The following is a 54,390-nucleotide window of genomic DNA, read 5'->3' as shown; positions in this document are numbered from 1 at the left end:
GGTGTTGACGCTCCGAAAACTCACCTCTGTTAACAATAATTTTTAAACAACCTCTTATAATAAATTGGAATATAGAACTAAGGAATCACGCTATTCACATAAAAGAGAAGTCTAAAATATGAGGGTGAATATTGAGGGTGATTGTTTTGCTATAAATTTCTTTTTATTCTTTTGTTTCTTCGTGTGAAGATGATTCTTTGTGGTCTCTGCGGTCTCTGCGGTTTTATCTGTGGTTTCGCGCTTTGCGCTCACACTTGAAACAAAACGGCTACGCTTTGGCCGACTTTCCATTTAGAGATCGGGGGGGGATCGAGTCGGAAAGGCAGTCGGGATGGGGAGTTAGAGGGGTGTGATGAATTCGATGGGGACGGTGGCGGTGACGCGCGCGCCGCCGAGACTGCTGAAGGTGAGGCTCACTTTGTAGCGGTCGTGGGAAATTTTTTCTATTATGCCTACCTGTCCGACGGCGTTGCCGTGCGTGATGCGGGCGGTGCGCCCTTTCTCTATGGCGGGAAGGGCGGTCTGTCGTGTGGGGAAGTGGTAGGTGATGGTGTCGGTGCTCACTTCGCAGAGGAGCATGAAGGTGAGCATCTCGCGGTCGGAGATGGGTGCGGGGAGAGAGGTGGCGGGATGCGTGTAGATGTATGCGTCGGCTCCGAGGTAGCGTTTGAGTTGCTGCGCCACGTCTTGTGTGCAGTTGATGAAGAGTAGCGACCCCATGAATGTGGGACGCGTGGTCTTTCGCTTCTTGCCGGGGAGTTTCTTGTCGAGTGCCGCATCGGGGGGTGGTACGAATGACCGGAATGCCTCGCCGCGTAGGAAGGGTATCTGCGGACCGAAACTCTCTGCCATCGTCATGGAGTCTTCGGCATAGCAACGCATCACGTACCAGTGGAGGCGTTCGTCGGAGATACGGTTGGCTACGGTGAGCCTCGTCTCATCGATCCGCCATTGCTCGTATTGCTTTTTCCCGGTGAGTTTCTTTGCCATGTCGGTTTCCACCTGTATTGAGGCGGCTATCAGATCGGCTGGTATGTCGCATTTACGTGCGGCGGAGATCCAAGCGTCGGCAGCTGTTGCCGGGGAGAGTGTGGAGGATAGTCCGGCAAGCTGTCCGATGATGGATAGATTGTCGGAGAATCCCTTTACATCAAGCGATTCAATACATTTGGTGAATGACTTGCGGGTGCGCAGTTCAAATCTGCGGAGTATGCGACGCTGATGAGGGAGCACGGGGCGAAGCGTACCTTCCGCTGCCATGCTCTTCATGCTGTCGATGGGGAGGGCTGCGGAGAAGAGGGAGTAGAGGAATATGTCGAGTGAGTTCTGGAGGAGCGGCTGATCGGAGAGATCGAGCGAAGCAAGACGCACCACCTCATCGAATGGCATACTCCTTTCCATTGTTACGTTTTTTGAACCCAAACCGTTGAATGCTGCCTTAAACTTGGATGCGTTCTCCTTTCCGAATGAATCTTTCATGACGGCGCGGAAACTCATCTGGAAGAGTTTCACGGATGAGGGGGTCACACCTTCGCGCACGAGAAAATCGCCGAAGTCGGCTACAAAGCCGGGGTTGACGGCGTTGAGGTCGAAGTCGGGTGCGTCGACGAATTGCTCAAGACGGTTGAGCATCGCGAGGTAGTAGCGTGCCGTGCTTTTTGATTTTGAGTCGGCGACACGCTGACGCAGTGATTCTACTGAGATAAGCACTGTGGAATTAGCTTTATTTCGGTGTGGAATCGTGGAAGGGTTCGGGGTGAAATCCGGTATTGAATCGCACAAAAAATTAAAACAACCGTTTTTTTGAGCAATTCTTCGTCTCCCCCGGAAGTTGCTTTTTGATAGTGATTCCGGAGTGACGATTAGTGCGAATCAATTGGTTTTCATTCGCTTGGATATGTAAGTAGGATGAAGACATCTGTCTTTTCCTTTTTTGTTGCGATGGTCTGCCGAGATGAGGAGTGATGGTTGTGTCGGCAGTCGCTTTTATTTGGAACGCAAATTTAGGCATTTTATTTGGTTTACGCAAATTTTTATGACATCATGCACATCATGTTGTGACATCATGCACATGTCAGGCTCATATCAGGCACACGTCAGGCACAATATTATTTTCAGGTTGCGTGTTTGGTTCGGATTTTGTAATTTCGCGACAGATTAATTCTTATGATTAATTTTTTATTATGAGCAATTGCGGAATCAATTCTGTGCATGACGAGTTTGACCGTCTGCATCTTTGGCATCCATATACTTCCACTCATGACCCTCTGCCGACTTATCTTGTTGACCATGCGGAGGGTGCGGAGATCGTATTGGCTGACGGCACCCGTCTTATCGACGGTATGTCGTCGTGGTGGTGCGTGATCCACGGCTATAACCATCCGGTTCTCAACAAGGCGATCGCTGACCAGACTGCGAAGATGAGCCATGTGATGTTCGGAGGTCTGACCCACTCCCCTGCCATTGAGCTTGGGAAACTTCTACTATCGATTCTTCCACCGTCTATGAACCATATCTTCTATGCCGATTCGGGAAGCGTCGCCACGGAGGTGGCGATGAAGATGGCTGTGCAGGCGCAGAATAATCCGCGCAGAACGAATTTCGCCACTATCCGCTCCGGGTATCATGGTGACACGTGGAACGCCATGTCGGTGTGCGATCCGGTGACGGGCATGCACGGGGCTTTCGGACCGGCATTGCCGGTGAGATTTTTCGCTGATGCTCCGGCGTGTCGCTTCGGTGAGGACTGGGACCCGAAGGATTTCGACTCTATGGCTCGTCTGCTTGACGAGCATGGGGATGAGTTGGCGGCTGTCATCCTGGAGCCTGTGGTGCAGGGTGCGGGGGGAATGCGTTTCTATCATCCGCAGTATCTTCGCGAGCTGAGGCGTGCTTGCGATGAGAAGGGTATCCTGCTCATATTCGATGAGATTGCCACCGGATTCGGGCGGACGGGGAAACTCTTTGCGTGGGAACATGCGGGAGTGGAACCCGACATAATGCTCATCGGAAAAGCCTTGACCGGAGGTTACATGACGTTCTCTGCAGTGGCTGCCACGGCGAAGGTCGCCGACATGATATCGTCGGGCGAGGCGGGAGTGATGATGCACGGTCCCACATTCATGGGGAACCCGCTTGCTTGCGCGGTGGCACTCGCATCGGTAAGGCTGCTGCTCGCCTCCCCGTGGCAGGAGAGGATCAAGCGCATCGAGAGCATCATGAAGGAACGTCTTGAGGAGGCACGCAATTATCCCAACGTGCGCGACGTCAGGGTGCTCGGTGGTATCGGCGTGATTGAGACGGAGCAATACGTGGATTGCGGTGAGTATCAGAAGCGTTGTGTGAAGGAGGGGGTATGGATACGCCCATTCGGTCACAATTGCTACATAATGCCTCCATATATGGCAGTCAGCGACAGCCAGGTGGAGAAGCTCTGCGATGCGTTGCTTAAACTGACAAGAGAGATGCCATGCCGGAAATAAAGGATATTCTCGCGCAACTTGACGGTGAGAACCGTCTGCGCACCATACCGCATGAGGCAACAGGGATGATTGCCGACCTATCGTCAAACGATTACATGGGTCTCGGTGAACTCGGCGACGGATTCCGTGAGGAATTTCTCAACCGTTTCCCCGATGCTGCATTCACATCGTCGGCATCGCGTCTGCTGTCGCAACGTCAGAAGTATCATTTCTCCCTTGAGGAGATGCTTGAGGGTCTTTACGGTAAACCTGCACTCCTGTTCAATTCCGGCTACCATGCCAACGTGGGTTGCACCGGTGCACTCACGCTACCCGGTACGCTCTTCGTATGCGACAAGCTGATACATGCCTCTATGGTGGATGGACTCAGAATCGCAGGGAGCGTGTTCAAGCGATTCCCCCACAACGACCTCTCCAAACTGGAGATGATCCTGAGTAGGGAATGTCGGAACTATGAGCACGTTGTGGTGATGGCGGAGTCGATCTACAGTATGGATGGCGATGAAGCCAACCTAATGAAACTTGTGAAACTGAAACACCTCTACCCCAACCTACTCCTATATATAGATGAGGCGCACGCCTTCGGTGTGCGCGGAGAGAGAGGACTCGGAGTGGCGGAAGAGAAGGGGCTTATCGATGAGATCGACTTGCTTATCGGCACGTTCGGTAAGGCTGCCGCCTCTGCCGGAGCGTTTGCCGTATGTAGTGAGGAGATGAAGAGTCTGCTCGTCAACTGCGCCCGTCCATTCATATTCTCCACCGCCCTACCCCCAGTCAATGCCGCGTGGAGCATACTAATAACGGAGAAACTCGTCGGGATGAAGCGTGAACGGCTCCACCTTGCGGAGCTTTCCCGCCGGTTCTCATCGCGCATAGAGGAGATTTCCGGCGTGCCTACCGGATCCACCTCGCAGATAATACCCTATCTCACGGGGGATGCCGCACGCGCCATTGCGATAGCCCGCACTCTGAGAGATGCCGGATTCCTCGCGTTACCGATACGCCGCCCCACCGTGCCGCCGGGGGGTGAACGGATACGCTTCTCGCTCAACGCGAATCTTGACATGAAGAAACTATCCCCGCTTTTCGACGTATTGCGGGATGAAAGAATATTTATCAATGAGAATTGAATGGTTAGCTAAAGAGGGGAACAATCGGCTTATCCTCATATTCGCCGGATGGGGTACGGATGCCTCGTTCTACGTGGGATGCCTCCACGAAGGATGGGATCTCGCCGTGGCATCGGGGTATTCTGATCTAAGTTTTCCGGATGACATACTGCTCCCCTACCACTCGGTGGTGGTCTTCGCCTGGTCGATGGGGGTATATGCCGCCTCGCGGGTGATGACTTCCGACAGGGTGGCACTTGCCCTGGCGGTCAATGGTACGGAATCTCCTGCCGATGACCGGTCAGGGATACCGACAGCCATCTTCGACGGCACCGCCGACAGTCTGAACGAGAGGAATCTGATGAAATTCAGGCGACGCATGACCGGGAAGGATTACGATAACGTCCGCACGCGGCTGGAGGGTTGCGTATACGGCATAGAGCAACTGCGCGACGAATTGAGGTGGATACGTCAGGAATCGTCCGTATCATACGGTGGTAGGCTACGCTGGCAGAGGGCATACATAAGCACCGGTGACCTTATCTTCCCCCCTGAGTCGCAGCGGAGGGCATGGATGCAGAATCCATATAGTCCGGAGATTGTGACTCTCGACGCCCCTCATTACGTCGACATGAGCGAAATCATACATTCCATCCTTCCGGCAGGTAGGAAAGTGGGTGAACGTTTCATGAAAGCCTCCCCCACCTACGACTCGCAGGCGCATGCCCAACGCGAGATCACAAGGCATCTTGCAGAGTTGGGTCCGAAGGATGATGCCTACCGCCGAGTCGTGGAGATTGGTCCGGGCACCGGTATGCTCACGCGCATCATCGATGAGAAATGGCACCCCACGGTCATGGAACTTGTAGACCTCTACCCTACCGGACGCTTTGACATCACCGCCGAGCAACGTCTGCACATAGCCAATGCCGAGGAATGGATAGAGTATATGGCGGAGAGGGAACCGGGGAGTATCGATGCCATAGTGTCGGCATCCGCAATACAATGGTTTGCTGACCCACGCCGCTTCTTCCGCAATGCGGCACGTCTGCTCCGCCCCGGAGGACTGTTGCTCTGCTCCACTTTCCTCCCCGACAACATGAAGGAGTTGCAACGGATCTCACCCTACGGACTCGTCTACCGCAGCCGCGAGGAGCTGGAGGAGTATCTTGATGAATATTTCCATACCGCTAAGCTATCGGAGAAACGGATAGAGATGAGATTCGACAACGCACGCGACACTCTCCGACATCTCCGGCAGACAGGCGTCGGGGGCACGGCGCGTGCTCAGGTCAGCATATCCGCACTACTGGGCATGATGCCTACAGAACTGACATATCATGCCCTCTGCATAGCGGCTGAGAGACGAAATACAGACTGACAAATTACATTTTGACAGGTCAAGTATCATCCTTACCCTAAAATCATGTGTTTAGGATACTTATTTGTCTTAAATAAATACAAATATACAAATATTTTTATCTAACTTTGCAGCATACAATCAATACTATTTCTAAACTAAACCATGGTAACAACACTTTTAATCATCTTCATTGTCGGCTATATCCTTATAGCCTCTGAACACGTGCTCGGTGTGAACAAGGCAACCTTCGCGCTGATCATGTGTGGACTCCTTTGGGCAGTCTATTCGTTGTGTACCCACGATCCCAACATCTCGTCGGAAATGGTGGAGGCACTCGGCGACACCTGTGAGATTGTCGTCTTCCTTATCGGAGCGATGACAATAGTGGAGCTGATCGACCGCTACGGCGGCTTCAAGATCATGATTGACAAGATCCATGCGTCCAACAAACGGAAACTACTCTGGATCCTTGCTCTTGTGGCATTCTTCATGTCGGCGGTGCTCGACAACATGACCACCACCATCATCATGGTCATGATGCTCCGGCGTATGCTTCAGGACCAGAAGGAACGCTGGATGTTTGCCTGTACGATTGTATTGGCGGCAAACGCAGGCGGAGCCTGGTCTCCTATCGGCGACATCACTACCATCATGCTCTGGATGAAGAACTACGTGTCATCCGTCGATCTTATCGAGAATCTTCTCCTCCCGTCGCTTGTATCCGTAATCGTGCCGGTATTCATCGCCAGCCGCATGATACCCACCTCGCCCATGGAGGAGCGCAACAGTCAGGACAACCGTATAGGCTACGACATGTCGAAGGAGCATCCGAAAATCTCAAGAGTGATACTATGGTGTGGCATCGGCGGTCTGCTTTTCGTGCCGGTGTTCAAGGCTACGACTCATCTCGCCCCCTACATGGGTATCCTTCTCTCGCTTGGTGTGCTCTGGCTCATGACGGAGCTTCTCGTGCGCCACTATAAGCTTGACGGCAAGATCGAGGGGAGAATCTCGCAGGTTATGCGTAATATCGATATGTCTACTATCCTGTTCTTCCTCGGCATCCTTATGGCAGTGTCCGCACTGAGTCAGGCAGGCATACTTGGAGAACTTGCAGGATGGCTCAACAATACAATGCACAACGTCTATGCAATCAACGGTATCATCGGTGTGTTGTCATCCATCGTGGATAATGTTCCGTTGGTGGCAGCGTGCATGGAGATGTATCCTGTGGCTAATGATGCCATGATAGCTGCGGCAAGCGATCCCGCCTATACAGCTCTGTTTGTGGAAGACGGTCTGTTCTGGCATCTGCTCACATTCTGTGCCGGTGTCGGTGGGAGTATGCTCATCATCGGTTCGGCAGCAGGAGTCGTTGCGATGGGCATTGAGAAGATACCGTTCATGTGGTATCTCAAACGCATCACCTGGCTTGCATTCAGTGGCTACATCGCCGGTATCGCCATGATATGGCTGATGGATCTGATTCTGAACTAAACGCTGATATTTAAATAATATATAATCGCATATTGAAGTAGGGAAATTTGAAAAAATTTCCCTACTTTTGCATTGTAGTTGTCCAAGCCCCAACTCCGTTTCATCAAAATATCCATTGCGAATGAAAACACAAGATTACCCGATAGGCATACAGACTTTCCAGACAATCCGTGAGGAAGGTTAGTTACGAAAAAAGGACGTGTCTCGACGAGACACGTCCTTTCTGTTATAAGGATTATTCGAGGATTACTTGCGGAGATCTTCCTCTACCTTTGTCATTTCGGGATCCTGACCCCACTGCTGCTGAGAAAGACGCTTGTAGTTGTTGTAGCGCCAGCGAGCGTTGTCCTGTGCTGCCTGGAAGAGCTCATCGGCTGCGGCAGGCTGCATCTTGTAGAGCGATGCGAAACGAACCTCACCCTTGAGGAAGTCGTTGAACTTGCTCCAATCCGGCTCCTTGCTGTCAAGTGAGAACGGATTCTGACCGGCGTTCTCAAGCTCGGGATTGTAACGCCAGAGGTGCCAGTAGCCACATTCCACTGCCTTCTTCTCCTCTTCCTGTGCGCGACCCATACCGGCTTTCAGACCGTGGTTGATACAGGGAGCGTAAGCAATGATCAAAGAGGGACCATCGTATGCCTCTGCCTCACGGATAGCCTTAAGAGTCTGAGCATTGTCAGCACCCATAGCCACCTGTGCAACGTAAACGTAGCCGTAAGTGGTAGCAATCAGACCAAGGTCTTTCTTGCGGATTCTCTTACCTGCGGCAGCAAACTTAGCGATAGCTGCAATAGGTGTAGATTTGGATGACTGACCACCGGTGTTGGAGTAAACCTCTGTGTCGAGCACGAGGATGTTGACGTTCTTGCCGGAAGCGATCACGTGGTCAAGACCACCGAAACCTATATCGTAGCTTGCACCGTCACCACCGATGATCCACTGGCTGCGCTTGGGCAGATAGTGACCAAGTTCCAATACCTGCTTAGAAAGCTCGCAACCTGCGGCGGCACCCTTCTCTGCCTCTGCGATGAATGCTGCTGCTCTCGCGCGTGAGAGTGCGCTGTCGTCGCGGTCGGCACGCCATGCAGCTGCTGCATTCTTGAAGCTCTCGGGAGCCTCAGATGCCTCGATCTTTCCGCAGATCTCATCAAGACGGGCACGCATCTTCTCGTAAGCGAGGCTCATGCCGAGACCGAACTCACAGAAGTCCTCAAAGAGGGAGTTCGCCCAAGCCGGACCATGACCATTCTCATCCTTGCAATAAGGAGTAGAAGGAACTGAGCCGGAATAGATAGAGGAGCAACCTGTAGCGTTGGCTACAATCTCATGGTCGCCATAAAGCTGAGTGATAAGCTTCACGTAAGGAGTCTCACCACAGCCGGAACATGCACCGGAGAACTCGAAGAGAGGCGTTGCGAACTGGCTGTTCTTAACGTTTGCCTTGATGTCAACAAGGTTTTTCTTCGACTTAACGTTCTTTGTGAGGTAATCCCAGTTAGCCTGCTGAACGAGCTGACCCTCCTCATGCTTCATTGAGAGAGCCTTGTTGCCCTTCTTGCCCGGACATACGTCAACACAGTTGCCGCAACCGAGACAGTCAAGCACGTCGACCTGCTGAACGAACTTCATGCCCGGGAACATCTTACCGATAGCCGGGATAGCGTGCTCGTCGCCAAACGGAGCTGCCGCCATCTCTGCCTCATCAAGCACGAACGGACGGATTGCAGCGTGAGGACATACGAACGAACACTTGTTACACTGGATACAGTTCTCAGGATTCCATTCGGGAACGAATGCTGCCACACCACGTTTCTCATAGCGTGCTGTGCCCTGACGCCATGTGCCGTCGGGGTTCTCCTTGAATGTAGACACTGGAAGAAGGTCACCATCCTGTGCGTTGATCGGGAAGACAACGTTTGTGACAAACTCGGGAGCATCTACCTTGGCAGGTGCCTCCTCAGGGAGATTAGCCCATTCGGGATCCACGTCAAGTTTCTTGTATTCTCCGCCACGGTCAACAGCCGCATAGTTCATGTTGACGATATTCTCACCCTTCTTGCCGTAAGACTTAACAATGAATTTCTTCATCTGCTCAATAGCAAGATCTACGGGGATAACCTCTGTGATGCGGAAGAATGCGCTCTGGAGAATAGTGTTCGTGCGGTTGCCGAGACCGATCTCCTGTGCAATCTTGGATGCGTTGATATAATATACGGTGATATTGTTCTGTGCGAAGAGTTTCTTCACCTTGTTGGGAAGATTCTTAGCAAGCTCCTCACCCTCCCAGATAGTGTTGAGAAGGAATGTGCCGTTGGGCTGGAGACCACGAGTCACGTCATACATATTGAGGTAAGCCTGAACGTGGCATGCCACGAAGTTAGGAGTAGTCACCAGATATGTAGAACGGATAGGCTCGTCGCCGAAACGGAGGTGAGAGCAAGTGAAACCGCCCGATTTCTTGGAGTCGTAAGAGAAGTAAGCCTGGCAATATTTGTCGGTGTTGTCGCCGATGATCTTGACAGAGTTCTTGTTGGCACCTACAGTACCGTCAGCACCAAGACCGAAGAACTTAGCCTGGAACATACCCTTGCCGCCTACGCTGATCTCAGGGAGAAGCGGGAGTGAAAGGAATGTGACGTCATCAACGATACCGATGGTGAATCCATGCTTAGGCTCGGGAAGAGCGAGATTCTCATATACGGAAAGGATCTGAGACGGAGTAGTGTCCTTAGAGCTGAGGCCGTAGCGTCCGCCGACGATGAGAGGAGCGTTCTCCTTGCCTGCGTAGCATTCAACCACGTCAAGATAGAGAGGCTCGCCGTTAGCTCCCGGCTCCTTAGTGCGGTCGAGCACTGCGATACGTTTTGCAGTCTCAGGCACGGCAGCAAGGAAATGCTTTGCAGAGAACGGACGATATAGATGCACAGTCACGAGACCGACTTTCTCACCCTTTGCGCGGAGATAGTCGATAGTCTCACAGATGCACTCGGATACAGAGCCCATAGCGATTATCACGCGCTCAGCCTCCGGATCGCCATAATAGTCAAAGAGACCATAATTGCGACCTGTGATCTTCGACACCTCTTTCATATAGTTTTCAACCACCTCGGGCACTGCATCATAGTAAGAGTTGCAAGCCTCACGGTGCTGGAAGTAAACGTCGGGGTTCTCTGCCATACCGCGAGCTACAGGAGCATCAGGGTTGAGTGCGCTCTTGCGGAACTGAGCAAGCGCGTCGCGGGCGATAAGCGGAGCAAGATCATCCTGATCTATTGCCTCGATTTTCTGAATCTCATGAGATGTGCGGAATCCGTCGAAGAAGTTTACAAACGGAACACGGCTCTTGATCGTAGAGAGGTGGGCGACTGCGGCAAGATCCATAACCTCCTGCACTGAGCTCTCGCACAACATTGCGAAACCTGTCTGACGGCAAGCCATCACGTCTTGATGGTCGCCGAAGATGCTAAGCGCATGAGAAGCGAGCGCACGGGCTGAAACATGGAACACACATGGGAGAAGTTCACCTGCAATCTTATACATATTGGGGATCATCAGGAGCAGACCCTGTGATGCTGTGTAAGTTGTCGTGAGGGCACCTGCCTGGAGAGAACCGTGAACGGCACCTGCTGCGCCTGCCTCGCTCTGCATCTCCTGCACGAGCACTGTCTCACCAAAAATATTCTTCCTGCCGGCAGCTGACCAGTCATCGACATACTCAGCCATCGTTGACGACGGAGTGATAGGATAGATAGCTGCAACTTCAGTAAACATGTAACTGATATGCGCAGCTGCCTGGTTACCGTCGCAAGTCAGGAATTGCTTTGCTTTGCTCATAGTTATTAAAGTTATTAAATTTGAGATATTCTGATCTTTTCTTTTATTTTCTTTTATTTCATCCGGCTTGATAGCAGTAGTTTTTATCGCTATCCTCGCTTTATTACAGAATGCAAAGATAACAAAATCTCCGGATTTTACCAAAACAATCGTCTATTTAATTTTAAGTCAATCCATTATGACAACAAATTATCAGTTATTCCAAAGATTCGGGAGAACAATGCTGTCATTTTGTCAGCATTCTCCCCCTTTCTCGTTATAAAATTTTATGACATCGGGATTATTTCAACGGGCTGATACGCCGTTTCTCCCCTTTCAACTTCTTCCCTTCGATAGAGTTAAGCAATCCTGCCACCTCTCCCTCCTTAACTGCCACGAGGGAATAATGGTCGTAGACGTTGATCTTTCCTATCGAATCCGCAGACACGCCGCCCTCCTTTATAAGGAAGCCGAGAATATCTCCACGCGACACCTTTTCCCTCTTGCCTGCCGACACGTAGAGCGTCATGAACCGTGAACGCAACGCTCCGGATGCCGTCGAATCTAGTGAATATGTGTCGTCAAAATTCACAAAATCCTTGACCTCCTCATCTGGACCCACGAGAAGATAGACATCGCCCTCCTCCTCCACACGCGCTGTCCGTCCATTGCGGTGGGTGTAGGCTTCAGGCGTGAGCGGCTGATGATAATGTATCACTGATCCCACCCTCTCTATGTCAAGACCTCTTGCAGCAAGGTCAGTGGCTACAAGTATCGGGCAACTCCCGTTGTTGAAAAGGGCGAGTGCCGTCTCTCGGTCACGCTGGTCAAGCGCACCATGATACAGCACTGCTGATACCCCCTTGCGCTTCAGGAAATCTACCACACGTTCCGCGCTCTCCCGATGATTGACGAATATAATACTCTTTTCCGGTGCGTCCCCCGTATTTATATTATTAAGGAGCGACAACAACGTGTCGAGCTTATCCTTACCGTCGGAATCCACACGGTGCACACTCATCCTCTCGCGCAATCCGCTGTTCTTGTCGCGGAAATCAATGGTGTGTGGGTCGGTGAGATTAAGGAAATCCGGAAGCACGTCTGCCGACGTGGCTGACGTCAGTATGTAGCGGCTCACATTCTTCATCCTCTTGACGAGTTTTCCCATCTCCTCGTCAAAACCGAGTTCAAGAGATTTGTCAAACTCATCAAGCACGAGAATCCTGACCGGCAGAAGATCCACATTGCGCCTAACGGCATGGTCAAGCAGACGTCCCGGTGTCGACACAATTATATCGGGCACCACCTTCAGACTGTTGACCTCATCCTCCACATTATGTCCGCCATAAAGGGCTACCACCCTGAGTCCGACAGCCACCTCTCTCATTACGCCGGCTATCTGCACCACGAGTTCACGCGACGGGGCAATCACCACACACTGCACCCTCCCCGTAGAGGGCTTCATTATCTTCATCACCGGGAGCGTGAACGCCAACGTCTTGCCGCTTCCCGTAGGTGACAATAGGATTATATCGCGCGGTTCTGACGCACACGCCATCATCTTCTGCTGCATCTCATTGAGCTCGCTGATGCCAAGACGTTCTCTCACCGCCGGTAGAAATTCTTTCTCTCTCATTACGTTTGATATTTTTTCATCCGCTCATGCCATCAGCATAAAGGCACAAGCGGATAGCGATAGTTTATAGTTATAACGTTTCTCATGCCGGCATGGGTCACGCCTCACGATATTTGCGACCAGTCAACAGTACGGGCAAAACGCATGGAAAGTTCCGATGCCATAACCGACACCCAGAAATGATCCACCGGCAACGGCGTCATATCCCCCTGCATTGCCGGAGTAGCCACGCATCCAGGAGCCAGCAACGACGGATTGCCACGCAAAACGGCGAGAGCCGCCTCCCGCGCACGCGTAAGTATCTGCCCGTCGCGTGCCAGATCCGCCACTTTCAGGTTGAACGCCAGACCACTCTGCTGCGTGCCTTCCATGTCGCCCGGCCCGCGTATCTTCATATCCGCCTCAGATATGAGGAAACCGTCGGTCGTCTCTGTCATTATGGCAAGACGTTTCTTCGTGTCAGCCCCCGATTTTATCTTACCCATCAATATGCAGTAGCTTTGGTCGGCTCCACGCCCCACCCTACCGCGAAGCTGATGCAGCTGCGACAGTCCGAACCTCTCGGCATTCTCTATCACCATCACAGATGCGTTAGGCACATTCACGCCTACCTCTATGACCGTCGTTGCCACCATGATACGTGCCTCTCCTCTCACGAAGATATCCATCTGATGATCTTTCTCCGCAGGTTTCATCTTGCCATGCACAAAACATACGCGATAGCCGGGGAATGTGTCGCACGTGCGCTGATAGCCCTCCTCCAGACTTTTCAGATCCAGTTTCTCATTCTCCTCTATAAGGGGATATACGATATAGATCTGGCGTCCGGCACGTAGTTCACGGAATATCAGGCGGTCAACTTCCATCCGGTTTGAATCGTAGCGGAGCAATGTAGTGATCGGCTTCCTTCCCGGGGGCAACTCATCTATAACCGACACCTCAAGATCGCCATACACCGTCATCGCAAGCGTGCGCGGAATCGGTGTGGCGGTCATCACAAGGACGTGGGGCACCTTCTCCGACTTATGCCACAGTTTACCACGCTGCGCCACTCCGAAACGATGCTGCTCGTCGATCACGACAAGTCCAAGAAGATGAAACTGTACGCTATCCTCTATCAAGGCATGAGTGCCTACGATTATGTCAATCTCTCCCGACAAAAGACCCGCATGAATCTCCCTGCGGGCTGCCGCACGAGTGGATCCGGTCAGCAACGCCACCTTCACCCCAATCGGACGCGCCCACTCCGTAAGCGATGCGAAATGCTGCTGCGCAAGAATCTCGGTGGGAGCCATCAATGCTGCCTGACAACCGTTGTCTACAGCCATGAGCATCGACATGAACGCCACCATCGTCTTCCCCGAACCGACATCACCCTGCAAAAGACGGTTCATCTGTCTGCCTGTCTTCATATCGGCACGTATCTCTTTAAGCACCCTCTTCTGCGCTCCCGTCAGTTGGAACGGCAATACGTTGAAATAAAAACCATTGAATTTATCCCCTATTTTCGCAAACAGGAATCCCGGAAGTTTTGAGCCGCGCTCCATGGAATAACGCAATATGTGCGCCTCCACATAGAAAAGCTCCTCAAATTTCATGCGCTCCATAGCTTTCTGAAGCATCTGCGCATTCTCCGGAAAATGCATCTGGCGTATCGCCGACTTGAGGGGCATGAGATTATAGCGTGCCACCACTTCCGGAGGCAACGTGTCGGTGATACCCTCATAGCCAGGATGAGACAGGAGGTTGAAAACCAAATTCTGCAACAGACGGGTGGTATAGCCACGCTTGCGCATGGTCTCCGTGATGGAATACACGCCACGGAAACCCGTGGGAGGCTTCGAGGCATCATAGATCTCCACCTCCGGATGCGCTATCGAGTAAGCATTGCGGAAAAGGGTCGGCTTACCGAAAATCACGTAATCCACTCCCGGCTTATATGCAGTGGAGAAAGTGGTTATTTTTGAGAACCATACGGTCTCCATCATCTTCTTGCCGTCGGAGAAAACACCGATAAGGCGTTTGCGCGCACCCTCACCATCTGTATGGAAATTTATGAACTGTCCTTTTATCTGTATGGCAGGCATATCGGTGCCAGACAACTCTGAAATCGCATAAAAACGGCTCCGATCAATATGCCGGAAGGGGAAATAGTAAAGGAGGTCGCGAAATGTCGCAACCCCTAACTCGGAGGCAAGCACCTTTGCACGTGCATCGCCTACCCCTTTAAGAAATTTTATGTCGGTTTCAAAGAAATTTGACATACGTCACATCTGCCGCAACAATCATTCGTCACCGCTGCCGCAACAACAGTGAGGCTATCTCAATATCGCCCGGATTTGTAACCTTCATATTGGCATGGTCGCCGTCAAACAATGCTGTCACATTCCCTGCCGCTTCTGTAGCGGAGGCATCGTCTGAAAACACAGTGTCCGGGAAACGCTGATACGCCCCCTTCAACACTGCAGCGCGGAACACCTGCGGCGTCTGCACCGCTACGTATTCCGAACGGTCTACAGCCTCATTCCCGGCATCGGTCACGCGTCGCAACGAATCAGTGACTGCCACTGCCGGTACTGCCGCGCCGGATTCTGCTCCGGCAACCCATCCACGCGAGATGATTCCTGTGCTGACCAACGGACGGGCGGCATCATGCACCGCCACAAGCACATTGTCAGCCATCGGCACACCCTCAAGACCATTTATCACGGAGGCTGTCCTTGATGCGCCGCCACCCCTCACCACATGAGGCACATGGTCTTCCGGAGGAAGCTGCGACATCAGCTCATCCCACATACCTACGTAATCGGGATGCACCACAAGAATAATGCGGGTGGAGGAATCCGCCTCATGAAAGGCTTTCATCGACCACCACGCCATAGGACGCCCATTAAGCGGGCGGAACTGTTTGGGAAGACCCCCTCCAAGACGGGATCCGGTTCCGCCAGCTACTATGATAGCGTATTTTTCAAAATTCTCGTCCACGACAGATCACATGTTCATGCCGCCGTCTACCTGTATCACCTGACCTGACACGTAGCTTGACAAGTCAGATGCAAGGAAGGTGGCAACGTCTGCGATATCCTCCGGTTTTCCGCCGCGACGGAGAGGAATTTTCTTGCACCATTCCTCACGCACGCTGTCGGGAAGTGCAGCTGTCATGGCTGTCTCGATAAATCCGGGAGCAATTGCATTCGCACGTATGCCACGTGAGCCAACCTCCTGAGCGATGCTCTTCGCAAGCGCGATAAGTCCTGCCTTTGAAGCGGCATAGTTTGCCTGACCTGCATTGCCATGAACGCCTACCACCGACGCCATGTTGATGATAGAGCCTGAACGCTGGCGCATCATGATTGGAAGCACCGCATGGATGAAGTTGAATGCTGATTTCAGGTTGACTGCAATAACGGCATCCCACTGAGCCTCAGTCATACGCATCATCAGACCATCCTTTGTGATGCCGGCGTTGTTCACGAGAATGTCAATACGTCCGAAATCCTCTTTTATCTGATTGACAACCTGTTCTGTCTCTGCAAAATTGGCTGCATTTGACGCGTATGCCTTACATTCCACGCCAAGAGCCTTGATCTCCTCTTCGGTTTTCTTACCATTTTCATCGATCACAAGGTCGGTGAATGCTATATTAGCACCTTCAGAAGCGAATTTCAATGCAATCGCCTTACCGATTCCGCGTGCGGCACCGGTGACAATGGCGGTTTTACCTTCAAGTAGTTTCATTATTGTTATTTTTTTTGGGGTTGTTATTGTTGTTGAGTTTGGTTATATCATGACATCACATGAAAATTTGATATCTCATGATATAACATGTTGAATCATGATATATCATGACGATTTGTCGTATCATGTTATAACATGATTTATCATGATACATCAGCCCTTTCCAACGAGGCTGCATCATGCAGCATCATGCCTAAAAACCTGTCAGAATCTGACGATGAAGCAGCCGCAGGAATAGCCACCGCCAAACACCATCAAGGCAGCCTTGTCGCCTTTCTTGAACTTGTCAAGATTCTGTGTCAGCACAAGTGCAGCCGAGGCCGATCCTGTATTGCCGAGCGTCTCTATATTATTGAGGAAATCATCCAGAGGCTTGTCAAGCTGATGAGCCACCTGAGCCACTATCCGCTTGTTTGCCTGATGGCATATCAGTTTGTTGATATCCTCAATCTTCAGACCCGTATGACCCAGTGATTTCTTCAGTGCATATATCATATACTTGCAGGCATGGATAAAGACATCGCGTCCGTCGGGCATCATTATGCCACCCTCTTTCGGACGAAGCTTCACACCTTCCGGACCCTTGCCAACGTTGCCGAGTCCCTCGGTGAACACGTCGAGTATCTCGACATCATTCTCCGACTCCCTCTCCTTGCTGATGAAGAATGCCACAGCTGCATCCCCCCAGAGGTGTCCTGCCTTATGATCCTTCTCATTGCTGTAATACGTATTGTGCTCCGTACAGATAAGAAGAGCACGCTTAGCCTTTCCGGAAGCGAAATAACCCTCGATCACCTCAAGTCCGTTGATAAACGATGAGCAAGCCGCCGACACGTACACAGCCTTTGCCCCGCTTATGTCATAGTGCTGCTGCGCTACGTGGGCGGGAGTGGCAACGGTGTCGTATGCCGCATAACAGGCTGCCACAATCAGATCCACATCCTTTATAGCGTATGGAAGATTACCAAGGGCATCATCTATTGCGGCAAGTGCCATGGAATCAGCTCCTTCATCAGATGCAGCCTTCGAACGGCTGATTATACCGGTGCGTTGCAGAATCCAACCCGGCTCAAGACCGTTGAGATTCTCGAAATATTCATTGGTTATTCTTGCGGAGGGCACATAATTGCCCATTGAATTTATATACATACTCTGATTTTTTTCATTTTGGATATAGGTGCCATTTCCCGATTCGGGAATGCCTCATCTTTTCTTTATACCGTTAAGAATTATATCTGACACGTAAGATTTCAGCATCCCTTTATCAATGCCTTCATCCGAAAGATTATCCCTGATATAAGGCACGTCAAGACCATGAATCGTCTGCGTGATTATCACCGACGCCTGATTAAGATTTGAAATAGCAAACACACCCTGCTCCACCCCCTCCTGAAGAATGCCGCGAAGCATTGCCGTCTCCTTACGGGTTATGATCTTACGTGCTCGGTCCACTTTTCTGACGTCTCTGAAGAAACCGGCACGCAACGAACCATTACGCGACACAATCTCCCGCATGGCTTCAAAACGGCAATCCACATACTCCATCAGCTTCTCTTCCGGCGTGCATTGGCGTGCCACTATCAGGCGAAGACGGTTGAGAAGCTGATCTGTCTCGCTCTCTATGACCGCATTGAAAATATCTCGCTTACTTTTGAAATATGTATATATGGTTCGCCGTCCCTTGTCGGAGGCTGAGGCTATATCGTTCATAGTTGTGTTCTCGACACCTTTCCTTGCGAACAGCTGACGAGCTACCTCTATAAACTTGTCTCTTGTCTTCATCACCATATTTCGAGAGTTATGCGGTTAGAGATTCTGTCGGAATTGCAAAGAAGCGTTGTAGTGGAAACACTTTGATTGCACATATTCCGATTTATTGAGCAAATTTAGCAATTTTTTTTGACTTGTCTACAATTTTGTAAAATAATTTTTATCCCAGCTTTTAGCCACTGATTTTATTACAAAATTTATTTCATTGACATAGTGATATTTATCTAAATATTTACATAATTTAACACATTTTTATCCCAAAATATTTTGCAGATATCAAAAATAGCCGTAACTTTGCACTCGAAATCACATCGCGGGGTGGAGCAGTGGTAGCTCGTTGGGCTCATAACCCAAAGGTCGTAGGTTCGAGTCCTGCCCCCGCCACTAAAAGCCGATTCCTTAAGAATCGGCTTTTTATTTATATATCCTTTTTTCACATGGAAGTTATCTACGAAGACAACCATATTATTGTAATCAACAAGGTGCCCGGTGAAATCGTGCAAGGCGACAAGACCGGCGACACTCCCCTCTCCGAGATCATCAAGAAATATATTAAAGAGAAATACTGCAAACCGGGCAACGTGTTCTGCGGCGTGGTGCATCGCATTGACAGACCTGTGAGTGGGCTTGTAGTATTTGCCAAAACGTCAAAGGCCCTGACACGACTAAACGACATGTTGCGCAAAGGGGAACTGCACAAGACTTATTGGGCTCTCGTGCAGGGGCATCTTGAAAAGGAGGAGGACACTCTGAAAAATTTCCTCGTAAGCGACGGCAGAATAAACAAGACCTTTATTGCGGACTGCAATGCAAAGGATGCAAAGGAATCAATACTGAAATACCGCACCATTGCCAAAGGCGACAGATATACCTTGCTGGAAATTAACCTAATAACCGGACGAAAACATCAGATTCGGGCGCAATTGTCAAATATCGGACATCCGATAAAGGGCGACCTGAAATATGGAGCCCGCAGAAGCAATCCCGACGGTGGCATATCCCTTCTCGCACGCCATATTGAATTCATCCATCCTGTATCGAAGAAGGAGATATCGCTCGACGCTCCCCTACCCTCCGAATTTCAGAAATTCATCTAAGCCATCCTCTGACAATCTTTAGGATTAACGATAATAATAATGGCAACTACATAAAATAATAAAGCCGGATCTTGAGATCCGGCTTTATTATTTTATGTAGTTTTATAAAGTATGCTATAGGAATCTTACACGAGTTCCTCTTTCATCTCCTCTTCAAGCGATACGGGAATATCTTGGTTGACATTCTTCGAACCGATAATAGCATAATAGAAGATATAGACGAGCATTGCAAATATCAGCCAGTAGCTTGATACGTAGCCCACACTACGACCGATCCAGTCCTGGATAAACGGCATGATACCACCCCCGACAACCATAGTCATGAAAAGACCGGATGCCTTGGCTGTGTATTTGCCGAGACCCTCTGTCGCAAGGTTGAAGATACCGCCCCACATCACTGATGTGCAAAGACCGCAAAGGAAAAGGAAGAGCGTCTTCATCGGCACCTCTCCGCTTGTAATGTTGAGTGCGCTGATTTCAGGCGACTGGAATGTGACCTCTTCCGGAAGGATAATGGCGATAAGCACGAGCACGATTGCCACAGCCGAAGCCGTGATAAGCTGGATGCGGGTGGAGATCTTACCACTGATGACCGAGCTAAGGAAACGTCCGATAAGCATCATGAGCCAATAAAGTGCGGCAAGGGAGCCGGCAACGGCTGCTGCACCCTCGAAGCTCTCGCGGCTGATCCATGCGTTCATCTCGCCGGGGATACCGATCTCGATACCCACATAGAAGAAGATAGCGAGGATCCCGAGCTTACAGTGGCGGAATGAGAGCGGGCTGTGCTCATATTTCACATTGCTGAGGTTAGCCTGGGGCTCCTGAATCTTGACAAACGAAATGATGATGAAAGCAAGCACGAAGATCACGATACCGGTCACAACAAGCGGTGCCACAGATGCCATGGTTGTTTCTTTGGTAAGAGTACCCACAAGCACACCGACAAACATCGGGGTCAAAGTGCCGGAAAGTGAGTTGAGCGCGCCACCGGTCTGGATAAGCTGATTACCCTTGTTACCACCACCGCCGAGGAGGTTAAGCATCGGGTTAACAACCGTATTGAGCATACATACGCAGACACCGCAGACAAGCGCACCGAGAAGATAGATGAACAGGTTGAGGGTGGTGGGGTTCTCGCCTCCGATTACGATGACATTATCACCGACCACACTTGAGAGCAACTGGATAGCAAGACCAATCGCACCTACAGCCAATGCGATGAGCGCAGTCTTCTTATAGCCGTAACGGATAAGCATGTTGCCCGCAGGGATACCCATGAAGAGATAAGCGGTAAAGTTCATAAGGTTACCAGCCATACCGGCCCAAGCATATCTGAAACCCCAGATATTACCGAACGGAGCCGCCATGTTGGTCACAAAAGAGATCATCGCGAAGATAAAGAACATCGTGATGATCGCGACAATAGGTCGCTTTTGAGTTGTTTGTGCCATAAAGCAGATTTTAAGTTAAGTTAGTATTATTGTTGTTTGGTTTGTAGTTTTAAGGATAATCGCAACATCTTTAAATATTACTGAAGAGCAATCTCAATATTGGCGCGCCCCGAATATTCTTGTCCCGATTCTCACGATATTAGCCCCCTCATCCACTGCGATTTGCCAATCGCCACTCATCCCCATCGACAGCTTGTCGAATCCTCGCAGCCCGAGGGCGGAATCATCTGCCACCTGATGGAAAATCTCTGAAATACGATGGAAATCCTCGCGTATCCTATCCTCATCATCCGTATTGGACGCCATTCCCATTATTCCGCAGATATGAGTGCTGGTCAGAGTCTCAAACCGCCTTTCCCGGAAATACTCCAGCAATTCCTCCGGATAGAATCCGAATTTTGTCTCCTCCTGAGCCACGTGCACCTGAAGCAGCACATTCGTAACCACCCCTGCCTTAGCCGATTCGGAATCAATCAGCTTCAACAGACGCTCGGAATCAACGCTCTCTATCAGCGACGTCTTGCCTACAAGCATCTTCACCTTGTTGGTCTGAAGATGCCCGATGAAATGCCAGCGTATATCCGATGGTAGCACATCCACCTTCTGAAGAAGTTCCTGCACCCGACTCTCCCCGAAGCATCTCTGCCCGGCGTCATAAGCCTCCATCACGGCTGATGCCGGATGGAACTTAGACACCGCAACGAGTTCTACTCCCGACGGAATTTCAGAACGTACCTCAACTATATTTTGAGCTATTCCCATTATTATTCCCCCGGTTTTTCTGTTTTATCCGACGACAGGTCAAGCGGATACACGTCCATAAGGGGAGTCTCTGCAATCGATGCTATGTCATAGTCAGCCATAGTCCCCTTCATACCCTCCTTGAATCGGGACAAAGCTCCTTCAAGATCTGACGCCTGAGTCAATATGAATGAGGCAGACTTCTTCTCCACGCCACTCTTCTCATCGAGAGTGATGAAATTCACTTTCACCATATAATATTTGTCGGCACTGTCATCAAAGAATATCTCCGAAATCTTGGTCTTCTTAACCGCTGATATCGAAAACTCTCCGGAGATGAACGGAGTCATCTCCTCTATGATACGCGCCTCCGCCTCTGTGAAAGAGAGGGCATCCACCAAATAAGGCTCATTCACTTTCTTTACGGTGCCGTTCTCCATCATCTTGTCGTAACGCACCTTGCATTCAAACCATAATGCCATGGTAATATCTGTTTTTATACTTAAATTTTTTACCAAATCGTTTTACTGGCAAGAATTTATACCATACCAACCAGCTATTAGACCTTAAGGAAAGTCCGGAAAAAATCAAACCCAACGTAAAACTTATTGCAAAGATAATCATTTTTAATATATAAACCGTGATATGGTTCAAACTTTTTACCACCACATGGTCATTTGCGTTTCAAAATGCCACTTATGATATTATATCCTGAAGTCTCGCGAGCTGCACTTCTGGGGTTTACAGTTTATAGTTTAAGGTTTAAGATTCACGGAAATCTACAAATCTTTTCATTATGCAAAATTTAATGACAATAAACCTTAAACCATTTAATTAGAGTTATTAGATAAAAAACTTTGACTATCGGAATATGCGGCACACATTCCAATAGCCAAAGACAATTTACAGGATTCACTTAAATATTTTCAATAGTGAGATGAAGACATATTCACATCTCAAAAATCAACGTCCGAACGTCTTTTCAAGAAATTCTGTCAGATTATTGGGATCATGTCCTCCGAAAACGATCTTTCCCTGCGGATCAATTACCATCATGAAAGGAATGCTGCTTACTGCGTATGACTCGGTAGCCCCTTTCACCCTATCCTTGTCAGCCCATAGCTGCGCCCATTCCATATTTTCCTGTTCCATCGCTTTACGCCATGCCTTTTCATTTGAATCAAGCGATACGGAAGAGACCGTCAGAGCGTCGGAATATTTATTATACAACTCCTTGACATGAGGGATAGCCAAACGACACGGACCGCACCATGATGCCCAGAAGTCAACCAGAAGATACTTATCGTCTTCCATAAGTCCGGAAATACGGCATTCCTTCCCTTCCGGATCAAGAACTGCGAAATCGGTATAGTCTGCACCACGCAAATACTTACGATTATCATCAACTGCCTTTTTAAGAGAATCGTAGCGCGCCTTGTCCCACATTCCTGAAGACGCGGCAAGGATATTATCAAGTTCTGAGGCGGTATACGTGAATGGCGTTCTGAGATTTTCAATCATCAATTTGCCGGATATGCTATATTCCGGATGTCTTCCGACAAAATCCATAATAGCTGCCTTCTCCTTTTTTTGAGCCTCATCCATTGCTGTTTCAAGACGCTTCTCACCTTCCGGACTGGTATCTCGGTTTTCATCGACATACAGATTATAATGAGCCGCCTTGCTTGCAAACATATACGGGAAAAGCTCCGACTTATAATTGGCATACTCCTCCTGTGCCCTTCCTCCGGTCACTGTCACGTTTTTCTCTTTGAGAAACCCATCAGTGCCAAAATAGAAACTGGGGGGTATGCTGTCAAGATGTGCCGCACTGACCCTGATATCCGTATTCTCCACCATAAGCGATATGGCATTACCCATGCCATCCTCTTGGGCAGGCGAAATGAATATCTCACATAATGCCGGAGAGGGCACGGTGCCGGAGAGTGTAAACTTTCCGTTTTTTGCAACAGTCTGGGTATTTATATCCTGTGAGACTTTATCCTTGCTCTTCAGCTCCACAACGCAACCGTCGGGTATTCCCGGAATATCACCAATGATATTAAAGCCTGATGCCATGACCGAAAGTCCACAAGACAACAGAAAAGCTAACAATATATTCCTCATGATATCCATTAAATTATTTAAGTTTCACAAGTTTTCCAACTTGCTTCACTTAAATGGTTTAAGGTTTAATGTTTATGGTTTATGATCATTAAATTTTGTATAATGAAAAGATTCGTGGATTTTCGTGAATCTTAAACCTTAAACTATAAACTTTAAACCACTGAAGTGTAGCTTGCGAAACTTCAGTTAAATTATATTATCTTTCATTCGCCCAAGCGTGATTTTAACATATCCGACACATCATCCGGATTATTGGTGGAGCATATCACTTTCCCCATATCGTCAATAAGTACAAGCCGTGGGATTGTAGTGATAAAGAATGCCTGTGCTCCCTTACCCAACTGTTCTGATCCGGAAAGATGGAACTGACGCCACTCCATATTCTCCTTCTCCATAGCCTTACGCCACGCTTTCTCATTTTCATCAACAGAGACACTGTAGACATCAAGTCTGCCATCATACTTCTTATGCAAATCCCTGACATGAGGAATAGCCTCACGACACGGACCACACCATGACGCCCAGAAATCAATGAATGTATATTTGCCCGGATTCAACATTTGCTTAAAGTCAACGGTCTCACCCTTCGGAGTGGTTGCCGAGAACTGCGGACAATCGATTCCAAGAGCATATTTCAATGCAAAATTACGTCGCTTATTCACCGTATTCACGCGGGCTGTATCCGGACACACCTTAACCAAATCTGCCATAGAATTGATATCCGTTGCATTACGGGTAAACAGATTCTCCAATTCCCTCTGCACGACGTAGGCGGATATATTGTAGTCAGGATGCGCTGCAACAAACCTCAACTTTGCATCAAGGAGTTCCTGCTCCGTAAGTTTCTTTGCTGCATTATATTTCCTTACAGTATCAGGATTAGCATTTGTATCAAAATATTTCCGAGCAGAGAGATAAGAGACTGAATCATTCTGACGTTCCTTCTCTTCTATGGCTGATAGATACTCATTAAACTGCCGCATAATATCTGACCCTGACACCTTAAAGTCCCTCTTACCATAAATGCTGTCGAAATCACACATGCACTCCAACGTCAGCGCGGATGCATCAAGCATAACAGGAGTTGACACTCTCGTCCTGTAGGATTCATCTTTCTTGTTGTAGACTTGGAATAGCAGACTTCCCATCCTCGGCGACTTAATGTCTCCGGAAAGAGTGAACGCTCCTCCTTTCGGATTCGTCTTTGCAAGTTCCACATATTCTCCATTTGGATCCTCTACGTCCATAAGGACAACGCGGACACTGTCAGGCATACCTTTGACATTTCCTGTCAATGAAAATTTTCCTTGCGCGGAAGTCGGAAGACACATCAACATGGCCAATCCTCCCGCCAGCATAATATTCTTTATCATTGCCTTAATTTTTAATGGTTTATATTTTATTATTTTTTATCTATTTTGCATCCTTAACCCATCTTACACTCAGATAGCTGTCGGCACGCATGCAGGCTCGCTGCACTTTTCCATAATTAACCGTAATCCGGCGATAATAGGCCATTGGATAATCAAGGTCATACTTATCGGTAGTGGTGGAAGTCCAATAGTAACCTGACTCCTCCTTGCTATCAAGTTTGACCTCAACCCATCCCAAAACCTGCTTCATGAAACATGCCCCACCGAATCCGAGATTAAGCTGCGTACCGCCATCCTTATTTATAAGCGAATAAGCTACACCCTCTCCACCAAATCCTATGCGGTCGGTGTCTTTCATCCCAAGTGTCCGCTCAAGTTTCTGCCAATCTTCATCTGTCGGCACCCGCCATCCTTCGGGGGCATTTGCTATGGCATCTTCAAGTGTCACAAGATTTCCGTATTCCGGCAGGTAATTCTCAGCATAATCAGTTGCTTCATCAGTGGAAAGCACATTATTATAATCCCAACCATCATAATATGTAGCATCTGCAAGTGAACTGCCATTCTTGGCATTGGTAGTAGTCCAAAGTTGGTCGCCTATACGTACCCAGTCATACACGTTACCCTCATTATCCGTGACTGTGCCACGGTCTGATGGTTTAACATCCGGGAGGTCGTTGCCATCGCTACACGACGCAACTGAGAAAGCGGCAATCGCTATATATAGAAATTGAATGTACTTTTTCATCATTTCACTGCATTAAAGTCAATCCCAATATCTTCAATACACTTCTTAAGAGTATTGTATTTCAACATAATCTGCGGATAATCCTTCCATGTCTCCTCAAAATCCGGATCAAACAGACCGGAAAGGAAACTCTTGAAATCATTGGACTCGTTCTGAAACTCATCATAGGCGGGATCATCCATCCAATCAGGGTAATAATCCAGGAATCCAAGATTATAGATTATCTCCATATCTTGGTTGTCAATCCATTCCGGAGCTGCCTTGGATATATATTCCAGTTCGTAATACTCCTCACTGATTTCAAAGAAAGGAATCAGTTCCGACGACGTATAGTTCAACCTATCTTGAATAAGACTCTGGAGAAGACTATACCCCAGGGACTTTGCCTCATCATCATCGGCTCCTATCCAATCGGTAGCATTTATTCCGAAGCATCGCCAGCAACTGACGTAATCCGCAGGCATATACCTTCCGCTCGAAATCCGTTTTTCCAGATTCTTTACAAGCAAAACAGAATAAGGCTTCATGGAGCCTCCCTCTACATTTATATACGGGATGAAGTATCTCTTTATGAGCTCCGTCACATTGCTTTTCTCCGAGTCTTCAAGCACATCAAAAGTAGGATCATTGTCTGAACTGGAAGTGGTCATCCCCCAATTGAAATCTACTCTTTCCTCCCGCTGCACTCCATATTCATCCGTATAGGTGGCAAGCAGATCGGAAAATATAAGATAAATGCCGGTGTCATCACGGAAACTGCGCCTCAGTTGTGCTTCCTGACTATTGTCGGATGCATCAACCTCAAAATAGTTGGGCTCCGGTGCAGACGGACTCAGTGATTCTGTCCCATCGCCACAGCCTCCTGAGAAGAGCAACGCCGCAACAGAGAGTATTGAAAATATCTTATTCATACGGTTAATCATTGTTATCTGTCATTTTTTAATTATCATTAACTGAAGTTTCGCAAGCTGCACTTCAGTGGTTTAAAGTTTATAGTTTAAGGTTTAAGATTCACGAAAATCCACGAATCTTTTCATTATACAAAATTTAATAATCATAAACCATAAACATTAAACCTTAAACCATTCATCACCAGTCATCACCCCAATCATCCTCATCATCAAGATTGTCAAAGCTGGAGCCATGCACTGTAGTTGTCACAAACGCCTTGCGTGCCGGACGGTTAACATTCCCTAATGAGACCTGATAATTCCGGATTTCTCGCGGTATTGGCAGTGTGTATGCAGCATCGTTCTTTTCAAGTTTATACCAATCCGTGTGGTCATAAGAATAATTTGCCTCATACACGTAGCCATGCACTATCTCTTTGCTCCACGGATAAGGAGCACACACCGTGTAACGACGCAGGTCAAACCAACGGTGCCCCTCAAGCAGAAATTCCCTTGCGCGTTCATCTCGGATTATATCTATAAGAGCGTTTCCGGATGCTGCCACAGCTGCATCTCCACTGAAGCGCGTAGCTCTGAATCGGTTCAGATAATCGCGTGCTGTCTGATCATCCCCCTTATAGGCGGATGCCTCCGCCATTATGAGATATGCCTCCGAGGTACGAAAACAGAACACACTTCCTACTGAGCTATACGGACCCATAGCCTCATTCTGTCCGTTGACCTTACGGAACACATTATCCATACGCTTATATTGGGATTTCCCGATATACCTCTCTTTTCTGTAGTCATTGGAGGCATAAAGAGCCACCATATCATCTGATATAAACAGACCGGGCTCATAATATCTGGCATCCATAAACTGATATGCCACCAGATAATCTCCCATTGAGAAAAGGACCTCGGGCGAAGAGGAATCAAGACATGTCTCCCCTACATTCTTAGCCCCTATGTTCATCAGATCATCGTTATACTCGAGAACTTGCTTGGCCTTAGCTATTGCATTCTCCCAGTCCTGCATATAGAGATAGACCCTGCTCTGGAGAAGGTGTACTGTGTGGACATCCGCTCTGTAGAGAGATTTGCGGGTCGTGCCTTCAAGACATTTCTCAGCATTCTCCAAATCGGAAAGGATTGCACGATATGTGGATTCAAGCGATGAACGGTCAAACTCCACATCCTCTATCACTTCGCTGAACTTCAATGGCATACCCATCTTTGAAGATGCCGTCGCAGGGTCGTATGGTTCACAATACAAGTTCGCCAGCATGAAATAATATATCGCCCTCAGAAAATATGCCTCCCCCTTCACTCTGCTCTTCTCTACCTTATCAGTGGCATCGGGCTCAGGCTGCTCGTCAATAAGCGATATGACCATATTGCAGACATTGATACGAGAATACGGGGTATTGAAATATTTATCATCTCCACCCATATATTTAAACTCCCTGTCCATACCGGTGTCCTGCTGCCAGGTGTAAAACGGAAAGTCTGTCTCTCTTGACATCCAATAATTAGTATCCTTTCCACTCCTGACCTCATCACCCATGAAATGCAGTATGTCGAAATCATCATCTCTGTCACTCTGCGTACTGTAATTCTCTACATAATATCTGCCGGAATGAAGATATGCCGAGCCCAACAGCACCTCGTCAAGATCTTCCCATGAATTGACTTTAGAAAGATCCTGTGAATACTCCTTTAGAAAGGAATCACATGAGGATATGCCCACGGTCAACAGTACCGCTGCAAAGCCACATAATATATCTTTTATCTGTTTCATGATTTTTATTTGTTAGAATGTGATGCCCAGACCGAAAGAGAATCCCGGACGGTCTGATAGCTGTATTGTTGTGAATCCGCCTTGTGTCGGTGTCTGACCTTTAAGTTTCTTGTCGCAGATGGTGAACAGATTCGAACCCGTCACTGTCAGTTCAAGACGCTTGCAACCCCATGGTTTCAACAATGAGATGGGGAAATCATAGGAAAGGCTCAATGTATTCAGCTTTAGATAATCTGCACTCACCACCCGGATATCAGAATAATCATACATGTCCCACGCATTGTCAGCAAATCCGTAGACACCATCTGTATTTGATGACCAATGATCCTGATATTTGAAATAATTCGGATGCAGCTGACCTATGATGGCGGGGATATTTGTATGCAACTCATCACCCGGCTTTATCCAACGCTCAAGATAATCTCGACTGAGATTGTTCTCTGACTTTATCAGACCCTGCTGGGCATAGACTCCGTTGCTTTCCGTGCCGGATCCATACATACCGAAAAGACGTGTCTTGGCACCCAAGCTGTATACGAAGTTGGCATTAAGTCGAAGGTTTTTCCACCTTACCATCGTTGACAGATTACCGGATGCTATCGGCTCACGTGATCCGGAAGCGGTCAGCACGCTCGTAAACGTATCATATTTGCTCAATCCCTTGAGATCTTCCGTGTGATCTGACCAGTCGTCAAACATCGGACCGCCGTCAACCGGGCTAAGTCCCAGAAACTTATAGGAATAGAATGTGCCTACCGACTGGTTCTTCACAATAGCATTGCCGTTAAGAAAATCATTCAGCTCGTAAGTCTCTCCTGCCGGAAGGGTCTTGATCTTGTTGATATAGCGTGAGAAACTTGTAGATACCGTCCAGTTCCAATCGCGGCTGTTGAGTATTCTCCCCGTGATTCCAACCGAATAACCCGTATTGTCTATATTGCCTCCGTTAACCACATAACTCTCATAACCGTTGATTGTGGAAATGGTCTTAGTCATAAAGGCATCCTTGGTATGTTTCCAGTAAAAAGAAGCCTCAAACTGTATGGCACGGTCAAGAAATCCCCACTCGAAGCCGAGGTTATAGCTGTTGGTCTTTTCCCAACGGAGATCCGGATTTGGGTTGCGCTCCACCGTCGACATATACTCGTTGTAGAAATCATTATACGATCCCTTGCGTATTATCATGACCGGCGACTGGTCGGAAAGCATGTTGCCTTGAAAACCGTAGCTACCCTTGATGGAGAAATAATCAAGCCATGTAAACTGACGGAAGAAATCAAGCTGTGCCGCATCAAATGATGCCGAGACTGACCATATCGGAAGGAGCTTATCATTGGCGCGATCTCCGAAACTGTTAGAGCCGTCCACTCTTGCATTTGCATTCAAGAAGATAAGGCGTCGCCAATCATAGCTGGCTGTGATATATGCAGAAAGCACATTCGACTTGCTGTCGGTAATGGAGGGTACATTGTCTGCAAGCCACGACGCATAATTGGTATATTTCGTAAGATCAATACCTTGTGCGAAACTCATACCCCTGTCAGGGAAATAGCCTCGTGTAGTATTGGAATAACCTTTGTAGCCATCGGATGATGCCTCTATACCCACACCTCCACTGAAGCTATGGACTTCGTTGAAATAATGGCTCCAGTCCAATTGGAAACGTGCAGTCCAACTGCGCAGATTGGTATTGGTCACCGAAAGTTCTCCGCCTTGTGGCATTGCACTATATTCATCGGGTGTCTCTCCATACTCACAACCTCTCAACTTGGCAGCATAATACGTATTAGCTCCCCATAAGGAATTAATACCCGTGTTTGAAGCGGTGTAGGAGAATATGGCGTTTGCCGAGAGCCAGTCTGTAAATTTAAATCGGAAATTGGCATTGAATGTCAATTGCTGACTGTTCTGATCCACCCCACTGTTCTCAAGCTCGTTGAGTATATTGAAATTTCTGCCTAATCCTTGATGTTCCCTTTGTTTATAAAAATAGTATGTTCCATCATCATTATAGGCAGGTATGACTCGGCTTGCCCTATATGCATACTGCATCGGTGCGATAGATGATGGTAGTAGCTACGATCGCTGACTGATCCGTTTAGACCAAAACTCGCGGTAATCCATTTGGTGAAATTCACGTCAAGATTCACCATGGCATTATAACGTTTGTTTTTGTTCCCCTTTACAATATCGTCATCATCGGTGAACCCAAACGAAGCGTAATAAGAAGCCTTTGAACCTCCTCCGCTTACAGTCAGGGTGTGCTGTTGAGAGAAACTGTCATGTGTAAGGAGATCAAACCAGTCGGTATTGACCGTCTCAAACCATGCCAACTGAGTGTTAAACTGTTCCTGGCTGATCCTACCACCATAAAGCTCATCCATAAGATATTCATATCCTACAAGCGTATTCGAAGAATTATAGACGTAATGATCTGCAAACAGTTGTTTTGACAATGCGATACGCTCCTTTGAATTGAGCACATCGACTGAATGATCCGTGTAGCGCGGTCGTGCTTTCCAAGTGAAAGAATTGGTGTAGCGTATCTGTGGCGCTCCCTCTTTACCTCTCTTAGTGGTGATCACAATCACACCGTTGGCTGCTTTAGTACCGTAAAGGGCGGTTGCTGACGCATCTTTAAGCACGTCAAGACGCTCAATATCCTGTGGATTCAATCCGGAAATAGCATTACCTATTCGATTGATATAGTCCGGGTCATTGAGTTCATCGGGAGATATCGGCACGGGGTCTTTGACGACAATACCGTCAACCACCCACAACGGCTCTCGATTGCCGATTATGGAGGAGGTGCCTCGGATTCGTATCTTTGGAGTGGTGCCGGATTCTCCTGAAGTGGAGACATACATAAGGTCCGGCACCTGACCTTCAAGCATCTTGTCTATACTCATGGCATCCGGACGGAGTATGTCTTCTGCTTTGATGGAAGTGATGGCACTTGTCGAAGCCCGTTTATCCACAATCTTGTAACCGGTGACCACCACGTCATCAAGCATATCAACATTGTCATGCATGACTATCTTCATCGGTTTCCCATCCCAAATAGCTTCCTGCCGGGTATAGCCTACATAAGAAAAAATCAATGCCACTTTCTTGTCACCTTTTGCCGGCAGAGTAAATTTGCCGTCCAAATCGGTCATCGTTCCATTCTTAGGACTTTTCTTCTCATAAACAGCGACTCCTACCAATGGCTCCCCCTGCTGGTCAAACACCTGTCCGGTGATATGATCTGAACGTCCGGTGACACCTTCAACCTGTGCCAAAAGATCCGAACCGCTTATGAATGTCATAATCATAAGCAACATGAAGAGGAATCGCTTATTCCAATCCATTTTCAGTCTGTAATTATTCATAAATTATAATATAAGGTTAGCATTATTTTTCATCTGTGATTTTGCAAAATTAATATATTTTTTTATTTTACAAACAAATTATAACAATTTATATAATTAAAAATTTAATTGTAAACTTTACACTTTATATTCTTTTATAATCAAAAAGCACAATTATAATTGCATTTTGCTACAGATTTATTTAATAATTCAAATATATACACATCATAATATTTATCAAATGCCACTTAATATCTATCTAAAAAAATTTATCTTTTTTATCCGGATTATCATGTTCATTATTATAACAATCATAGCATACTAAATATATACACCAAATATACATTATTTGAATTATTTCCAATAACAGTAAAATAGCGGTCAACAATAGTCATTACCAATGGTTATTACTATGAAGTCATTTGCTTTTCAAAATGCCAATTATGGGGGTTGAAAGTTGTGGATTGACTTCATGAGGAAGATTATTTCACATTTTTTAACCCGAGGATGTCGGCATATCATGGTTTTTAGTTATATTTGCACATGATTCCATTATTAAGAGGCGTCGGTGCCTCAATATCATCGACAAGCCGGCGGATATGGTCGCTCTATTACGACGGATTCCGCTCAATGACCGTAGGGAAAACCCTATGGGCAATAATACTCGTGAAATTATTTCTCTTCTTTGTAGTCATAAAACTGCTTTTCTTCCCTAATATCCTTAAGCGCGACTTCGATTCCGATGAAGACAGGGCAAACCACGTGCGCCAAGAATTGCTGGAGAATCACAGAAAAACTCCTCCTCTATGAAAAGGGAGACAACCCTATTATCTCCGTCAACAATCTAATTTCTAATATTAAAACACTTATTTATGGATGATTTAATGACCGTAGTCGATTGGTCGAGATGGCAATTCGCTCTGACTGCCATCTACCATTGGCTCTTCGTGCCCCTCACCCTCGGACTGTCGCTAATCGTGGCTGTGATGGAAAGCCTCTATCTGAAGACAAAGTCAGAGAAATGGCTTGCCGCAACAAAATTCTGGATGACCCTGTTTGGAATAAACTTCGCAATCGGAGTGGCTACCGGACTTATCCTCGAATTTGAGTTCGGCACAAACTGGAGCAACTATTCTTGGTTCGTAGGCGACATTTTCGGTGCGCCGCTGGCAATAGAAGGTCTTGTGGCTTTCTTTATGGAGGCTACCTTCGTCGCAGTGATGTTCTTCGGCTGGGGCAAGGTAAGCCCCAAATTCCACCTCGCCTCCACTTGGCTCACATGGCTCGGCGCGTCGATCTCCGCGCTCTGGATTCTCGTGGCTAACGCATGGATGCAGTATCCTGTCGGCATGGAGTTTGATCCTGCACAGATGCGAAACGTGATGGATAATTTCTGGGCTCTATTCTCCGGAATAGCCATCAACAAGTATTTCCACGCAGTATGCTCCGGATGGGCTCTATCCGGTGTGTTTGTGATCGGCGTGAGCTGCTGGCTGCTTTATAAGAAACGCAATGAGGCATTCGCGCTGCGATCTATCAAAGTGGGCGGTTGGATAGGACTCATCGGTCTGTTGCTCACAATGTGGACAGGCGACGGATCTGCCGTGGAGGTGACAAAACACCAGCCCATGAAACTCGCAGCCATGGAGGGTCTTTACAAAGGATCTACAGCTCAAAGCATCGTGGCAGCCGGATTGGTAAACCCTGATAAGAGATGGGACAACAATGAGGATGAATACCTGTTTGCAATCGAGGTGCCATACGGTCTGTCGATTCTCGCAAAGCATGACCCAAACGCATTCGTGCCCGGTATAGCCGATATCATCAACGGTATAGACGTAAATGAAATGGGCGACACCGTTAACACCGTCAGCTATGCCGAACGCATACGCCTCGGCAAACTCTCGCATGAGGCTCTGAGAGCCTACGACATAGCCCGCGCCAATCATGACGCCGCTGCCATGGAGAAGGCGGAGAACGATCTGCGTCAATATTATCCCTATTTCGGCTATGGATATTTCAACTCCGTAGACGAGGCAATACCACCGGTTGCTGTAACGTTCTACTCCTTCCGTGTGATGGTGGTGCTCGGCAGCTACTTCCTACTCTTCTTCATCGTGGCTCTATTCGCCGCTTACCGCAAGGATTGGCTACAGCGCATCAATTGGCTGCAATGGGTGGCTATCGTCTCCGTCCCACTGATGTGGATATGCTCCGAGGCTGGATGGATGGTTGCCGAGGTAGGACGCCAACCCTGGACCGTGCAGGATCTGCTACCGACGAAGGCCGCCATTTCCGAAATATCTTCGGCATCCGTCATCACTACGTTCTGGCTATTCGCCGTGATCTTCACAGTCCTGCTTGTGGCTGAAGTGAGCATCATGCTGCGCCAGATCGACAAGAAATCTCAAAAAAATTTAGAAATCGATAACGCTCATTAAGTTATGACTTACGAATATCTTCAAAACTATTGGTGGCTGCTTATATCGGTGCTCGGTGGCATCCTCGTATGCCTGCTTTTCGTGCAGGGCGGACAGTCAATGCTTCTCGGCGCTCGTTCAAAGGAACGCAGAGACCTTATCGTCAATTCCATGGGACGCAAGTGGGAGCTTACGTTCACCACTCTCGTGACTTTCGGCGGTGCGTTCTTCGCATCTTTCCCTCTTTTCTATTCCACAAGTTTCGGGGGTGCCTACTGGCTCTGGATTCTGATTCTGTTCAGTTTCATCGTGCAGGCGGTCAGCTATGAATACCGCAATAAGAAGGGCAACGTCTACGGCACTCACACATACGACGTTTTCCTTTTCATCAACGGATGCGTGGGTTGTATCCTTCTCGGCGTAGCGGTATCGATGTTCTTCTTCGGTGCTGAATTTACCGTAAGACGCGGCAACCTGCTCGACCCGGGAAGCCCCGTAATATCACAATGGGCACCGACCCACGGCTTCGAGGCGATATTCAACTGGAGAAACCTCGTGCTCGGCGTGGCTGTGCTCTTCCTCGCAAGGATGCAGGCAGCCCTCTACATGATGAACAACATCACCGATGACCCGGATTTCTTCAAAAGTCTCAAACAGAAAGCCCTCATCAATGGCGGCATCTTCGTGGTGTTCTTCCTCACATTCCTTGCACTCCTCCTTACCGCATGGGGATATACGGTGGAAAGCAACCATGATTACACTGTCAACGTGACAATCACCCCCTACAAGTATTTCCATAATTTCGTGGATCTGTGGTGGGCAGGTGCTACCCTGCTTATCGGTGTAGTGGCTGTACTGTTCGGGCTTATCAAGACCGTGCTTAGCAAGCATTGGACGAAGGGTATCTGGTTCACCGGAATCGGCACTTTCCTTGCCGTAATCTCCCTCTTCTGGGTGGCAGGCTACAACGACACCGCTTTCTATCCCTCTCTGACAGATCCGGCATCGTCGCTCACCATCAGAAACGCCTCTTCATCCGAGTTCACCCTCACTGCCATGAGCTACGTATCGATTGTAATACCCTTCGTGCTGGCATACATCGCTTATGTTTGGCATTCGATGGACAAGAAGAAACTGACTCCGGAAGAACTTGAAAACACTTCCCACAAATATTAAGACTCCTACTCATAAAAAAATTGAAGTTTCGATAACTTCAATAAAACAGACACGGTTTATAATCGTTATATAAGAGTCGCCGTCCTGAGAAGGGGCGGCGACTCTTATAGGTTAAAATCAATTTTCAGGTCTCATTCAATTATTCCACCCGCTATGTCGGAACAGAAAACAGAAAAAGCTAATCTTGATTCCAATTATGACTCATCTCATGACTCCTATTGGAACCTATTCTCCACATTTTTTAAGATAGGTGCATTCACCTTCGGTGGTGGATGGGCGATGATCTCTATCATCGAACGGGAAATTGTGGATAAACACCACTGGATCGAACGTAATGAATTTCTCGATCTGCTCGCCATTGCCCAATCATTGCCCGGCATACTCGCCGTCAATATCGCAACTGCCGTGGGCGACAAGATCAAAGGGGGGAAAGGGAGTATCGCCGCCGCTGTCGGCACAATTCTACCCTCTTTCCTTATAATTCTCTTCATCGCCATTTTCCTCACCCCTGACCTTATAAAGAACAATCGGGTGATTTCATCCATTTTCATGGGGATACGTCCGGCTGTCGTGGCCTTGATCCTGGCTCCGGTCTTAACGTCGGCGAAAGCTGCCAAACTGCGCTGGAATACGGTGTGGATTCCGTTCGCTGTAGCCGCACTCATATCCATTGATCAAGGATTTATATCAAATCCTATCCTCTACATCCTTCTCGGAGCCATTGGCGGACTCCTCTTCTGGTGGATTCCCCAAAGGAAACTTAGACAACATTGACAAATCTTAATCTCCAACATAATTTCACGTATCAAGAAGACATGACAATATACTGGCAACTGATATGGGCTTATATCAAGATAGGCATCTTCGGATTCGGCGGCGGCTACGCAATGCTGTCGCTCGTAGAGAAAGCGGTGGTGGGTCCCGGATGGATCTCCGAGACAATGTTTACCGATATAGTGGCGATTTCCCAGATGACACCCGGACCGATAGGCATAAATTCCGCCACGTATATAGGGTTTGTCGCGCCCGGAAGCGTCAACCCGGAACTATCCGGCATAGGATGGGGACTCTTAGGCTCCTGCCTTGCCACACTCGCTGTGGTGATTCCAAGTTTCCTACTTGTGCTCTACAGCTCCCATTTCATAAGGCGCCATAGTGAGAGCGGTGCGATAAAAGCCATATTCTCCGGATTGCGCCCTGTGGTGGTAGGGCTTATAGCCTCCGCCGCGATAATGCTGATGAATGCCGCCAACTTCAATCCCAACGGGATAAACTGGCAGCTATGGACAAACATAGCCATCTGCGTGGCTGCTTTCATCCTCGTATATTTCCCGATAAAGATAAAACAGAAAAACAGACGGCTACACCCCATACTGATAATAATTATGGCGGGAGTCGCCGGATTCCTTATATATGGATTATGATGTACTGACCATGATATATCCATTATAATATCCGATCTGTAATTTAATTTATGTTTAATACCGACAATCATGGACAACGATTCTAAATATGACGAAGCCCTCTCCTTCCTCTTCAGTCAGCTCCCCATGTTCTCACGCGTAGGGGCTGCAGCTTATAAACCCGGACTCGACACCAGCCTGGCTATCGACAGATTCTTCGGTCATCCCCATCGCCGGTTCAAGTCAATCCACGTTGGTGGCACCAACGGCAAGGGTAGCACATCCCACATGCTCGCCTCTATCCTTCAGTCGCAAGGTTATAAGACCGGACTATACACATCCCCTCACCTTGTGGATTTCCGCGAACGTATGCGGATTGACGGGAAGATGATTCCCAAGGAGAAGGTGGTGGAGTTTGTCGAGAAATGGAAAGGATGCGGTTATGACGGACACCCCTCTTTCTTTGAACTTACCATGATGATGGCATTCAATTGGTTTGCGGAGGAGAACGTGGACTATGCCATTATAGAAGTGGGTATGGGCGGACGTCTTGACTCCACCAATATAATCACACCGGAGGTATGCGTGATCACCAACATCTCCAATGACCACACACAATTTCTTGGCGACACACTTCCGAAGATTGCCGCCGAGAAGGCGGGTATAATCAAACATGACATACCCGTGGTGATCGGCGAGGCTGAGGGTGAGATAAAGGAGGTGTTCGCACGTAAGGCGGAGGAGGTCGGTGCGCCGATAGTTTTTGCGGCAGACTCCGACCGTCTGCTATCAATCGTGCCTGCCGAAACCGGAGGATGGCACATCGTTTGTGAGGAGGGAGAAACCACCCTGCCTCTTGCCGGCGACTATCAGAAGAAGAATCTCAACACCGTGATCAATGCAGTTGACTCCATGCGGAAGGCAGGAATCGAGATCTCTGACGACAACGTGTTGCGCGGACTTGAAAACGTGGTGAAGAATACCGGTCTTTGCGGACGATGGACTATCATCGGCAACAATCCGCTCACGATTGTCGACACAGGTCACAACGTGGCGGGCATATCCTATAATATGGAGCAGCTCCGGCGTCTGATGTCGGAACGCCCAGGCAAACGGCTACGCATCGTCATAGGGTTTGTGGCCGACAAGGCTATTGACAAAATTCTGCGGCTTCTCCCCACAGATGCGGAATATTACCTCACCAACGCAAGCATTCCGCGTGCTCTTCCCGTTGATAAGTTGCATCAGAAGTTTGAGGAGGCAAATCTTGAAGGAAGATGCTACCCCGACGTAAAGACTGCATTTGAGGCTGCAAGCAATGATGCCGACAAGGATGATGTCATTTTCATAGGAGGCTCAACGTTTATTGTTGCCGACTTTCTCGCTTCATGACGATTCACATAGCAGAACCATAAAAAGGTGGGAATCCGCACATAATGCGTGGGTTCCCACCTAATCTTATCAATTGTTATTCATAATCCCTACATCATCATTCACCTACCGGGAATGCTTCTGCAATACGTGTACCAAAATTATAGTGTATGCCAGGCTGTGCCGTGATGCTGACGTTAGAAGCACGCTCAAACACCATCACGATATCAGAACCGCCAAACTGGAAATAGGAAATCTCTTCACCTTTACGCAGAGTGGTTCCTTCCTCAGCTGTAACAACAATTGATGACACCTGAGCCATGCCCATCGGCAATATCGCCACCTTACCGATTGACGACTGGATAACGATCAGACCACGCATCTGCTGGAACTGATAGCCTGCTTCATCAAGAGCATTCAGCTTACGACGTACAATGTGAGTACGTCCCTTTTCATCACCCTCAATAGGAACCGCCTCAACGCCGAGATATGCAGCACCCTGGAGCACACGTGCCTCAAGCACCTTCCCCCCTACTGGGGCATGCTGACGGTGATAGTCGGTAGTGTTAAGGAACTGGTGGATCCAGATACCGCCGGCAAAGTCATCTTTATATTTAGAACCCTCAAGCAATTCCTCGATACTCCATTCAAGACCCTTGATATCTACCTTTGAATCTGCCAGCACTTCCCACTGTCCATCATTTGTAGAATCGGCAGGTGATGTGATGATATGGTCATCGTTGATTGCTGCGATAGGACGATGTCCGGGTTTGGTGTAACGTGCAAAGAATTGATTGAATGTCTTCCATCCTCCAACCGGCTGATCATAATCATCCATCTTGTAGCGCGGCGATGCGTAATAACTTGCCACAGCTTCAGGAGTCAAAGACTCCGGCTTATCCATCCATGCTCCGAACGAGATGACAAACTTACGTATCCACTGTGAGAGTGGTGTCAGTTCCGGCTCCTCGTTATCCTTCAGCTTCGAGGGGATGACAGGAGTCTGAAGCTCCTTGACAGGACTCTGATCCAACAGGAAATAGAACATCGTCACATGCTCATACACGATGGTGCCCTCCGGATTCTCAACCGGCACCCAATGCAACTGAGCCTCAAGCCAGTCATAGTAATCATCCAGTGTCTTGATGTTCTCATACTCAATAGTATTCAGTGCATGGCATGCATCAAGTGCTTTTTGAAATTTTTCTTCCCAACCATTCTTCTCAATGAGGTCGAGAAGCTCCTGCACAATAGGAGAATAATTCTTCTTTTCCATAATATAACCAAAAAATTTTTAAATCATTCTACAATCCGATCCAACGATAGGGGGATCTCCGGATTATAAGAGCTCGAAAACTTTATCGGGAACTTATACATTTGACACTAAAACACACGTGTTCATAAATAAGTTTATACACCATGCAATTTTAACATTAAAAAAAAATTGCGAACACCCCTATTATATTATATATGTATGCAATTATCAGGAAAGAGTTAAGCAATCTCATTAACAATATTAAAAATCAACTTTTTATAACAAACAGGTGTTTTTAAAACGATATGTCCCTAATTAATGAATTATTAAAAAAGAATTCCTATGGCAAATTCAAAAACAGTCACTCCCGGCTCCGGAAGTGCGGGAGGCAAATCCGGACCCTCCCCAAAGACAGTCATCACGATGTGGGCGATGACAATTCTTATAGTCACGAATATTGTCAGCATGCGTGGGCTGGCATCTCAAGCAGAGTATGGCTACACATCTATTTTCTATTATGTGTTTGCGGCTCTCGTATTCCTCGTGCCCTACTCCCTGGTATGCGCCGAACTCGCTTCCACTTGGACCAAAAGCGGCGGTCTTTTCCGCTGGTGTGCGGAGGCATTCGGTCCCAAATGGGGCTGGGCTGCCATGTACTATGAATGGCAGATGGTCGTGATCTGGTTTCCGGCAGTACTCATGTTCGGAGCGGTGACGCTCGCCTACATATTCTGGCCTGAGACGTTTGATTCATCCCTTTCAAAAAACGTGATTTACACACTCATCGTGGTATTGGCGATATATTGGTTGGCTACATTCAACACCTTCCGCGGAACCGCCTACGCCAACAAGCTCTCTACTTACGGAGGATTGTTCGGCACGATCATTCCGGCATGTGTCTTGATTGTGATGGGAATCATCTACGTCTGCATGGGTAACCATATATTTATAGATGCCCACCAGCCATTCTGGCCCGACTTCTCAAAGTTCGGCACTATCGTGCTCGCCGCCTCGATATTCCTCTTCTATGCCGGCATGGAGATGCAGGCTGTCCATGTGCCGTCAATGCGTAATCCATCAAAGGATTTTCCAAAATCTGTGCTCTTGGCGGTGCTCATAATTCTAATCGTATTCGTAGGTGGCACTTTGGCAATCGGATTCGTCATCCCTGAAAAGGATATCAATCTTCTGGCATCACTGCTGGTGGCGTATAACAATCTTTTCGCTTCAATCCATTGCGAATGGCTCGGACATATTCTCGCACTTTTCCTGACTTTCGGAGTCATAGGACAAGTCAGCTGCGTCATTGCCGCCCCATCTTCAGGTATGCTCTCTGTCGGTAAAGCCGGCTATCTTCCGCGCGGACTTCAGAAGACCAATAAGAATGGCATCCAGGTGCCTATTCTATGGGTGCAGGGAATAATGGTTTCCATTCTTGCACTTGTGCTCGTGGTTCTTCCGAGCGTACAGTCAGCCTACCAGATTCTTAGCCAGATGTCTACCATTATATATCTTGCCATGGTCTTCATCATCTATTTCGCATTTATTCGTCTGCGCCGCACGGAGCCCAACGTGAAACGTGGCTTCAAAGTGCCCGGAGGTGAGTTCGGCAAATGGTTGGTCACCATAGTCGGATGTCTCGGAGCATTGGTTGCAATGGTGCTCAGCTTCGTTCCACCGTCACAGATAAACACCGGCAGTCCCCTTGTATATATCATCATCCTGATTGCGGGATCTGCAATCTTTCTTGCTGTGCCGTTTGTGGTCTATGCAAAGAGAAAAGCATCCTGGAGAAATCCTCAGACTTCGTTTGAGCCTTTTGATTGGGAAATAGAGGGACGCACACCGTCGACAGTATCCAAATGGCCGGAAGGTTATGAGCCCACACCGGAGATGATACGTCGTGCCACAGAATGGGAAGATGGAGAGTTTGGTCCCGTCAGCATGAAAACCGTAGCTGAAGTAGCCGATCTATCGATCCAACCAAATTCTTCTATTTCTTCACCCACCCCTTCATCTGCACAGCCAGCCCAGGAGAAAGCCCCGGAAAAGGAGACGGGCGCCGATAAGGCATAGCCTCCGCCATGATCCAGACCGGGAAAAAACCGATAAGGCTGCTGACGCTCCTTGCAATACTGTCAATATCTTTGGTAGTGAATCTGCCGGGACTCGCCGTCACGCCCATGCTTGCGACTCTATCCGACGTCTTTCCGCATACGTCGCAACTTGAGAAGCAGATGCTTACCGTGCTCCCAAACTTGCTTATCATTCCGTTCGTTCTTATTTCGGGAAAACTCTCCCTTTCCCGACATAAGACCGCAATCGTAGTGGCAGGACTCGTAATCTTCACGGCGTGTGCCATACTCTATCTCATTGCAGACTCAATGACCGAGCTTATCATCATAAGTTGTCTGCTCGGGTGTGGTGCCGGACTGCTTATCCCTCTCTCTTCCGGATTGATAGCCGACGCGTTTGCCGGGAAGTATAGGATGAAGACCATGGGCATAAAATCAGGTATCTCCAATTCCTCACTCGTCATCGCCACATTCGCGGTTGGATGGTTGAGCCATGGCAATTGGCATCTCCCGTTTTTGGTGTATCTCATATCCGTCATTCCTCTTCTGCTTGCATTCCGTCTGAAGGGTATCGATACGACAGAGCCGCAATCAACGCCAACAGGCTCGACATCATCCCAGCCCACCTCTCAACCGGGGGTGTCTCACGGATTCTATGTCGGAAGAATATGGGCTCTTATAGGGGTATATGCGTTCATAACATTCTCGTGCATAGCCATCACCTACTACTGCCCGTTTCTGATTGAGAAGAAAGACTGGAGTGCGTCTTTCACCGGTACTGTGACTGCCATATTCTATCTTTTCATGCTGATACCGGGGTTCACACTGCCGTTTTTCATCAACATAATGAGGAAAGGCACGTTCGTGTATTGTGCAATGCTGATGACTGTGGGAGTGGCTCTATTTGCGTTCGTGCCTGAGACATGGACAATGTGCGTCGGTGCGGCTCTCATAGGATTGGGCTACGGGATCTGCCAACCGCTTATCTACGACAAGGCAAGCGTGGTAGTTACAACTGCAAATAAGGCCACGCTATCCCTGGCTTTTGTGCTGGCGGCAAATTATCTGGCAATCGTGCTGACACCCTTCATAATCGACGGGCTCAGACCGCTTCTGTCTCATCCATCCAGCAACAGCACTTTTGCCTTCACCCTATGCTTCTTCCTATTGATCGGATACACGGTGCTGACATTCTTTCTCCGGAATAAATTCGCATTCTCCATCAGTAAGGACTATTACGGAAGCAAATGATGCAAGAAGTACAATATATGCAATCCCTACGATATGCCTATAAATGGCATTTATCCGGTATGTTTTTAAATATTTATTAGCACTTATGTTAATATGATTTAAAAACACATATATCGATTGAACCTTTTGCCCTCTTTCGTTGTCATACTTATGAAAATCGTTTCATGATGTTAGGTTAGTTAAAAGTATTTTGATTGGGAAAAGACCGATGCGAATCGGTCTTTTTCTATTTCCCACCCCTCATCTATGGTATTTACGGACAATCTCAGGAGCTTCCCTCTTAGCTTGCTCCAAACTTATATCCATACCATGATACTCATTGTTTCTATTCGGACGGAACTGCACAAATGTTTTATATTTCTTATCGTATGTATACAGATATGTCCGATCATCCACATCTCCACCATAATCCTCATAAGCTCGTTGAAGAAGAGATTTCGCATATCTTTCATCATTCCTATCATACGCAGAAAATGCAGAAATATATTTATCTCCGTATTGCCTTGAGACCGTATCATGTTTCAACTGATTAAGTACCGGAGAAAATGATTGTATGTACATCGACAAATCCATCTTTGATACTTCCGGATTGAAATGTAGGATACTCTTCATTTTTCTATCAATAGAGACGTTTACCTCAATTGTATCTGCATTTACATAAGAATACAATCTCTTGCAATCATCATACTTGCATAAGGCAAAAATATGCTGTTTTGCAGGAATTTGTTCCAAGTTATCACAATCACCCAATATATCCGGTTGTAATTTTATAAATTCAGCCTTCCTATCTATTGAAAATTTCTCTACAGAAAGATCCAACAATAATGAAAACAACTCATACGATGATGCTATAATCGGATGATTTGCCAGGTACTCCTCCCATGAGATTGGCACAAGTATCGACACATAGCTTGGCAATTTAGTCATTACCAATTGATACAATATCGTATTCTCTATCCCCTTATCCGATGATGAATATATGTGGGGTGCAATCACAATCTTCATTTTAGTCCGGCTTTGATGATAGCTCTAAAATCCGCATCTAATGAATCCAAAAATCCATTGGGCATTGATCCCTCTAATTTTCCCTTATTAGAAAGAGGTATTGATTGATATATACTTTCACCATATTCATTCTCAACAAATATCAAATGAATATCAGATGTGGGGACACCTCCTTCAGCCACTCGTCGTCTTATACGTGTTATGAAATGGTCACTGTGTGTTTCAATAAGTACCGTGACACCTTTTTCCAACGATAGGAATATGAAGAAATCTGCCATAGCAGCCTGAATACTGGGATGCATGTGCACGTCTGGATCCTCAACTATCAGCGTAGACCCCTTGACAGATATACAACCTTGGGTGACTATCGGCAATATCTGACTCAACCCGAACCCCATGTGCATGAGGTCTACTTTCAGACCTTCGTTTGTAGTAATCAACGCCCTATATCTCTTTCCCGTCTCCTTCACTATCGAGATATCCTTTGCAAGTTGAAACCTTTTACATATCCAATATTTAAGAAGTCCGATAAGTTCCGTATTACCGGAAATACTGTCTATTATGAATCGGGTATTCTCACCATCAGGCAATACATGATGTGATTCCACATCCATATTATATGTACGGGCAAGTACGGGTGCCACTCTCAATGGTGCGATGTAAACTAATCGTTCAAGGGAATGTCGCAATAATTCCCGACTCGCCTTAAACAATGTCAAATTATGAATTTCACTACCTTTTGCAGCAAACACCGGAAAAAAATTGGCAAACGAATACTTGTCAAGTTTCAGATCCTCAAGTTTATTCAATAATGCCATGCCTTTAGACGACAAATCATACGTACCCTTACGAGGACGCAACTTTAGCATCATCTCCGACTTTTGCCCATCCTTATGGCAGAGGATAATCCTAAACTCAGATACCGTATAATTTTCAGAGCTAACCTTAAATGCGACATCAATCTTGAAAGAATCCAAGTCATATCCCATTTCTCTGAAATCTTCCAAGTCTGACTTGACTATCTCAGCGGGGAACAGCGCCAAAGAGAATCTCATAATTCCGGAACGCTTGTTATGCATCAAATCCATAACCGAACCGGCATACACATACGGTCCGGCAAGATTCAACATATCATTCGACGACGTACACAACGTTTGCTTAAGCAATAGAAGAGCCTGTATCAATGAACTCTTTCCACTACTATTCACACCGGCCAACACTGTCAGCCCAGATAAATCAACATCAGCTACATGCTCTATTGATTTAAAATTATCGATGCTAAGGAGCATTCTCTTAATATTATATTGTCAAAATTCAGATAACTCCACCCATCCCTTCAGATAGGTTCTCTCAAGCCACAAAGATATTAAAAATTTTATAATTAAGCCTCCTATCAACCAGACTTTTTAATTTTCTATCCCCCCGATCACCCCCGTGTCCACCACATTCTCCAAGGTAACACCATCTCTCTTTTAATTAAGACTAAGAAATCAAGTAAATAAATTATCATGTTGGTGTATATCTTTTTCGGTTGATAAGGTCCAAATGATTCGGGCATCGGTAAATCATGGCTATGAATCCCTGTCAGATTATTTTGTATCGGTTTGTATCGCCTGTATCGGTGCGATACAACCGATACAAACCGATACAAGCTGCCTATTTACACCCATAGTTCTTAAATTTGCCACAAAATTTCACATTTTTTGTGGCATTGTATAATCATATATGTTTTAACTAAGAAATAAAAGATGTGAAAGGAATAATTTATTATAAAAGATTACCGTGGTCTCGGCTCTGGCATTATACGCGCATTGCAGTCTGACAGCAATATTGAATTCCATAATAAAATCAACGGTGATCAGTTTAGGGTAATTCTATGGAGAAACGACCTAAAATGTTCAGAAGAAACTACACTGAAAAGTTCAGAAGAAACTACACTGGAAACAGAGAACTCGAAGAAAACTACACTGAAAAGTTCAGAAGAAACTACACTGAAAACAAGTAAGGAGAAAACTACACAGAAAATCATTAATCTAATGACGAAAAATCCGGATATTTCTATTGAACAGTTAGCTTCTTTGTGCAGTTTAACCCGTGATGGTATAAATTGGCAAATCAGAAAATTAAAAGAGTCAGGTAAAATCCGCCGTGTTGGACCAGACAAAGGCGGTCATTGGGAAATCTGCGAATAATCATGAGATTCATACGACATTAGTTTTTTCAATTGGAATATTGTATTTAATTTGAAAAACTCCGTGTCCTCTGCGGTCTTTATGGTAATTAGCTTACTGAGGTGATGACAGTGGTGTGGATAGACGAACGAAACCGGGAATCGGTCGGTGACTGATTCCCGGTTTTTTTAAAGTGGGTATTAATCCTTTTCTTCATTTACGCCGTGCTTCTGACGGGCGTGTGTCTTTGACTGGTTGCTGTTGAAATCGCTCTCCTCCTTGAGGTCGATCTCCTTGTTCATATCGTCAAACACCTTGTATTGCAGATATGCCAACGACTCATCAGCAACTATCTTGATGCTCCTGCCGTAGCGTCTGCGCCATTTGCCATAGAGGGAGAACATCCCTTTCTTGATGTATGCCTCCACATAGGGATGGACATACATGGTAAATTTTTTGACCTTGAGTATATTTACAAGATAATCGAGTTTTTCTCCCAATTTATCGGTAAAGAGCAATGAGGGCTGAACCTCACCTTTTCCAAAACAGGACGGACACGTCTCGCTCGTGGTTATGTCGAGCGCAGGGCGCACCCTCTGACGCGTGATCTGCATCAATCCGAATTTACTCAACGGGAGGATATTGTGGCGGGCACGGTCATTTGCCATGACCTCCTTCATGTGGTCAAAAAGGGTCTGACGATGCTCCACCTTATTCATATCGATAAAGTCGATCACAATTATGCCTCCCATATCGCGCAAGCGCAACTGGCGCGCAATCTCATCGGCTGCCTTCAGATTCACATCTAACGCATTCGACTCCTGATCAGGACTTGCCTTACTACGGTTGCCGGAATTGACATCGATGACATGCAGCGCTTCTGTATGTTCAATTATGATATATGCGCCGCTCTTAAACGACACTGTCTTGCCGAATGAGCTCTTTATCTGGCGCGTAATGTTGAAATTGTCGAAAATAGGTATATCCTTGTTATAGAGCTTCACGATATCCTTATTTTCGGGAGAGATAAGCGCTACATAATTCTGAATCTGGGCAAACGTCTCCTGCTCGTTGACGTATATATTCTCAAAATTCGGACTGAATATGTCTCTTATGACACTGACCGCCCTTGAATCCTCCTCATAAATCAGCATCGGAGGCTGGCTGCGTTGCATCTTTGATATTGATTCCTCCCAGCATCTTACGAGGGTCTTCATCTCATTGTTGAGCTCGGCGACACGCTTGTTTTCTGCCGACGTGCGTATGATGACGCTGAATCCCTTGGGCTTTATGCTGCCTATAAGCTGACGGAGCCTTATCTTCTCCTCCGTCGACTTTATTTTCTGCGATATGGAGATCTTCTCGCCAAAGGGCATCAGCACCATGAAACGTCCGGTGAAGGATAATTCCGTGGTCAGACGCGGTCCCTTGGAGGAGATCGGCTCCTTCGCTATCTGCACGAGAAGCTGCTGACCCGGCTGAAGGAGATCCTGTATCGTACCCTGCTTGGGTATGTCGGGAGATAATTTGAATTTTGAGATATTGGGCACTTTCTTCTTATCGGACAATGCCTCCTGTATGAAAGAATTGTAAGAATTGAACTGTGGCCCAAGGTCAAGGTAATGAAGAAAAGCATCCTTTTCGTAACCCACGTCAACGAAGGCTGCATTAAGACCCGGCATCAGTTTCTTCACCTTTGCAAGATACAAGTCGCCCACGGCATACGCTATGTTGCGGCTCTCCTTCTGTAAAGAAACAAGACGAGAGTCTTCGAGCAGCGCAATTGAAATCTCTTTCTGTTGTACGTCTACTACTAATTCGCTTTTCATCTTGGTAATTTTCAAAAAACCGTCTGCATCACTCACGCATCTTCTCTGGGAAGGATGGAGACGACGGACGGCATAAAATAAAAAAGAACAAACATATTATGGGTGAAGCTTATTCTTCACCCATAGGTTTGTTCTAAGACTATAGAATCGTTATCCGGAATAAATCCGACGGGAATCCCGCCTTATTTATTTCTTCTTATGACGATTCTTTCTCAGTCTTTTCTTGCGTTTGTGCGTAGCCATCTTGTGGCCTTTTCTTTTCTTTCCGCTTGGCATACTGGTTAATATTTTAGTTAATTATGATAATTTGTTTGTTGTCGATAATATTTTCAAGACCCTTCTCACTTAACCTCGTCAAGAAATACCCTTGAGGGCTTGAACGACGGGATCTTGTGCTCCGGTATCTTGATTGCCGTGTTCTTGGAGATATTGCGGGCTGTCTTCTCTTTTCTGGTTTTGACAACAAAACTGCCAAATCCACGGAGATATATGTTTTCGCCCCCTGACATGGTGTCTTTGACTACCTCCATAAATTTCTCCACAATATCCAATACGGCGCCTTTCTCAAGACCCGTGGTGCGAGAAATCTCACTTACTATCTCAGCTTTTGTCATTTTGTAAAAATGTATTGTTGTTTGTCTGTTTTTTCCTGCCGGATAGGGCTTGCGCTACCGCGTTCAGACTCTTTTCCGGTTTGGCAGTGCAAATATCGTAATTTTTTTTCATTCCGTAAAAGGTTGAACTTAAAAAACCGGATTTTTTGCGTAATTTTGTCTATAAAACATCTTATTTGCAGCAGTTGTTATGAATTTTCACCTTTCCGGATGCTCCAACTGGATTTTCCTTGACCTCGACGACACTCTTTGGGATTTCGCAGGAAATTCCCTACTGAGCCTTCATCACGTGTATGATCTTTTCAGTATTTTCAAGCAGGAGTATCCCTCCCGCGATGAGTTTATCGACGTGTATCATCAGCATAATTCCGCGCTTTGGACAGATTATGCCAAGGGCAATGTATCGGCTGATTTCCTGAAAACCGAACGCTGGCGGCGCACCCTGTTTCCCGACTCTGACCTACAGGATACCCCTCCGATATGCTCTGAAATAAATACGGAGTATCTTTCCCGACTGGCCTCCTTACCAAACGCTGTAGCCGGTGCGCATGACCTGCTTACCGCTCTTTCCGATCATTTCCTGATTGGGGTAATCTCCAACGGGTTTGCCGACACCCAATACCGTAAGCTCGACAATTCGGGTTTGTGGCGGTTCGTCACGCGCATGATAATCAGTGATGAGATAGGGATACAGAAACCTGACAGGCGACTCTTCGACTATGCCATACGCGAGACCGGTGCCACCGGACGCCCCATCATGATAGGTGATAATCCCGACACTGACATCATGGGTGCGCTGAAAGCGGGATGGGAAGCTATCTGGTTTAATCCTCAGCGACGACAATCCCCTTTCACTCCTGAGACGCTTGCCTCCTTGGGTATCGATCCTCATCTATATATTGGTGAGACGGATAATCTTCATGACGTGTTGAGGCTACTTTCCGAGCGCAGCGCAATCAAATAACGTGGCTATTCTCCGAGCGTCACTCCATCCAATGAGAGCAGACGTCCGGTTATTTCCGGGGCGAAATCGCTCCGGAAACGCAGTGTCATGGAGCAGGTGTTGTCAAAGGTGCGGTTGATTACCTCCACGTCTCCACCCTTCACAATCTTCATAACTCCGTCGGCAGCGACGTATGGGAAAGTCACGGTAACAGTCTCCATCTGGTGCATCTCCTTGCGTCCCGCCTCCTCCAATGCCAATCGGGCAGCCTCGCGATAAGCCGCTATCAATCCGGGGGTACCGAGTTTGATTCCACCGAAATAGCGCACTACTACGACCACCACGTCTGTCACCTCCTTACTGTTGATCTGTCCGAGAATCGGCTTACCTGCCGTTCCCGACGGCTCACCATTGTCATTAAGTTGCCATTCCTTACGTTCCGGACCTATCATATATGCCCAGCATACGTGCCGTGCATCATGGTACTCATTCTGATACTCCTTGACGATGGCACGTGCCTCATCCGCACTCGCCACTTTTCTGGCGAATGAGATGAAACGGCTCATCTTCTCCCGGAACTGCGCCTCCGCATCCCTCTCTATCGTATAATAAAGGTCTCCCATCTTTTTCAAATTATTCTGCAAAGATACGACATGGAAACGATTCCTCCAATTGAAGTTGTCTAAACTTCACTCAGTAATCCTCAAAAACGATACCCTATCCCATAACAAAACATCCCGTAGCTACCGCAAGTCTTATTACATCTTATAAATAATACTTAACGACCTCAATTCTTTTGTATATTTACAATTTTGTTCCGTTTTTTGCGCAAAAAACGGAACAAAATCATTATCTTTGCAGTTGAAATATAAAGTATTAATAATGACATTCGCTCGTAAAATAGAAATAGCAGTAAACAACGTGCCAATCGGTACGGTTTTCTCTATTCCTGATCTTCATTTTCCACCGGTATCCAGTGCAAATATCAAGGTTAAACTCAATCGTATGGTTAGAGCCGGAAGATTGCAAAAACTCGTAAATGGCAAGTATTACAGAGCAATGGAGTCTGTATTTGGAGCCACTTTGCCTTCTACAGAAGAGCTGGTAAAAGACATCCTATATACCGATGGCAAAATATCAGGATACCTCACAGGCAATTCCGTTTGGACCTCAATGCAACTCACCACACAATTTTCAGGAACCATTACTGTTGGAGTAAATGCACGAAAAGCATCCATTCGACGAGCAGGACAGAAAATAATGTTTATTGTCCAGCATAATAAAATCACAAGCGAAAATATACATCTGCTTCAAATTTTAGATGCCCTAAAATTCATCAAAAAGATTCCGGACACAACAGTTTCTGCAAGTTTTTCAAAATTGAACAATATCATAAAGCATCTTTCAGAAAAAGATTTGAAAGCGATTACAAAACTATCCATGAAGTATCCACCAAGAGTTCGTGCAGCACTGGGGGCAATTTTGGATAATGGAGAGCATAATGATCTCACAGATACTTTATATGCATCGCTCAATCAGATATCGGAATATAAATTTGGGATTACGACTGACATAATGTTAAACACATCTAAATGGCATATTAAATGAAACTTCACGAGAACAAAGAATTATTACGACAGGCTATAATAGAAACTTCAGCCGATCTTAACATACCACGAGAGTTTATTGAGAAGGATTATTGGATATGTCAGATTCTTCAGCGATTGTCGCGGCATGATAAAAGCGAATTGACCGTATGGAAAGGTGGCACATCATTAGCAAAAGCATACAGATTGATCAACAGATTCTCTTCGGATGTTGACATTGCTATCCTTTCTGAGCAATTAAGCCAAAATCAACAGAAGAAACTTGTTGCGAGAATTGGTCATGACTCAACGATTGACCTTTCTGAATTGGATAATGGGAACTCAATCAAAAATAATCGGTTTCGTAAAACATACCACGAATATGATACCGTTTTACCCGCAGCGAAAAAAAGTCTTGATTTTCTTGGCAGATATGTAATATTTGAGATAAATACATACGGGAATCCATATCCGTATGAAAAGAAAGTTGTAACTCCATTTATTACTGAAATGATGCAACACAGAGGACTTTTAGAAATGATAAGGCAATATGATATGGATCCATTTGAGTTGAATGTGCTTGATAAACGCCGTACTATGTGTGAGAAGATTGTCTCGCTCATACGATTCTCGTTTGAAAACAATCCAATAGATGGATTAGCAAGCAAGATACGCCATTTCTACGACCTGCATTTCATGTCGATTGATAAAGAGTGTCATGATTATCTTACAAAAGATTTCTCAAAGAATTTAATTGAACTTATTGTGCACGACAAAGCAGAATTTGACCGTCCTCCGAAATGGAAAGATGCTGATATCCTTTCTTCAATCCTATTTACTGATTTTGACGGCGCATGGAAATCCCTTAGTTCCAAATACAAATCTGAGTTGGGCGAATTAACTTACGGAGAATTGCCCAAGGCGACTGAAATTGCGGTATCAGTCAAAACTCTTATGGAATATGTGAGGATGATACTATTCCGGCATCATTGCCCCTGACCCGAGCATCCCGGATGGCGATGACACTGATTTCGACACTTTCTTGCCGTAACTCAACGTATACGTCAGTTGCAACGTGAATACGTTTGCCGAGAAATCGCTATATGTCTTAACTCTCTGTGAATAATACTGCGTATCTATCCATCGTATCTTACTCATCCTTGACGCTCCGGGATTTGTAGCTGAAAATCTAAGATTCAGATTTTTATAGGCATATCCGAATTTAAATGAGTAAATCCAATTTGTGTAAACCTTTGTTATTGATGAATTCTGCATATTCTCGGCAGGAGGCACCACAGATGCCCCGGCATACCAATGCTTGCCATACCATGTGGCGGAAAGGTTACCGGAGAGGAATGACCTGTCGCGTTTATACCTGCCGGTGAGCCTCCAATAATCATATCCGAAACTTCCTGTAAGCACCAATCTCTTCCTTAACAGTTTCAAGGTCATCAACGGACCGACTGTAAGCCTGTGGCTTGTAGCGTCATCCACCGTGGTTGTGACCACCCCATCATAACCATCGATTCTATCCCATACCGGATTGTCCTGATTAAATACAACGGTATATATCATTCTCCCCGTCACGGAGAATGTAGACGATGGATTCCACGTGTTTGACATTACACTCTGCCACCATATTCTGTTCCGCAAATTGCAGTTTCCCTTTTTCCATGTCAGTTCGGTAGAACGCAATATCACATCATTCAGCACATCCCCGAAATAGCCTACCGAGAATACATCTGTAGACAATTTAAATCCGGATTTCTTGCTCCATTTCTTGTCGAAGGAGATGCTGACACTTGGCAACCACTGGACATATACATTGCCGACATAGCTCTTACGGTCACATGTGGCTCCGGCGGAAGCGGATATCAACGTACCGGGCGAAAACGTATGGGAATACGTTGCCGACAATTCAAGGTGTGCTTCCTTATATCGGCTCAATCCGTCATAAGAGCCACCGTAGTGTGTCTTGTTCCAACCTCGGGAGCCAATAAGCGATATGTTCAAGGAATTTGCAGGATTGAATCTCTTTGAATAGGATGCCATAATGAGTGCCGACCATCTCCGGTTGCGGCTTGAATTGAGAATTGCATCCAGATTCTGTGGGGAATAGATATTCTCACCCTTATGATAGGCATACTGGCCGTTGACCAAGACCATCAGCGATTGCTGATGCGGCAGTGCCAGATTAAGAGAAATCTTGAGATATGGATTTATACCCAATGAAGACGAATTTGAATCATAGTAGGATGACTTCAGCACATCCGGCGAATAGACAGTAGCGGTATGACCTGTAAATTCAGGCATTCTCTCCCAGTTCCATCCCCCTGTTGCGGAGAGGTTAACCCCCTTATGTCGCCATGTGGCTTTCAACATAGCTCCAAGTGTGCGTTTGCGGAGTGTCTGATTCCGTCCGTCAATATTTTCAGAGATGCTTCCGTACTCCTCACCCTTATAGACTATATCCTTGAATGTGTTCTCTCCATGTGTGCCATAATGATTGTCATTCCTGTATGTGCCTCCAAGATAGACGTCGTATGTCATCTCCTTGTATGCCAGTTTAGAATTGACACTATAATTTCCTGATTTCCCTGTAAGGTCCTGGTTTGCGATTATTTTTGAGAAACCGCCTGAGACGTATCTCTTCATTATGAAATTGACCACGTTCTGCTTCCCTCCGAAAGAGGCATTGGTTGGCATCGGAAGATATTCAATCCTATCGACGTCCTTCGGATTCAGCGACCTCAATTCCTTAGGGGAAGCCTGCTGACCATCTATGAAATATACCACAGGCGCACCGCCGGCATCAGTCACTTGTTTGGTGGCAGGGTTATATGGAAGTTCCGTAAGAGCCATCATCTCCAGCAACGACACAGCATCGGTGGCAAACCTCTTATCCCGCTTCTCCGGAAAAAACGCAATCCCCTCCGCAATATCCTTCCTGCGGACAGACTCCACCACCACCTCCTTCAATTGCACGGATTTATCATTATTAACCTTTAACGTATCCGGCAACTCAGAAGAATTTGCAAAAGCCGTTGTGCCGCCATTCGCCGCCAACGCCAACATTATAATGATTCTTCTCAATATCCTCATATCAGCAATAATTTATAGTGGCTCCTGATTCAATTTATTAATCGTCTAAAAAAGATACCATCATGATTACATCGAAAATGGTCTCACGACTTTAATCAAATCAAATTTGTGCAAAGGTAATAAAATCTTGACTAATAATCTTGACTAATAAATTACGGAAAAATTACGGTTTTAAAACCGTAATTTTTCCGTAATTTATT

At 47.0% G+C, this 54,390-nt stretch carries 41 protein-coding genes, 1 tRNA gene and 1 pseudogene; 18 read left to right on the top strand and 25 right to left on the bottom strand.

All coding sequences use genetic code 11. The annotated features are described in order from the left end of the window. Window positions 1-339: 339 nt before the first annotated feature. A complete protein-coding gene (locus tag E5331_RS16585) occupies window positions 340-1,710 on the bottom strand; it encodes a phage integrase SAM-like domain-containing protein (protein ID WP_135985877.1) in 1,371 nt (456 codons plus the stop codon). Between the two features lie 485 nt (window positions 1,711-2,195). Between E5331_RS16585 and bioA the strand changes: the two are divergent. From bioA to nhaD, 4 genes and pseudogenes are all read left to right on the top strand, one after another. After that, window positions 2,196-3,482: pseudogene (gene bioA, locus E5331_RS16580) on the top strand (adenosylmethionine--8-amino-7-oxononanoate transaminase); the annotation flags it as partial. Further along, window positions 3,470-4,612, top strand: coding sequence for an aminotransferase class I/II-fold pyridoxal phosphate-dependent enzyme (locus E5331_RS16575; protein WP_123482267.1), 1,143 nt, complete (start codon window positions 3,470-3,472; stop codon window positions 4,610-4,612). The pseudogene bioA and the gene E5331_RS16575, both read left to right, overlap by 13 nt. Then, on the top strand, window positions 4,602-5,972 hold the full coding sequence (locus tag E5331_RS16570) for a pimeloyl-ACP methyl esterase BioG family protein (protein WP_168355278.1): 1,371 nt from the start codon (window positions 4,602-4,604) through the stop codon (window positions 5,970-5,972). The genes E5331_RS16575 and E5331_RS16570 overlap by 11 nt, the downstream gene beginning before the upstream one ends. A gap of 144 nt (window positions 5,973-6,116) precedes the next feature. Next, a complete protein-coding gene (gene nhaD / locus E5331_RS16565; RefSeq protein ID WP_123482269.1) occupies window positions 6,117-7,451 on the top strand; it encodes a sodium:proton antiporter NhaD in 1,335 nt (444 codons plus the stop codon). A gap of 246 nt (window positions 7,452-7,697) precedes the next feature. Here nhaD and nifJ read toward each other — a convergent pair whose 3' ends face one another. The 7 genes from nifJ to E5331_RS16530 all read right to left on the bottom strand — a co-directional run bounded on the left by nifJ (window position 7,698) and on the right by E5331_RS16530 (window position 18,420). Beyond that, window positions 7,698-11,222: a pyruvate:ferredoxin (flavodoxin) oxidoreductase gene (nifJ, locus tag E5331_RS16560; protein ID WP_420813835.1), complete on the bottom strand. Its 3,525-nt coding sequence runs from the start codon at window positions 11,220-11,222 to the stop codon at window positions 7,698-7,700. A 343-nt stretch (window positions 11,223-11,565) separates the two neighbouring features. Continuing rightward, a complete protein-coding gene (locus E5331_RS16555) occupies window positions 11,566-12,900 on the bottom strand; it encodes a DEAD/DEAH box helicase (RefSeq protein ID WP_123482271.1) in 1,335 nt (444 codons plus the stop codon). A gap of 104 nt (window positions 12,901-13,004) precedes the next feature. Then, the gene (recG, locus tag E5331_RS16550; protein WP_123482272.1) at window positions 13,005-15,164 is read right to left on the bottom strand and encodes an ATP-dependent DNA helicase RecG; all 2,160 of its coding nucleotides are present in this window, start codon (window positions 15,162-15,164) and stop codon (window positions 13,005-13,007) included. A 28-nt stretch (window positions 15,165-15,192) separates the two neighbouring features. After that, complete coding sequence (locus tag E5331_RS16545; protein ID WP_123482273.1) at window positions 15,193-15,885, bottom strand: IspD/TarI family cytidylyltransferase; 693 nt, start codon at window positions 15,883-15,885, stop codon at window positions 15,193-15,195. A 6-nt stretch (window positions 15,886-15,891) separates the two neighbouring features. Then, entirely contained in the window at window positions 15,892-16,638 is a 747-nt protein-coding gene (fabG, locus tag E5331_RS16540) for a 3-oxoacyl-[acyl-carrier-protein] reductase (protein WP_123482274.1), read from the bottom strand. Between the two features lie 204 nt (window positions 16,639-16,842). Then, complete coding sequence (locus E5331_RS16535; protein ID WP_123482275.1) at window positions 16,843-17,787, bottom strand: 3-oxoacyl-ACP synthase III family protein; 945 nt, start codon at window positions 17,785-17,787, stop codon at window positions 16,843-16,845. Between the two features lie 54 nt (window positions 17,788-17,841). Beyond that, on the bottom strand, window positions 17,842-18,420 hold the full coding sequence (locus tag E5331_RS16530) for a TetR/AcrR family transcriptional regulator (RefSeq protein ID WP_275441271.1): 579 nt from the start codon (window positions 18,418-18,420) through the stop codon (window positions 17,842-17,844). A 300-nt stretch (window positions 18,421-18,720) separates the two neighbouring features. Here E5331_RS16530 and E5331_RS16525 point away from each other — a divergent pair. After that, window positions 18,721-18,792: transfer RNA gene (locus tag E5331_RS16525), tRNA-Met, on the top strand. A 53-nt stretch (window positions 18,793-18,845) separates the two neighbouring features. Further along, the gene (locus E5331_RS16520; protein WP_123482276.1) at window positions 18,846-19,505 is read left to right on the top strand and encodes an RluA family pseudouridine synthase; all 660 of its coding nucleotides are present in this window, start codon (window positions 18,846-18,848) and stop codon (window positions 19,503-19,505) included. A gap of 125 nt (window positions 19,506-19,630) precedes the next feature. Here the strand turns inward: E5331_RS16520 and E5331_RS16515 are convergent, their stop codons facing one another. From E5331_RS16515 to E5331_RS16470, 10 genes are all read right to left on the bottom strand, one after another. Beyond that, the gene (locus E5331_RS16515; RefSeq protein ID WP_123482277.1) at window positions 19,631-20,959 is read right to left on the bottom strand and encodes an MFS transporter; all 1,329 of its coding nucleotides are present in this window, start codon (window positions 20,957-20,959) and stop codon (window positions 19,631-19,633) included. 93 nt (window positions 20,960-21,052) lie between these two features. After that, complete coding sequence (locus E5331_RS16510) at window positions 21,053-21,721, bottom strand: YggS family pyridoxal phosphate-dependent enzyme (protein WP_123482278.1); 669 nt, start codon at window positions 21,719-21,721, stop codon at window positions 21,053-21,055. Between the two features lie 2 nt (window positions 21,722-21,723). Then, on the bottom strand, window positions 21,724-22,182 hold the full coding sequence (locus E5331_RS16505; protein ID WP_123482279.1) for a DUF4494 domain-containing protein: 459 nt from the start codon (window positions 22,180-22,182) through the stop codon (window positions 21,724-21,726). 481 nt (window positions 22,183-22,663) lie between these two features. Continuing rightward, a complete protein-coding gene (locus tag E5331_RS16500) occupies window positions 22,664-23,827 on the bottom strand; it encodes a TlpA disulfide reductase family protein (protein ID WP_168355277.1) in 1,164 nt (387 codons plus the stop codon). A 203-nt stretch (window positions 23,828-24,030) separates the two neighbouring features. Beyond that, window positions 24,031-25,200, bottom strand: a complete 1,170-nt coding sequence (locus E5331_RS16495; RefSeq protein ID WP_135985875.1) for a TlpA disulfide reductase family protein — start codon at window positions 25,198-25,200, stop codon at window positions 24,031-24,033. Window positions 25,201-25,240: 40 nt separating this feature from the next. Further along, on the bottom strand, window positions 25,241-25,951 hold the full coding sequence (locus tag E5331_RS16490; protein WP_123482282.1) for an FISUMP domain-containing protein: 711 nt from the start codon (window positions 25,949-25,951) through the stop codon (window positions 25,241-25,243). Continuing rightward, complete coding sequence (locus E5331_RS16485) at window positions 25,948-26,859, bottom strand: hypothetical protein (protein ID WP_135985873.1); 912 nt, start codon at window positions 26,857-26,859, stop codon at window positions 25,948-25,950. The genes E5331_RS16490 and E5331_RS16485 overlap by 4 nt, the downstream gene beginning before the upstream one ends. 178 nt (window positions 26,860-27,037) lie before the next feature. Beyond that, on the bottom strand, window positions 27,038-28,639 hold the full coding sequence (locus E5331_RS16480; protein WP_123482284.1) for a RagB/SusD family nutrient uptake outer membrane protein: 1,602 nt from the start codon (window positions 28,637-28,639) through the stop codon (window positions 27,038-27,040). A 12-nt stretch (window positions 28,640-28,651) separates the two neighbouring features. Continuing rightward, entirely contained in the window at window positions 28,652-30,691 is a 2,040-nt protein-coding gene (locus tag E5331_RS16475; RefSeq protein ID WP_123482285.1) for a TonB-dependent receptor domain-containing protein, read from the bottom strand. Then, window positions 30,598-32,010 carry a SusC/RagA family TonB-linked outer membrane protein gene (locus E5331_RS16470; protein WP_123482286.1) on the bottom strand — a complete coding sequence of 471 codons (1,413 nt, stop codon included), beginning with the start codon at window positions 32,008-32,010 and terminating at the stop codon, window positions 30,598-30,600. The genes E5331_RS16475 and E5331_RS16470 overlap by 94 nt, the downstream gene beginning before the upstream one ends. A 522-nt stretch (window positions 32,011-32,532) precedes the next feature. Between E5331_RS16470 and E5331_RS16465 the strand changes: the two genes are divergently transcribed. The 6 genes from E5331_RS16465 (at window position 32,533) to E5331_RS16440 (ending at window position 38,380) form a co-directional block, all read left to right on the top strand. After that, window positions 32,533-32,799, top strand: coding sequence for a DUF4492 domain-containing protein (locus E5331_RS16465; protein ID WP_123482287.1), 267 nt, complete (start codon window positions 32,533-32,535; stop codon window positions 32,797-32,799). 62 nt (window positions 32,800-32,861) lie between these two features. Continuing rightward, window positions 32,862-34,430, top strand: a complete 1,569-nt coding sequence (locus E5331_RS16460) for a cytochrome ubiquinol oxidase subunit I (RefSeq protein WP_123482288.1) — start codon at window positions 32,862-32,864, stop codon at window positions 34,428-34,430. 3 nt (window positions 34,431-34,433) lie between these two features. Next, window positions 34,434-35,585 (top strand): cytochrome d ubiquinol oxidase subunit II, encoded by a 1,152-nt coding sequence (locus E5331_RS16455; RefSeq protein WP_123482289.1) that lies wholly within the window; start codon window positions 34,434-34,436, stop codon window positions 35,583-35,585. 153 nt (window positions 35,586-35,738) lie between these two features. Next, on the top strand, window positions 35,739-36,359 hold the full coding sequence (locus E5331_RS16450; RefSeq protein WP_123482290.1) for a chromate transporter: 621 nt from the start codon (window positions 35,739-35,741) through the stop codon (window positions 36,357-36,359). Between the two features lie 41 nt (window positions 36,360-36,400). Next, on the top strand, window positions 36,401-37,009 hold the full coding sequence (locus E5331_RS16445; protein WP_123482291.1) for a chromate transporter: 609 nt from the start codon (window positions 36,401-36,403) through the stop codon (window positions 37,007-37,009). 69 nt (window positions 37,010-37,078) lie between these two features. After that, entirely contained in the window at window positions 37,079-38,380 is a 1,302-nt protein-coding gene (locus E5331_RS16440) for a bifunctional folylpolyglutamate synthase/dihydrofolate synthase (RefSeq protein WP_123482292.1), read from the top strand. Between the two features lie 97 nt (window positions 38,381-38,477). Here E5331_RS16440 and E5331_RS16435 read toward each other — a convergent pair whose 3' ends face one another. Then, complete coding sequence (locus tag E5331_RS16435) at window positions 38,478-39,635, bottom strand: phosphatidylserine decarboxylase (RefSeq protein ID WP_123482293.1); 1,158 nt, start codon at window positions 39,633-39,635, stop codon at window positions 38,478-38,480. 321 nt (window positions 39,636-39,956) lie between these two features. Here E5331_RS16435 and E5331_RS16430 point away from each other — a divergent pair, with 321 nt between their 5' ends. Continuing rightward, window positions 39,957-41,690, top strand: a complete 1,734-nt coding sequence (locus E5331_RS16430; protein WP_275441270.1) for an amino acid permease — start codon at window positions 39,957-39,959, stop codon at window positions 41,688-41,690. Window positions 41,691-41,698: 8 nt separating this feature from the next. After that, window positions 41,699-42,940, top strand: a complete 1,242-nt coding sequence (locus tag E5331_RS16425) for an MFS transporter (protein ID WP_123482294.1) — start codon at window positions 41,699-41,701, stop codon at window positions 42,938-42,940. A gap of 240 nt (window positions 42,941-43,180) precedes the next feature. Here the strand turns inward: E5331_RS16425 and E5331_RS16420 are convergent, their stop codons facing one another. Then, a complete protein-coding gene (locus E5331_RS16420; RefSeq protein WP_123482295.1) occupies window positions 43,181-43,945 on the bottom strand; it encodes a hypothetical protein in 765 nt (254 codons plus the stop codon). Continuing rightward, window positions 43,942-45,234: an AAA family ATPase gene (locus tag E5331_RS16415; RefSeq protein WP_123482296.1), complete on the bottom strand. Its 1,293-nt coding sequence runs from the start codon at window positions 45,232-45,234 to the stop codon at window positions 43,942-43,944. Before E5331_RS16415 ends, E5331_RS16420 begins: the two co-directional genes overlap by 4 nt. A gap of 678 nt (window positions 45,235-45,912) precedes the next feature. Here E5331_RS16415 and E5331_RS20800 point away from each other — a divergent pair. Beyond that, window positions 45,913-46,137, top strand: a complete 225-nt coding sequence (locus E5331_RS20800; RefSeq protein ID WP_275441272.1) for a winged helix-turn-helix domain-containing protein — start codon at window positions 45,913-45,915, stop codon at window positions 46,135-46,137. 179 nt (window positions 46,138-46,316) lie between these two features. Here E5331_RS20800 and E5331_RS16405 read toward each other — a convergent pair whose 3' ends face one another. Continuing rightward, window positions 46,317-47,945 carry an Rne/Rng family ribonuclease gene (locus E5331_RS16405; protein ID WP_123482298.1) on the bottom strand — a complete coding sequence of 543 codons (1,629 nt, stop codon included), beginning with the start codon at window positions 47,943-47,945 and terminating at the stop codon, window positions 46,317-46,319. A gap of 341 nt (window positions 47,946-48,286) precedes the next feature. Then, a complete protein-coding gene (locus E5331_RS16400; RefSeq protein ID WP_123482299.1) occupies window positions 48,287-48,559 on the bottom strand; it encodes an HU family DNA-binding protein in 273 nt (90 codons plus the stop codon). 190 nt (window positions 48,560-48,749) lie between these two features. On the opposite strand from E5331_RS16400, the gene E5331_RS16395 reads away from it, so the two are divergent. Beyond that, entirely contained in the window at window positions 48,750-49,523 is a 774-nt protein-coding gene (locus E5331_RS16395; protein ID WP_123482300.1) for a YjjG family noncanonical pyrimidine nucleotidase, read from the top strand. A gap of 5 nt (window positions 49,524-49,528) precedes the next feature. Here E5331_RS16395 and E5331_RS16390 read toward each other — a convergent pair whose 3' ends face one another. Further along, window positions 49,529-50,125, bottom strand: coding sequence for an IMPACT family protein (locus E5331_RS16390; protein WP_123482301.1), 597 nt, complete (start codon window positions 50,123-50,125; stop codon window positions 49,529-49,531). Between the two features lie 238 nt (window positions 50,126-50,363). Between E5331_RS16390 and E5331_RS16385 the strand changes: the two genes are divergently transcribed. Further along, window positions 50,364-51,110 carry a DUF6088 family protein gene (locus tag E5331_RS16385; RefSeq protein ID WP_135985869.1) on the top strand — a complete coding sequence of 249 codons (747 nt, stop codon included), beginning with the start codon at window positions 50,364-50,366 and terminating at the stop codon, window positions 51,108-51,110. Continuing rightward, the gene (locus tag E5331_RS16380) at window positions 51,107-52,087 is read left to right on the top strand and encodes a nucleotidyl transferase AbiEii/AbiGii toxin family protein (protein WP_123482303.1); all 981 of its coding nucleotides are present in this window, start codon (window positions 51,107-51,109) and stop codon (window positions 52,085-52,087) included. Before E5331_RS16385 ends, E5331_RS16380 begins: the two co-directional genes overlap by 4 nt. Here E5331_RS16380 and E5331_RS16375 read toward each other — a convergent pair. Then, complete coding sequence (locus tag E5331_RS16375; RefSeq protein WP_135985867.1) at window positions 52,064-54,190, bottom strand: TonB-dependent receptor; 2,127 nt, start codon at window positions 54,188-54,190, stop codon at window positions 52,064-52,066. The genes E5331_RS16380 and E5331_RS16375 overlap by 24 nt on opposite strands. Between the last annotated feature and the right edge of the window lie 200 nt (window positions 54,191-54,390).

The organism is Lepagella muris, from assembly GCF_004793975.1.
Classification (GTDB): domain Bacteria; phylum Bacteroidota; class Bacteroidia; order Bacteroidales; family Muribaculaceae; genus Lepagella; species Lepagella muris.
Note: the sequence above shows the minus strand (reverse complement) of the source record. Positions and strands in the feature narration are given on the sequence as shown.

Coding starts and splice junctions, on each gene's coding strand:
- E5331_RS16575 (WP_123482267.1), top strand. CDS start 3,470: ATGCCGGAAATAAAGGATATTCTCGCGCAACTTGACGGTGAGAACCGT.
- E5331_RS16570 (WP_168355278.1), top strand. CDS start 4,602: ATGAGAATTGAATGGTTAGCTAAAGAGGGGAACAATCGGCTTATCCTC.
- nhaD (WP_123482269.1), top strand. CDS start 6,117: ATGGTAACAACACTTTTAATCATCTTCATTGTCGGCTATATCCTTATA.
- nifJ (WP_420813835.1), bottom strand. CDS start 11,222: ATGTTTACTGAAGTTGCAGCTATCTATCCTATCACTCCGTCGTCAACG.
- E5331_RS16555 (WP_123482271.1), bottom strand. CDS start 12,900: ATGAGAGAGAAAGAATTTCTACCGGCGGTGAGAGAACGTCTTGGCATC.
- recG (WP_123482272.1), bottom strand. CDS start 15,164: ATGTCAAATTTCTTTGAAACCGACATAAAATTTCTTAAAGGGGTAGGC.
- fabG (WP_123482274.1), bottom strand. CDS start 16,638: ATGAAACTACTTGAAGGTAAAACCGCCATTGTCACCGGTGCCGCACGC.
- E5331_RS16535 (WP_123482275.1), bottom strand. CDS start 17,787: ATGTATATAAATTCAATGGGCAATTATGTGCCCTCCGCAAGAATAACC.
- E5331_RS16530 (WP_275441271.1), bottom strand. CDS start 18,420: ATGAAGACAAGAGACAAGTTTATAGAGGTAGCTCGTCAGCTGTTCGCA.
- E5331_RS16520 (WP_123482276.1), top strand. CDS start 18,846: ATGGAAGTTATCTACGAAGACAACCATATTATTGTAATCAACAAGGTG.
- E5331_RS16515 (WP_123482277.1), bottom strand. CDS start 20,959: ATGGCACAAACAACTCAAAAGCGACCTATTGTCGCGATCATCACGATG.
- E5331_RS16510 (WP_123482278.1), bottom strand. CDS start 21,721: ATGGGAATAGCTCAAAATATAGTTGAGGTACGTTCTGAAATTCCGTCG.
- E5331_RS16505 (WP_123482279.1), bottom strand. CDS start 22,182: ATGGCATTATGGTTTGAATGCAAGGTGCGTTACGACAAGATGATGGAG.
- E5331_RS16500 (WP_168355277.1), bottom strand. CDS start 23,827: ATGAGGAATATATTGTTAGCTTTTCTGTTGTCTTGTGGACTTTCGGTC.
- E5331_RS16495 (WP_135985875.1), bottom strand. CDS start 25,200: ATGATAAAGAATATTATGCTGGCGGGAGGATTGGCCATGTTGATGTGT.
- E5331_RS16490 (WP_123482282.1), bottom strand. CDS start 25,951: ATGATGAAAAAGTACATTCAATTTCTATATATAGCGATTGCCGCTTTC.
- E5331_RS16485 (WP_135985873.1), bottom strand. CDS start 26,859: ATGAATAAGATATTTTCAATACTCTCTGTTGCGGCGTTGCTCTTCTCA.
- E5331_RS16480 (WP_123482284.1), bottom strand. CDS start 28,639: ATGAAACAGATAAAAGATATATTATGTGGCTTTGCAGCGGTACTGTTG.
- E5331_RS16475 (WP_123482285.1), bottom strand. CDS start 30,691: ATGCAGTATGCATATAGGGCAAGCCGAGTCATACCTGCCTATAATGAT.
- E5331_RS16470 (WP_123482286.1), bottom strand. CDS start 32,010: ATGAATAATTACAGACTGAAAATGGATTGGAATAAGCGATTCCTCTTC.
- E5331_RS16465 (WP_123482287.1), top strand. CDS start 32,533: ATGATTCCATTATTAAGAGGCGTCGGTGCCTCAATATCATCGACAAGC.
- E5331_RS16460 (WP_123482288.1), top strand. CDS start 32,862: ATGGATGATTTAATGACCGTAGTCGATTGGTCGAGATGGCAATTCGCT.
- E5331_RS16455 (WP_123482289.1), top strand. CDS start 34,434: ATGACTTACGAATATCTTCAAAACTATTGGTGGCTGCTTATATCGGTG.
- E5331_RS16450 (WP_123482290.1), top strand. CDS start 35,739: ATGTCGGAACAGAAAACAGAAAAAGCTAATCTTGATTCCAATTATGAC.
- E5331_RS16445 (WP_123482291.1), top strand. CDS start 36,401: ATGACAATATACTGGCAACTGATATGGGCTTATATCAAGATAGGCATC.
- E5331_RS16440 (WP_123482292.1), top strand. CDS start 37,079: ATGGACAACGATTCTAAATATGACGAAGCCCTCTCCTTCCTCTTCAGT.
- E5331_RS16435 (WP_123482293.1), bottom strand. CDS start 39,635: ATGGAAAAGAAGAATTATTCTCCTATTGTGCAGGAGCTTCTCGACCTC.
- E5331_RS16430 (WP_275441270.1), top strand. CDS start 39,957: ATGGCAAATTCAAAAACAGTCACTCCCGGCTCCGGAAGTGCGGGAGGC.
- E5331_RS16425 (WP_123482294.1), top strand. CDS start 41,699: ATGATCCAGACCGGGAAAAAACCGATAAGGCTGCTGACGCTCCTTGCA.
- E5331_RS16420 (WP_123482295.1), bottom strand. CDS start 43,945: ATGAAGATTGTGATTGCACCCCACATATATTCATCATCGGATAAGGGG.
- E5331_RS16415 (WP_123482296.1), bottom strand. CDS start 45,234: ATGCTCCTTAGCATCGATAATTTTAAATCAATAGAGCATGTAGCTGAT.
- E5331_RS16405 (WP_123482298.1), bottom strand. CDS start 47,945: ATGAAAAGCGAATTAGTAGTAGACGTACAACAGAAAGAGATTTCAATT.
- E5331_RS16400 (WP_123482299.1), bottom strand. CDS start 48,559: ATGACAAAAGCTGAGATAGTAAGTGAGATTTCTCGCACCACGGGTCTT.
- E5331_RS16395 (WP_123482300.1), top strand. CDS start 48,750: ATGAATTTTCACCTTTCCGGATGCTCCAACTGGATTTTCCTTGACCTC.
- E5331_RS16390 (WP_123482301.1), bottom strand. CDS start 50,125: ATGGGAGACCTTTATTATACGATAGAGAGGGATGCGGAGGCGCAGTTC.
- E5331_RS16380 (WP_123482303.1), top strand. CDS start 51,107: ATGAAACTTCACGAGAACAAAGAATTATTACGACAGGCTATAATAGAA.
- E5331_RS16375 (WP_135985867.1), bottom strand. CDS start 54,190: ATGAGGATATTGAGAAGAATCATTATAATGTTGGCGTTGGCGGCGAAT.